Origin of the sequence: Aurantimonas sp. DM33-3 (genome assembly GCF_014334315.1) — a bacterium.
Lineage (GTDB): Bacteria > Pseudomonadota > Alphaproteobacteria > Rhizobiales > Rhizobiaceae > Aurantimonas > Aurantimonas coralicida.
In genome coordinates, this window is record NZ_JACSGS010000011.1 from 1 (window position 1) to 56,414 (window position 56,414).

Consider the following 56,414-nt stretch of genomic DNA (forward strand, 5'->3'; position numbering starts at 1 on the left):
GGTCGCGTAGCGACCCGCACATGTAGAGTTCGAGTTGATCGCGCTCCTTCCGACCCAGCATCGCTGCCTCCGGCAATCATCGACAGGACCAGTGAATCAGGGGACGCCGACTTCTTCAACAGCCCCCGCGTGCACTTCATGCGCAACGTCCTGGCCCATGCCGGCAAGAGCGGCCGTCGTGTCGTCTCCGCCTTCATCGCCACCGCCTTTGCCCAAGAGACGCCAGAGGCCGCCAGCCTGCAATGGCGTTCCGTCGCTGACCAGATCCGGCCAAAGGTGCCCAAACTCGCCGCCATCCTTGATGAGGCCGAGCCCGACGTGCTGGCCTACATGACCTTCCCGAGGGAGCATCGCGCCAAGTTGCACAGCACCAATCCGATCGAGCGGCTGAACGGCGAGATCAAGCGGCGCACCGACGTCGTCGGCATCTTTCCCAACGATGAGGCCATCCAACGCCTCGTCGGCGCGCTGCTGCTCGAGCAAAATGATGAGTGGGCCGTGCAGAGGGCACGATACATGACGCTGGAATCCGTCGCTCCCTTGAGCGATGATCCGTTCGTTAGCCTGCCAGCCGTGGCACGCTGATCAATCCGGCTTGGCCGGAACCGCACGGCCATCGCCGTCAGCTACACCACATGGTGGGACACTATCCGATGGTATCGCGTAAGACCCGCCAGTTCGGCTGACTAGTCCGTGGATTAGCAAGCATGCAGGATGCGTTCGGCATGACCAAGAGAGTCCTGATCACCGGTGGCGCTGGGTATATCGGTGCCCACACGTGCCTGCTGCTCGCCGAGCGTGGCTACGAGTCCGTCGTGTACGATAATCTGTCCAACGGTCATGCTGAGTTCGTGAGATGGGGGCCGTTCGAACAGGGCGACATTCGAGACACGGATCGCCTGCGCACCGTGTTCAGGCAGTATCAGCCACACGCCATTATTCATTTCGCCGGGTTGATCGAGGTCGCACAGTCAGTGCGCGATCCTCTCGCATTCTACAACAACAACGTCTCGGGAACGCTGTCGCTCCTCACCGCGGCCGAAGCGGCGGGCGTGGACAAGATCGTCTTCTCCTCGACCTGCGCCACCTACGGCATTCCTCAGTTCACTCCGCTGACCGAAGATCACGTCCAGGCCCCGATCAGTCCGTATGGGTGGAGCAAGCTCCTCGTCGAGCATATCCTGCGTGATCTTTCCGGGCTGGACCGGATCCGTTGCGCCATCCTCCGCTATTTCAATGCGGCCGGAGCGGACCCCGAGGCGCGCATCGGTGAATGGCATACCCCTGAGACTCATGCGGTGCCGCTGGTGATCGAGACCGCGCTCGGCCAGCGCGACTGTTTCACGATCTTCGGCGACGATTACGACACTGCCGACGGCACCTGCATTCGCGACTATGTTCATGTCATCGATCTCGCCGATGCCCATGTCCGAGCCGTCGAGTATCTGCTGAACGATGGGGCAAGCGTGGCCCTGAACCTGGGGACGGGGACCGGAACCTCGGTCGCCGAACTCGTGGAGACAGTGGCGATGGTCTCCGGCCGTCCGGTCAAGACCCGCAGGGCAGAAAGGCGTCCAGGGGACCCCCCCATCCTCTTGGCCGACAACCGGCGCGCGCGGGACGTTCTTGGCTGGCAGCCGCAACACGATCTTGCTTCGAGCATCGAGAGCGCATGGCGCTGGCACACAAAGAGCAATGTCCTGGCGGCTGGCGCATCACGCAGTACGCTCTGAGCAGCGCCAGCGAGTTGCGCGGCGCGGAAGCAGCGCCGACAGATCCTCGTATCATCGAATAACCTGAGTGTTGATTTCCACGCGGAACTGACCCGGGTTTTCCATCGAGAAGTGACCCGGCTTCGAGTTAAGTTGAGATGGTCATGACTGGGTCAAGGTATGTTCGTTTTCCTTCCTCTTGTGGTTCGTGGCCGCGGTGCTCGCCCTGAAGCGGAAGCTGTCATTTCCGGTTTCCAAGATGTGGCGGCGATGGGTGAGCCGATCGAGTAGAGCGGTGGTCATCTTGGCATCGCCGAAGACGGTGGCCCACTCGCTGAAGCTCAGATTGGTCGTGATGACAACGCTGGTGCGCTCGTAGAGCTTGCTCAGCAGATGGAAGAGCATTGCGCCGCCGGAGGCACTGAACGGCAGGTATCCAAGCTCGTCCAGGATCACGAGGTCGAGACGGGCAAGGGTCTCGGACAGTTGGCCGGCCTTGCCCCTGGCCTTCTCCTGATCGAGCGTGTTGACGAGTTCGATGGTCGAGAAGAACCGGACTTTCCGCCGGTGATGCTCGACTGCCTGGATGCCGAGGGCGGTCGCGACGTGTGTCTTGCCTGTGCCTGGCCCGCCGATCAGCACGACGTTCTGCATTCCTTCGATGACTCGCAGCGATGAAGCTGGCGCACCGTGGCCTCGTTTATCTCGCTGGCCGAGAAGTCGAAGCCTGACAGATCCTTATAAGCCGGGAAGCGTGCAGCCTTCATGTGGTAGGCGATCGAGCGCACCTCGCGTTCGGCCATCTCGGCCTTCAGAAGCTGCGTCAGGATCGGCACGGCGGCATCGAAGGCAGGCGCGCCTTGTTCGATCAGATCGGTGACGGCCTGTGCCATGCCATACATCTTGAGGCTGCGCAGCATGATGACGACGGCGCCGCTGGCGGGATCATGACGCATGGCGGCCTCCGCGACTGCTGCAGGCACGCAGACCGTCGTAGCGCTCGACATTGGCCTCGGGCTCCCGGCGCAGCAGCAGCGCTTGCGGTGTGTCGATAACCGGACCGTCGATCGTCTTCGCGTCGATCAGACGGTGCAGGATGTTGAGCACGTGGGTCTTGGTTGCGATCCCCTCGGTAAGGGCCAGTTCGACTGCGGCCAGTACAGCCTGCTCATCGTGCTGCAGGACCAGGGCAAGGATATCGACCATCTCGCGATCGCCACCAGGCCGTCTCAGCATCTGCTCCTGCAATCGCCGGAAGCCTGACGGCAGTTCAGCGAAAGGGGCGCCGTTACGCAGCGCGCCGGGCTTACGCTGGATGACCGCGAGATAATGACGCCAGTCATAGATTGTGCGCGGTGGCAGGTGATGCGATCGATCAATCCGCCGTTCATGCTCGCACAGGAGCTGCCCCTCGGCCGCAACGACAAGCCGGTCCGGGTAGATACGGAGGCTGACGGGCCGGTTCGCGAAAGACGCCGGGACGCTGTAACGGTTGCGCTCGAAGTTGATCAGGCAGGTTGGCGAGACCCGCTTGCTCTGCTCGACGAACCCGTCGAAGGCGGGCGGCACCGGCATTAAGGCGGGCTGCTCTTGGGCCCAGACATCGGCAACGGTCCCCGCAAGGCGGCCATGCGGGATCTCCCGCCAAAGCTCCAGACAGCGCCGCTCAAGCCAGGCGTTCAGCGCGGCGAGATCGGGAAAGTCCGGCATCGGCTGCCAAAGACGCGGTCGTGCATCCCGCACGTTCCTCTCGACTTGCCCCTTCTCCCAGCCGGAGGCTGGATTGCAGAACTCCGGCTCGAAGACGTAGTGGTTTGCCATCGCCAGGAAGCGCATGTTGATCTGGCGCTCCTTACCGCGCCCAATACGGTCCACCGCGGTTCTCATGTTATCGTAGATGCCGCGCTCGGGCACACCGCCGAAGACCCGGAAGGCGTGCCAATGCGCGTCGAACAGCATCTCGTGAGTCTGGAGCAGATAGGCGCGGACCAGGAAGGCCCGGCTGTGCGCCAGCTTGATATGAGCGACCTGCAGCTTGGTTCGATCGCCACCGATCAAGGCATGGTCCTCGCTCCAGTCAAACTGGAAGGCTTCGCCGGAGCGGAACGTCAGGGGAATGAAGATACCGCGCCCTGTCGTGTGTTGCTCGCGCTGCCGATCGGCAGACCACTCGCGAGCAAACGCAGCCACCCGGTTGTAGGAACCGGTGAACCCGAGAGCGACAAGATCGGCGTGCAGGTGTGTCAGAGGCCGGCGCTGCTTGCGTGACTTCGATGCCTCAGCTTTCAGCCAGGCCGCAAGCTTGTCGGCGAACGGGTCCAGCTTGCTCGGCCGTTCGGGCACCGAGAACTTCGGCTCGATCGTGCCGGCCTTCAGATACTTCTTGATGGTGTTCCGGGAGAGCCCGGTCCGCCTGGCAATCTCGCGGATCGGTAGCTTCTCACGCAGAGCCAAGCGGCGGATGACGTTCAAAAGTCCCATGTGGATCACTCCAATGCCCCCCTCGCTCAGCGCGATCGGAGGGGAAGGTCACATGGGTCAAATCTCAGTGGAAATCAGGCGACTTCCCGGGTCAGTTCCCCGTGAAAATCAACAGACCGTCGCTGGCACCGAGATCGGTCGCCGCTCGCCCCAGAAGATCGTCGGGCTCGGCGTCGGTCGCAGCTTCCAGAATACCAGCCTGTTCGACAGCCTGACGGTGGGTGACTGCCTGCGGCTGGCCCGCTACCGCATCGACGGCGCCTCTGCCTTCGTACGGCGGCAGACGGTGACGCTGCCGGAGCCGGCGCTGGAGATCCTGCGGCAACCGGGCTCGACCAGCAGCTGGGCCTTGAGACCCGCTATCTGTCCCACGGCATGAAGCGTGGTCTGGAACTCGCCATGGTGCTGGCCACCGAGCCGCGCGTCCTGCTGCTAGACGAGCCGACCGCCGGACTGACCAAGTCCGAGCGCACAGCCATCGGCCACGTCCTGACCCGCCTCGTCGAGGAATACGGGCTCTGCGTCTTCCTGATCGAGCACGATCTCGACTTCGTCCGGGAAATCTCCAACCGGATCGTCGTCCTCCACCAGGGCAAGCTCCTGATGGACGGCAGCGTCGAGGAGGTCGTCTCGTCCGATCTCGTCAAGGCGGTCTATGCCGGCCACAATCTGGAGACCGCCGTATGAGCGCAGCACAGAACCTCACGCCCCGCGAGAACTGGCTTGCCGTCGAGAATGTCAGCAGCGGCTACGGCGCGGCAACCGTGGTGCGCGACGTCAGCTTCGGCATCGCGCCCGGCGAGATCCTGGTGATCCTCGGCAAGAACGGCATGGGCAAGTCGACGCTGCTCAAGACCATCATGGGCTATGTGCGGGCGTCGCGTGGCACCGTCCGCCTTGGCGGGGAGGAGATCACCAACCGTCCGCCGCACCTGATCGCGCGCCAGTCGGTGGCCTATACGCCGCAGGAATTCGCGATCTTCCAGGACCTGACCGTGGAGGAGAATCTCCGCCTTGGCGTCGAGAGCGACAAGCTCCTCGCCGAGCGGATGGGCGACGTGGAAGCAGCCTTCCCGGTGATCGCCCGGCGCTTTCGCCAGCGCGCCGGTACGCTGAGCGGCGGCGAACAGAAGATGCTGCTTCTGTCGCGCGGCCTCGTCGCCCGGCCGAAGATCATGCTCATCGACGAGATATCCGAAGGCTTGCAGCCCTCCATGGTCACCAAGATGGCCGAGGTGCTGCGGCAGACCAAGGAGAAGAACGGCGTCGCCGTGCTCCTGGTCGAGCAGAACCTGCCCTTCGCCCTGTCGGTCGCCGACCGCTACGCGATCCTGAAGATCGGCGAGATCGTCGAGCAGGGGGATGCGGCCCACGCCGACACCGCCGCGACGCTCGAACAGCATCTGCGGATCTAGCGGCAAGCCAGACGGGAGCTGCTTCACTGCCATGGAAGCCAACACCTACTCCATCGTCGCGCGGTGCGCGCGAACCGGCGAACTGGGCGTCGCGGTGGCTTCGGCCGTGCCGGCCGTCGGGTCGATGTGCCCCTATGTCCGGCCCGGCCTCGGTGCGGTGACGACCCAGTCCTGGGTCAATCCCTATCTTGCCTCGGCCATTCTCGATGCGCTTGGGGAGGGAGCCGGCGCCGAAACGGCGCTTGCCGCGGCCATGGCGGCCGATCCGGAGGCCCATCTCAGGCAGGTCGCCGTCGTCGACGTGGCCGGCGGCTCGGCGTCCTGGACCGGAGACGCCTGCACGCCTGCCCATGCCGCGGCCACCGGCACGGATTATGCCGCGCAGGGCAACATGCTGACCAGCCCCGAAGTCATCGTCGCCATGGAAGTTAGCTTCCGGGAAACGGCGGACGAGCCGCTCGGCGAACGACTGATGCGCTGCCTCGAAGCTGCTCAGGCAGCCGGCGGCGACAAGCGCGGCAAGCAGTCGGCGGCGTTGCTGGTCTATGCCGGCGAAGCCTATCCGCGGCTCGACCTGCGCGTCGATGAGGATCCCGATCCGGTGGCGCGGCTGCGCCAGACCTTCGAGATCGCCAAGCTCCAGCTTGTGCCCTTTGTCGACGGCATGCCGCGGCGCGAACGGCCGAGCGCTTTCCCGCAGGAGGTGATGGACCTCCTGCTCAAATCGCCGCCGGACCGTCCGGGCGGCGGCGGCTGCCGCGAGCCGTGACCGGAACGAGGAGAGAGCCGATGCAGGACGAACGCATGATGGACTCCGAGACGCTGATCCGCGCCGATCGGGTGGCGGAAGTCCGGACGGCTTACACTGCGATCGCCGAACAGATCGCCGCGCTGCGCCATCTCGATCTGGGCGAGACCCACCCGGCCATCGTGTTCCGGCCGCTGCGCCGCGGGGAGAACGCCTGATGGACATCGACACCGCCTTCGATGCGCCGATCGGCGAGGTGGCAAGGGCAATTCGGGACGCGAAGTTGTCACCGGTGGCTCTCGTCGGGGCCTGCCTCGATCGGATCGCGATCCGCGACGGCACGCTCCAGTCCTTCGTCCATCTGGCCGGCGACGCGCTGGAGCAGGCGAAGTCAGCGGAACTGGCCGTGCGCGACGGTCGGGCGGTGGGCCCGCTCCACGGCATCCCGATCGCGGTCAAGGACAATTACCTGACGGCCGACATGCCGACGACGGCCGGTACGGCTGCCGAGATCGCCTTTCCGAAGGAGGACGGCGCCGCCATCACCCGGCTGCGCAAGGCCGGGGCGATCCTCATCGGCAAGACGCGGATGCACGAATTCGCCTGGGGCATGGAGACCCCGCCGGCGTGCAACCCCCATGACGAGGGGCGGGTACCAGGCGGATCGAGCGGCGGGTCGGGGGTTGCCGTTGCCGCCGGGTTCTGCCTTGCCGGGACCGGCTCCGATACCGGCGGCTCAATCCGCATCCCGGCCAGCCTCTGCGGGACTGTGGGCTTCAAGCCGACCTTCGGCCGGATCGGCCGCTCCGGCATCGTGCCGCACAGCTGGTCGCTGGACCATGCCGGCCCGCTCACCCGCAACGTCGCCGATGCGGCGCTGCTCGTCGACGTGATGTCGGGGCACGATCCAGACGATGCGGCATCGGCGAACGAACCGCCCACCGATCTGGCGTCGCTCGCGGCCGCGCCGCCCAAGGGGCTGCGCATCGGCGTCTGCCGCAACCATTTCTTCGAGGCTCTGGACAGCGAAGTCGCAGCCGCGGTTGAGGCGACGATCGAGTGCCTGGCCGCTGCCGGCGCACAGATCGTCGAATTCGAGGCGCCGGAACTCGCCTGTGGCCTCGGCGCGATCTTCGCCATCGAACTGTCGTCCTCGACCGCCTGCCATCTCCCGCATCTGACCTCCGGCGCCATCGACGACTACAGCGAGGACGTCAGGCTGCTGGTCGAGATGGGTCGGCTGGTGACGGGCTCCGACTACCTCCAGGCGGAACGCTACCGCCGGCTCCTGGCCGGCAAGTTCCAGACGGTGTTTGATCGGGTCGACGTGGTGGTCGGCCCGACCATGCCGATCACCGCCTGGGAGATCGGCCAGCGCGAGGTGGTGCTGGGTGGCCGGCGCGAGTGCGTGCTGGAGACCTCTTGGCGCTTCACCTATCCTTGGAACCTGCTCGGTCTGCCGGCGATCAGCCTGCCCTGTGGGACCGACTCCCGCGGGTTGCCGATCGGCTTCCAGATCGCCGGCGCGGCCTTCGACGAGGCGAGCGTCGTGCGAGCTGCCACAGCGGTCGAACGGACGCTCGAGGCCTGACTGGAAACGTCCTGATCACGCCGCCCAAGCCTTACTCGGCGAGGGTTGCTTTCAGCCAGTCGACGAAGCGTTGTACCTTGCGGCGATTGAGGTGCTGGTGGGGGCAGACCAGCCAGAGCGAGCGTTGCGTCACGCGCGTTTCGTGCCGCATGGGGCGAACCAGTCGGCCGTCGGCGATCTCGCGCTGGGCGGTCAGGTCCGATTCCAGCGCCAGCCCGACGCCGGCGACCGCCATGTCGACCGACATGTGCGCCCGGTCGAAGAGGGCGCGTTGCAGGCCCTTGGGCGGCGCCACGCCCTGGACGTCGAACCAGTGCGACCATTGCACGACGTTCTTGACCGAATGCAGCAGCCGGAAACGCGTCAGATCGGCGACGTCGAGCGAGCCTGCCGGCGCACAGCCCGGCGCGCACAGGACCGACATTTCCTCGTCCCGCAGACATTCGGTGTAAAGGCCCGGCCAGCCGCCCGAGCCATGGCGGATCTCCAGGTCGATCGCCTCGCGGCTGTAGTCCGGCGGCTCGTTCGTGGCGTCGAGATGCAGTTCGATGTCGGGGTTCGCCGTGATGAAGCCCGGCAGGCGCGGCAGCACCCAGGTGTTGGCGAAGGTCGGCGCGATGCGCACGTTCAGAACCGTGTAGGAATGGCGCTCGCGCATCTGTTCGGTGACGCTCGCGACGCGCTCGACCTCGTGCCGGATCAGATCGAAGTAGCGTTCGCCCGCTTCCGTCAGGATGACGCCACGGCCGGGCCGCGAGAACAGGCGCATGCCGAAATAGGCTTCCAGAAGCTGGATCTGCTGGCTGATCGCCGACGGCGTGACGCCGATGCTGTCGCTCGCCTCGACCATGCTGCCGGCGCGGGCGGTGGCGTGAAAGGCGAGAATGGCGCGGAACGGGATCGGCATCGGATTTAGATATTCTAATCAATCCGCCGGCGAAAGTCGTTTGCCTCGTCTCATCTTCGGCCAGTATTCCAGACGTCAGACCATCGCGCGTCCGAGAGGATGGGCGCGCGATCGGATCGGGCGAAGGCCCGCCGCCGATCGGGGAGACACGCATCACGCCGGGGAGGGAGGCCCTGCGCCGATGCGGAACGTGCGCCGACGCCGGGACGCCGGCGGGAGACCGCGGCGCCCGGCGATCGGCGGCGGTCGCTCCGCATGGGCATCGCCGGATCCCGCATCACCGATCCAGCAGAACTGTCCGGGCCGTCTGAGCATCATTTTCTAGGGAGACCCTTCGCCATGAACCTCTACACAAAGCTTCTCGCACGCCAGACCGCCGGCAAGCCCATTCGCGTCGGCCTGATCGGCGCGGGCAAGTTCGGATCGATGTTCCTGTCGCAGGTCCGGCACATTCCCGGCATGCATCTCTATGGCATCGCCGACCTCTCTGCCGACCGCGCGAAGGCGGCGCTGACCAACACCGGCTGGGACGCCGAGGCGGCGACGACGTCGAGCTTCGAGGATGCGCTCGCTTCGGGCCGGACCTGCATCACCGAGGATGGCGAGGCGCTGATCCGCGCCGACAGCCTCGACGTGGTGATCGACGCGACCGGCCATCCGGCGGCCGGCATCCGCCACGCCTTGCTGGCGGCCGAGCACGGTCGCCACATGGTCATGGTGAATGTCGAGGCCGACGTTCTGGCCGGCGCCTATCTGGTCGAGGAGTTCGACCGCGCCGGGCTGGTCTATTCCATGGCCTATGGCGACCAGCCGGCGCTGGTCTGCGAGATGATCGACTGGGCCCGCACCTGCGGCTTCCGCGTCGTGGCCGCCGGCAAGGGCACCAAGTACCTGCCGCAATACGCCGCCTCGACGCCGGACACGGTCTGGGATCATTACGGCCTGACGCCCGAGGAGGCGGCGAAGGGCGGCATGAACCCGCAGATGTTCAACTCGTTTCTGGACGGCACCAAGTCGGCGCTCGAAATGGCGGCGATCTCCAACGCGTCGGGACTCCTGGCACCGCGCGACGGGCTGCTGTTTCCCCCCGTCGGCACCCATGACCTCGCCGAGATCCTGAAGCCGCGTTCTCATGGCGGCATTCTCGAACAGGCCGGCATGGTGGAAGTGATTTCCAGTCTGGAGCGTGACGGCCGGCATGTCTTCGGCGATCTGAGATGGGGCGTCTACATTACCTTCGAGGCGATGGAAGACGACGGCCGCGGCGCCGACTATGTGCGCCGCTGCTTCCGCGAATATCAGGTCGTCACCGACAGTTCCGGCCGCTACGCGACCCTGTTCCGGCCGTCCCATCTCATCGGGCTGGAGCTCGGCGTCAGTGTCGCCAACGCCGCGCTGCGCGGTGAGCCGACCGGCCGGACCAACGGGCTCGTCTCCGATGTCGTGGCCGTCGCCAAGAAGGCCCTGAAGCCGGGCGATGTGCTCGACGGCGAGGGCGGCTTCACCGTCTGGGGTCGGATCGCCCGTGCCGAGGATTCCCTGGCCATGGGCGGCCTGCCGATCGGCCTGGCGCACAACATGCCGCTGAAGCGCGCGGTCGCCGAGGGACAGATGCTGAGCTGGGACGATGTCGAGGCGACCGAGAGCCAGGCCGTCACAATCCGCCGGACGATGGAGGAGCGCGCCCGCACCCAACGCGCCGCCGCGGCCTGAACCGACGAGACCCGGCGCGCATCTGCCCGCCGGCTGGCCGCGCGGAAGTAAATGACGTCAGACGAACGCCGCCGCAATTTGCGGCGGCGTTCGCACGTGGCAACGAGGTCGTGCCGCTTCAGCTCCCGAGCAGGTGGCGGGCCGAGGGCGGTAAGACATCCCGCGACCTTCGGACGCCCGTCCGTTCGCGCAGAGCAAAAACATTACGTTTTGCGCATGTCATGTGGTTCTGTGGTTCGACGCATCGTCTTATCGCAGGGAAGAACGGAATGAAGCGCGCGCATGGCTGAGGCGAGGGACGGGCGTATGGCCGCCGCTCCGAACGGGGCGCTGGTCCGGCGTCTGGCGCGGATCGGGGCGATCGTCTGCGCGCTGACGGGGCTGGCGGTGGGCCTGCTCGCCTGGGGTGTCGGCCGGCCCGACATCGCCGATCTGGCGTGGACCGCCGGCGTGATCCCGGTCCTCGTCATTCTCGTCGGCGAGATCGTCGTCAGCCTGCGGCAGGGCAATTTCGGCCTCGACATCGTCGCGGCACTGGCGATGCTTGCGGCGCTTCTGGTCGGCGAGACATTGGCGGCCGCGGTGGTGGCGCTGATGTATGCCGGCGGCCAGGCGCTGGAGGCGTTCGCCGAAGGCCGTGCCGGGCGCGAGATGACCGCGCTGCTCGACCGCGTGCCCAAACATGCGACGCGCTATCGCGACGGCGCGCTGGAAACCGTGCCCATCGCCGCCATCGCGCCCGGCGACCGGCTGCTGATCCATCTCGGCGACGTGCTGCCGGTGGACGGAACCGTCTCCGGCGCGGCGCTGCTCGACCAGTCGGCGCTGACGGGAGAATCGTTGCCGGTCGCGCGCCGCGACGGCGAGGCCGCGATGAGCGGCGCCAGCAATGTCGGCGCCGCCTTCGATCTGGTGGCGGGCGAATCGGCGGCGCGCAGCACCTATGCCGGCATCGTGCGCATGGTGGAGGAGGCGGCGCGGGCCAAGGCGCCGATGGCCCGGCTCGCCGATCGCTACGCTTTGGGCTTCATGGCGGTGACCATCGCCCTGTCGCTCGGGGCGTGGTGGCTGTCGGGCGACGCGGTGCGCGCCGTCGCGGTCCTTGTCGTGGCGACACCCTGTCCGCTGATCCTGGCGGTCCCGGTCGCCATTGTCGCCGGCATGTCCCGTGCGGCCGGAAGAGGCGTCCTGGTCAAGGGCGGCGGGGCGCTGGAAACCCTCGGCCGGATCGACACGCTCGTCGTCGACAAGACCGGCACGCTGACCCATGGCGTTGCCACGGTCACCCGGATCGTCGCTTCCAAGGGTTGGGACGAGGCGGAGATCCTGCGTCTGGCCGCAAGCCTCGACCAGCTGTCGCAGCATGCGATCGCACGGGCCCTGGTCGCCGAGGCGCATCGCCGGGACCTCGCCCTCGTCATGCCGCAGGACGGGCGCGAAGTGGCCGGCGAAGGCGTGGAAGGCGCGATCGACGGCCGCGCCATGCGCGTCGGCGGACGCCATCACGTCGCGTCGACCTTGGCGCCGGACGAGCTTGCGGCGCTCGATGCGGCGGTGCCGGCCGGCGCGCTGATCGTTGCGCTGGTGGTGGAGGGCCGGCTCGCCGGTCTCATCCTGATGCAGGACGGCCTGCGCGACGGCGTCGGTGCGACGCTGGCCCGGCTGCGGGCGCTCGGTGTCGGCCGGATCGTCCTGGCCACGGGGGATCGCCGCGATGTCGCGCTGGCTGTGACGGGGGACCTCGGCCTCGACGCCGTCGCCGCCGACCTCGTGCCGCAGGACAAGATCGCATTGGTCGGCCGCGAAAAGGCCGGCGGCTCGGTGATGATGGTCGGCGACGGGGTCAACGACGCGCCGGCGCTGGTTGCGGCCGATCTCGGCGTGGCGATGGGTGTCGAAGGCGCCGCCGCCTCGGCGGAAGCGGCCGACATCATCCTCCTGCGCGACGATCTGGACGGGCTGGCGGACGCCATGGCGATCGCCCGCCGCTCGCGCCGCATCGCGCTGCAGAGCGTCGTCGTCGGGCTGGGACTGTCGGGTCTCGGCATGCTCGCCGCCGCCGCGGGCTATCTGCCGCCCGTGCAGGGGGCTCTCCTGCAGGAAGTGATCGACGTCGCCGTCATCCTCAACGCCCTGCGCGCCCTGCGCCCGGGCTGACCGGCGACGGATCCGCCATCCGGTCGTGCAGCCGCAGATCTACAGCGGCTGATCCCGGAAGGCATGGCCGGGTTTCGGGGTCAATATCTGTTTGGAAATAGATGGTGGGCGCGACAGGGATTGAACCTGTGACCCCCTCGGTGTGAACGAGGTGCTCTCCCGCTGAGCTACGCGCCCCAGCCGGCGCGGTGAGCCGCGTCGGGGACGCCGCGATATAGTGCCGCTTCGTGGCCCGCGTCAACCGCCATTCACGGCTTCGTTCGCGTTGCCTCACCCGCATTGGCGACGAGCCGTTCCACGAGGCCGATATCGAGGCTGGCATAATCCTCGATGATGACGCTGGCGCGGGCTCTTGCCGCCGCGTCCGGCGCATAGCCGAAATCCACCAGCACCGAGGGCACGCCCGCTGCCACCGCGGTGTCGATGTCGGTCACCGTGTCGCCGACCATCACCGACAGGTCGGACCGCCCGCCGGCCAGCGCGATCGTCTCGCGGAGATGCAGCGGGTCGGGCTTGCGCCGGGCAAACGTGTCGGCGCCGCAGATCGCGGCGAAGCGATCGGCGACGGCCAGCGCGTTCAGCAGCAGGCCGGCAAGCCGCTCGTATTTGTTGGTGCAGACCGCCAGCCGCATGCCGGCGGCTTCCAGCCGGTCCATCGATTCGAGGACGCCGGGAAACAGCCGCGACTGGTCGGCGATATGGTCCTGGTAATAGGCGATGAAGCGCGTCACCTGATCCCGCATCTCGGCCTCGTCGAGGTCGCGGCCGTCGCGGCGATAGGCCTCGCGCAGCATCACCTTGGCGCCATGGCCGGCATGCGGGCGCACGACGTCGAGCGGCATCGGCGCCATGCCCGCGGCGGCAAGGCAATGGTTGAGGCTCGCGGCAAGATCGGGGGCGGTGTCGACGAGCGTGCCGTCGAGGTCGAAGACGGCGATGCCGGTCATGATCTGTCCTTGCAGGTGATGGGAACTGTCGCTGGCGCCGCGGATCGGCGTTTGCTTCGCAATCCGCGTCCGCAAGGTCAAGCCTGGCAGGGAGCCGGCCCGGGGCGTGACATCGACAGTCCCGGCCGGACCGTCTAGACGCTTCGAAGGCGCAAGCGGAGGATTGAACGCCCATGACGGATTCGGCGACACTGAAGACCATGGCCGGCGAGGCCGCGCTGGCCCATGTCGAGGACGGCATGCGCCTTGGTATCGGCACCGGCTCGACTGCGGAAGCCTTCGTGCGGGTGCTCGCCGAGCGGGTCCGCGATGGCATGAAGATCGTCGGCGTGACGACCTCGAACCGCACCGAGGCGCTGTGCGCCGAGCTGGGCGTGCCGACCGAGACGCTGGAGACGGTGCCCGAGCTCGATCTCACCATCGACGGCGCCGACGAGGTCGACGCTTCGCTGCGGCTGATCAAGGGCGGGGGCGGCGCGCTTCTTCGCGAGAAGATCGTCGCGGCCGCGTCCGAGCGCTTCCTGGTGATCGCCGACGCCTCCAAGAAGGTCGAGACGCTGGGCGCCTTTCCGCTGCCGATCGAGATCAACGGCTTCGGCATGATCGCCACCTATCTGGCCATTCGCAAGGCGGCGGCCGGGCTCGGGCTGGAAGGCGACATGATCCTGCGGCGCAGCGGCGACGAGCCCTTCATCACCGACAACGGCCACCTGATTCTCGACGCATCTTTTGGCCGCATTGGCGATCCAGAAGCCCTCTCGCAGGCATTGTTCGCGGTGCCTGGCGTCGTCGAGCACGGGCTGTTCCTTGGCATGGCGAACACCGTGATCTTGGCCGGGGACGACGGGCTGGAAACGCTCGAAGCCTGAGCATGGCGGGCGCCTCGCGCCGTGCCTGCGACCGGCTTCCCCTTGCCAGCATGCTGCCAGTTCCAATACTCAAGCGCCGAACGCATCCGACCAGCGTCGGAGCGAACCGAACGGAGACAGACGTTCATGATGTTTAGTCGAGTGACACGCCAGGGCCGCATCGCAGCCGCCGCAGCGCTGCTTCTGGTGCTGCCGGCCAACGCCATCGCCCAGGAATACACCGAATCCCATCTCGCCGCGGCCCGCGACACGATCGAGGCCATCGACGCGACGGACCAGTTCGACAATATCCTGATGAATGCGGCGACGCAGACCAAGTCGGAGCTGATCCCGAACAATCCCGACATGGAAGAGAAGATCTCCGCCATGGTCGACGACCGGGCGCTGGCGCTGGCGTCGCGCCGGGCGGCGCTGGAGAACGAGGTCGCCCGCGTCTATGCCAAGCTGTTCACCGAGGAAGAGCTGCGCGCCATTGCCGATTTCTACCAGTCCGAGCCCGGCAAGAAGCTTCTGGCGCAGGGCCCGACGGCCACCCGCGAGATGATGGCGGCGGCGCAGGTCTGGAGCAACGGCATCGTCCGCGATCTGCGCCAAAGCGCCTTCCAGGGCATGAACGAGCTCTACGGCACCGCCGGCGACGCGCCGTTGAACGGCGAGGCCCAGGCGCCGATCGAGCCGATGACGCCGGCCGACGCCGCGCAGTAAACATGCGGCGGCACCAAAGGGCGGGTTCGGCCGGAGCTGCCGTCCGTCATCGTGCCGATATGACGTCCGCCGATCCTGCGGCGCTCGCCGCACGCTTTGGCGACAGACGACGATGCGCCGCAAGCGCGACCGTTTCGACGGCGGTCCGGATGACGGCGGCGACAGCAGCGGGAGCGCCAGCGTGAGCGGCAACAGCTACGACTACGACCTCTTCGTCATCGGCGGCGGTTCGGGCGGCGTGCGCGCCGCACGGCGCGCGGCCATGCTCGGCAAGCGGGTCGCCATCGCCGAGGAATACCGCTTCGGCGGCACCTGCGTGATCCGCGGCTGCGTGCCCAAGAAGCTCTTCGTCTACGCCTCGCAATTCTCCGAGGCGCATGAGGATGCGGCCGGCTATGGCTGGTCCTTCGGCGAACGCTCCTTCGACTGGCCGACCCTGATGGCCAACAAGGATCGCGAGATCGAGCGGCTGGAAAACCTCTATGCGGCCAATGTCGCCAAGACCGGGGCGGAGATCTTCAACAGCCGCGCCGTGCTCGAGGGCCAGCACGAGATCCGGCTTCTGGCCGACGATCGCGTCGTCACCGCCGACCAGATCCTCATCGCCGTGGGCGGCCGACCGAACCCGCATCCGGGCCTGCCCGGCGCCGAGCATTGCATCACCTCTGAGGAAGCCTTCCACCTGACGGAGCTGCCGAAGTCGATCCTGATCCTGGGTGGCGGCTACATTGCGGTCGAATTCGCCAACATCTTCCACGGGCTCGATGTCGAGACGACGCTGGTCTATCGCGGCAAGGAAATCCTCAACGGCTTCGACGACGACCTGCGCCACGAGCTGCACCAGGCGATGGTCGACAAGGGTCTCAACGTCATCTGCCAGGATACCCTCGTGGAGGTGAAGCAGCTCGACGACGGCCGCATGGAGGCGCGCTGCGACAGCGGCGAGGTGCGCGTGGTCGACCAGGTGATGCTGGCCATCGGGCGCAAGGCGAACACCGAGAATCTCGGCTGCGAGGCGGCCGGCATCGAGCTCGATTCCCGCGGCGGCATCGTCGTCGACGATTATTCGCGTACCAGCGTCGACAATATCTGGGCCTTGGGCGACGTCACCCACCGGGTGCAGCTGACCCCGGTGGCGATCCACGAGGCCATGTGCTTCGTCGAGACGGCGTTCCGCAACAATCCGACGAAGCCGGACTATGCGACGATCCCGACGGCGGTGTTCTCGCAGCCCGAGATCGGCACGGTCGGGATCACCGAGGCCGAGGCCTGCAAGACCTATGACGAGATCGAGATCTACCGGACCTCGTTCCGGCCGATGAAGAACACGCTGTCGGGCCGCAGCGGCAAGATGATGATGAAACTGATCGTCGACGCGGCGTCCCGCAAGGTCGTCGGTGCCCACGTTCTCGGCGCCGATGCCGGCGAACTCAGCCAGGCGCTCGGCATCGCGCTGAAGGCGGGCGTCACCAAGGACCAGTTCGACGCGACCATGGCGGTGCATCCGACGGCCGCAGAGGAACTGGTGACCATGTACGAGCCGAGCTACCGGGTCCGCGGCGGCGAGAAGATCACCGCCTGAGGCGGGATCCTCAGGCCGGGGAGGGAGGCCGGACCGGCTCCACGCCGGCCATAAGGTAGTCGGTCACCACCGGCCAGAGGCTTGCCTGCATGTCGCGCCGGAAGAAGCCGTTGTGGCCGATCGGGCCACCGGCGTCGCGTGGCGAGAGCCAGATCTCCGACAGCTCGGCATTCTCGAAGCGCTGCAGCAGCGCCCCGACGGCGGCCGGCGTGCCCCATGGATCGTCCTCGATCCCAACCGACAGCAATGGCAGCCGGACATCGGCGAAGCGGGCGGCTTCCGGAACGGCCGGATCGCCGAAGAAGAAATCGCGCCGGCGGCACCAGCGCGCCCAGTCGCGAAAGACCGGGCCGGCCAGCGCCGTGCCGAAGCCGATCGAACCGGGAATGCGACCGGTCAGCCGCGACATCGGCACGCCGAGAAGGTTCATCCGGGCAAACACCGACAGGGGCTCGCGGGTGCGCCCGTACCAGCCGTTGAGCGAGGCGACCATCACGTAGCGGTCGAACCGCGCCGACAGCCCGCTGAGGCCGATGGCGAGCCCGCCGAAGGAATGGCCGATGCCGACGACCGGCCCTTCACCTGCGGCCGCTTCCAGCGCGGCGAGGGCGGCCGGGAAGTCCTGCGTGCCCCAATGCTGCATCCGGTATGCGGCGGCGCCCCGATCGTGGGCGGAAGCGCCGATACCGCGATAATCATAGGTGAGAACGGCACGGGCGCCCTGGTCGAGCAGATACTGGGCGAAGCCGCGATAGAAGCGGCGCTCGACGGCCGCAGCCGCCGAAATCAGCACGGCCGGCCCGTCGCCGGCCGGTTCGGCGCGAAACAGCGTGGCCGGCAGCGTCACGCCATCGGCCGTCGTCAGGGTGAGGTCGCGCCCGCCGACGGGGCGGGCGGAGGCGGGAGCGGAAGCAGTCGCGGCGATATCCATGCCGCCAATGTGTCCAGTCTTCCGTTTACGTCAACGTTTAAATGGATGGGGCACACCGCGCCGTCGGTCACGCCGCCGCGACGAGGGGGCCGCCGCTCTTGATCTGCGCGCCCATTCCGTTAGAGCCGCGCCATGGATATTCACGACGATCACCCGGACCTGCCGCGGCTGGCCGCCGAGGGGCGGGTCGTCGCCTATTTCGGCTATGGCTCGCTGGTCAACCGGCGGACGCTGCGCACGAAGTTTCTCGGCATTCGCCGTGCCAGCGTGGCCGGCTGGCAGCGCTTCTGGCTGCCGCGCGACGCTGCCGCCGAGATGGCGCTCCTGTCGGTCAAGCCGAACGACACCCATGCCATTGACGGCGTCGTCGTCTACGATCTCGCCGACCATCTGCCGTCGGTGGACGAGCGCGAGGCCGGCTATGCCCGCCGGATCGTCGATTTGTCGAAGCTGACGGTCGACGGGCCGCCCGTCGCCGACATCCCGATCTACATCTACGAGGCGCATCGCGGCGCGGCCGATGCCGGCGACCTGCAGGCCGCGATCCTGCAGAGCTATCTCGACGCGGTGATGCAGGGGTTCCGGACCCTTTACGGCGACGATGGCCTGCGCCGTTTCGTCGATGAGACCGAAGGCTTCGAGACCCGGGTGCTGCGCGACCGCGCGGCGCCGCGCTACCCGCGTCCAGTGACGCTGGAGCCAGGCGAATCCGAGCTCTTCGACATCCTGGTCGCGGCGCGCGGGGCCCAGCTGATCGATCCGGATCCGGCCATCTGACGCGGCGGAACCCGAGAAGGATGACAATTTCGGCCGGACATGCTTAAACGCGGCCCCGGCCGGAGCGGATGGTCAGATCGTGACGTCCACGGCCGCAATTTCGCAAAGCGAACAACGAGAAGAACGGCCGGCGCGCACCGGTCAGGAGTGATGTGATGGCGAAGGACTGGACCCCGTCGAGCTGGCGCAACATGCCGATCGAGCAGGTACCGGACTATCCGGATCCGGCGGCGCTCGCCGACACCGAGAAGCGTCTGGCGACCTATCCGCCGCTCGTTTTTGCGGGTGAGGCGCGCAAGCTGACCCGTTCGCTGGCCGAAGTCGCAGAAGGCCGCGGATTCCTGCTGCAGGGCGGCGACTGCGCCGAGAGCTTCGCCGAGCATGGCGCGGACAACATCCGCGACTTCTTCCGCGCCTTCCTGCAGATGGCCGTTGTCCTGACCTTCGCGGCGTCCCAGCCGGTGGTGAAGGTCGGCCGCATCGCCGGTCAGTTCGCCAAGCCGCGCTCGTCTAACAACGAGACGCGCGACGGCAAGACGCTGCCATCCTATCGCGGCGACATCATCAACGGCATCGAGTTCGACGAGGCCTCGCGCATCCCGAACCCGGAACGCCAGGAGATGGCCTACCGGCAGTCGGCGGCGACGCTGAACCTGTTGCGTGCCTTCGCGCAGGGCGGCTACGCCAATCTCGACAACGTCCATCAGTGGATGCTCGGCTTCGTCGGCGGCAGCCCCGAGGCGGAGCGCTACCGGGCGCTGGCCGACCGCATCTCCGAGACCATGAACTTCATGCGGGCGATCGGCATCGACGCGGAGAGCCATCCCTCGCTGCGCGAGACGGATTTCTTCACCAGCCACGAGGCGCTGCTGCTCGGCTATGAAGAGGCCATGACCCGGGTCGATTCGACCTCCGGCGACTGGTACGCGACCTCGGGCCACATGATCTGGATCGGCGATCGCACCCGCCAGGAAGACCATGCCCATGTCGAGTTCTGCCGCGGCATCAAGAACCCGATCGGCCTCAAATGCGGCCCGTCCATGGAGCCGGATGCGCTGCTGCGCCTGATCGACAAGCTGAACCCGGACAACAAGGCCGGCCGACTGACGCTGATCACCCGCTTCGGACACGAGAAGGTCGAGGCGCATCTGCCGAAGCTCGTCCGCGCGGTCGAGCGGGAAGGGCGCAAGGTCGTGTGGTCCTGCGATCCGATGCATGGCAACACGATCACGCTGAACGACTACAAGACCCGGCCCTTCGACCGGATCCTGTCGGAGGTGCAGACCTTCTTCGACGTCCACCGGGCGGAAGGCACCCATGCCGGCGGTATCCATATCGAGATGACCGGCAAGGACGTGACCGAGTGCACCGGCGGTGCGCGGCCGGTGCTGGCCGAGGATCTGTCGGATCGCTACCACACCCATTGCGATCCGCGCCTCAACGCCAACCAGGCGCTGGAACTGGCCTTCCTCGTCGCCGAGCTGGTCAAGAAGGACCATGCCGAGGACGCGGCCCGCAAGGTCGCGGCAGGCTGAGGCCCATGCCACTTCGCGCCGTCGGCAACGGCCGGCGCACAGGATAAGATGGGAACCGGGCGCAGCGATGCGCCCGGTTTTCGTTTGAGGGGTGGACGGTCTGTCGGGATATGCGGGCCTGCCGCCGCGGCCATGACGGGTTAGGCTGGGGAACGAACGGAGTTTCCGCCATGTCCGCGATGCCGACGCTCTTCCTCTCCCACGGCGCGCCCGATACCGCCGTCGCCGATACGCAGGCCGCCGCCTTCCTGCGGAGGCTCGCCGCTGACCTGCCGGTACCGCGCTCGATCCTCGTCGCCAGCGCCCATTTCGAGCGTGCCGGCCGCGTCGGCGTCACGAGCGATGCGGCGCCGGAGACGATCCACGATTTCGGCAATTTCGACCCGCGACTGTTCCAGATGCGCTATCCGGCGCCGGGCGATCCAGAACTGGCCCAGCGGATCGTCGTCCTTCTTGCGGAGGCGGGGTTCGACGCGGAAGCCGTCTCCGGGCGTGGCTTCGACCACGGCACCTGGGTGCCGCTCCTGCTGGCCTATCCGGGCGCCGATATTCCCGTCGTGCAGGTGTCCGTCGATCCGACGCGCGACGCCGCCTATCACCTGGACCTCGGCGCGGCGCTGTCGGATCTGCGGGGCGAGGGCGTGCTGGTGATCGGCTCGGGGTCCTTCACCCACAACCTGCCGGAAGCGTTCGACCGGATCAGGCAGGGCATTAGGGTCGACGCAACGCCCGACTGGGTGACGCAATTCGTCGACTGGATGGGCGACCGGCTCGTTGCCGGCGACCGGGCGGCCCTGGCCGACTACCGCCGACAGGCGCCGTTTGCCGAGAAGAACCATCCGACCGACGAGCACCTGATGCCGCTGCATGTCGCGCTCGGGGCGGCGGGGCTAGGGGCAACGGGCGAATGGCTGCATGCCAGCCGGGATTTCGGCGTCCTGTCCATGGACGCCTTCGCGTTCCGCTGATGGCGGAAACCGGAATGAAGACGCAGGTTCAGCAGCGATGAAGCAGAGTTTCGACCTCGACACCCGCACCGGCCTGCCGGTCGATCTGACCGAACTCCTGCGGAAATATCCGCGGGAGACATGGACCGATCATGCCAATCTCGGCGCGACGGCCCGGTTCTGGCTGCAGCGCCACGACATGTTCCGCGAACTCGGTGCGGCCATGCAGGAGGCGCTGTCGCAGCATCGCGAGGGCGAAGTGGCGCTCGACCCGTTCCGCCGCTGGTTCGCGCCGCGGCTGCAATTCTTCCTGACCCAGCTCGAAGAGCATCACCAGATCGAGGACCACCATTACTTTCCGGTCTTCGTGCGCGCCGAAACCCGCCTCGCGCCGGGCTTCGAGCTCCTGGAGAACGACCATGAGGTGATCCACGCGGACCTGATGGCGGTGGCCGAAACGGCGAACCGGTTCCTGGCCGAGGAGACGGGCGGCGGAAGGGTGCCGCCGGATGCGGCGCGCTATGCCGGCGACGCTTATGCCGAAGCGAGCGGACGGCTGCTCGATCGCCTCGTGCGGCATCTCGCCGACGAGGAGGACCTGATCATTCCTCTGATCCTGGACCGCGGAGAGGCTGCGATCGGGATTTGATCCGGGCGAGCTTGGAGGGCAGCCGTCGCTGGTCGTCGTCCGGGCCACGGCCGTTGCGCACCCGGCTGATGAGGGCCGGTCCCCATTGCCGCCAGGCGAACCACAGGGTCAGTGCGACGGCGATGACCGCCAGCGTGATGCCGAGACCGCGCTCCATGACTTCCAGCCGCGCGAAGACCGAGCCGATGGAATAGCCGAAGACATAGCCGACGCTGGTGAAGATGCCGGCCCAGAGCGCCGCGCCGATCAGATTGAGGATGGCGAAGCGGGCGATGGAGATGCGCGACAGGCCGAGTGCGATCAGCCCCGGCATGCGCAGACCGTAGATATAGCGGTTCACGATGACGAAGAACGCCTGGTAGCGCTCGACGAGCTGCAGCGCCTTGGCGAATTTCTTGCGGCTGCGCCAGCGCGCTACCCAGCGGTGATTCGACGAATAGCGCGCAAAGAGGAACACGGCGAAGTCGCCGATGAAGGAGCCGACGAAGGCCAGCGCAATCATCATCTGGAACGGATAGGTGCCGCGATAGGCCAGAAACCCGCCGATGATCGCAAAAACCTCGCCTTCGAAGAACGTCCCGGCAAGGACGATGATCGGTCCGAATTCGGAAATGAGGCGCAGGATTTCGTACACGTGGGCTCCGAACATCGCGGCGAAAACGGCGTGCAGCCGCCGACCGTCCCGTCGCGTTCCAGTCTGGCGGCGCTTGTTGCAGAGTTTTGAGGCGCAAAAAAGTGGCTTCGTGCGTTCTCGCTATGCACGGTGTCGCAGAGGTGCGGTCCGCAGCGCCCCTGGAAAGGGCCGGAGCGCTTGCATCTGGGGTGGGCTCGCATGCAGATGGCCGGCTTGCTAAGGGGCGGCAATGCCATCCCGCAAGGCGCGGCGCGGCGACAACCGGAACAGGCGGACGATGCCGCACGACGACAATCTCAACGGACGGCTGCGGCTGGCCATTGCCCAGATCGCGCCGTTCCCCGGCGACATTACCGGCAATCTCGCAAAGGCCCGTGCGGCCCGCGACGATGCGGCCCGCGCGGGGGCCCATCTCGTCGTCTTTCCCGCAGGCTTCCTGGCCGGCTCTCCACACCCCGACATTCCGCTCGACGCCGGCCTCGTGTCGGCCTGCATGGATGCGGTCGACCAATTGGCGGCCGACACCGGCGATGGCGGGCCCGGCCTTGCGATCGGCAGCCCGCGCCGCAGCGATGACGGCGTGTACGATTCGGTCGCTGTCCTCGACGCCGGGCGCATCCTGACCTGGCGCGACCGGGTCGACCTGCCGCTCGCCCGCGGTTTCGAGGCGCCGCCCGCCTACCGGGCCGGACCGATGCCCGGGCCGGTGGCGTTTCGCGGCCTGCGCCTCGGCATTCCCATCGGCGACGATCTTTGGGGCGATCTCGACGTCTGCGAGACCCTGGCCGAATCCGGCGCGGAGATGCTGCTGGCGCCCAGCGCCATGCCGTTCCGCCGCGACGGGATCGACCGGCGCCACCAAGCGGTGCTGCGGCAGGTGATCGAGACCGATCTGCCGCTGGTGTTCATCAATGGCGTCGGTGGGCAGGGCGACGGCGTCATGGATGGCGGCGGCTTCGCCTTCCAGGTCGACCGGACGCTGGCGTTGCAATGCCCGCAATTCGAGGCCGGGCTCTTCCTGTCCGACTGGCAGCGGACCGAGGCGGGCTGGCGCTGCGAGACCCGGGACGTGGTCGATCTGCCGGGGCCGGAGGAAGCCATCTGGCGCGCCTGCGTCAGCGCCATCCGCGCCCATGCCGAAGCGGAGGGCGCAGTGACGGTCACGCTCACACTGCACGGCGACGCCGACACGGCGATCGTCGCCGCCATGGCCGTGGACGCGATGGCTCCGTCGCGCGTGCAGGGCCTGCTGACGCCGGACGCGGTCAGCGACGCTGCCGCGACGGACGCGGTGAGGACTGCCGCTGCCGCGCTCGGGATTGCGTGCCATGCGGTGCCCTTCGCGCCTGTCCTCGCGGCAATCGCCGCCGGCGACGGCGTGTCTGACATCCCAGCATCGAGAGCGGCGCGCGCGCAGATACGCGGCGCGTTGCTCGTCGCCATGGCGGAGCGCACCGGCGCGGCTTTGCTCGGGGCGACAAGCCGGACGGCTTTGCGCCTCGGCAACGGCGAGGCCGATGGCGTTCTGGCCGCAGGATTGAACCCGATCGCCGATCTGTCCCGCATTGATCTCGCCGACCTTGCCCGGTGGCGGCGCGGCCATCGTCCTGCCGACTGTTTTGGCGCGGACCGGATGGCGATTCCCGAATGGCCGGTTGCCGCGCCGCTGGGAACGTCGACAGACGACACGGGCGCGCAGGATGCCGAGATGGTCGCGGAGCGGCTTGCCGCCTGCGACGGCGATGTCGATGCGGTCGTGGCGGCGGGATTCGACCGGGCAATGGTACAAGCGATCACCCAGAAGCTGATCCGGACTGTGCTGCGCCAACCGCCGAACACGCCCGGCCTCAGGCTGGATACGAGAGCCACCCGACTGCGCACCGGCCGCATCTGACGGCCGCTTCGCCGGCCGACACGCAAGGAGACGAGCCGATGGAGATACCACCGCCCGATACGCTCGCCACCGTCGGCGTTGCCGTCGGGGCGCTGTTCATGCTGCGGTATTTCCTCGTCATGCGCCGCATCTGGAAGGCGACGGGGCACCGCGCGAGCTTCCAGTTCGGCGACTATTTCCAGGTCCTGCGGGCCGGTGCCTTCGGCGCAGAGCTCGAGCCCGAACGCCGCTATGCCGCGCGCCAGCTCGTGCTCGGGGGCGTCTTCCTCATCGCCGGCCTGCTGCTCTTCGGCTGGTTGCTGGCGACGGGCATGCCCATTCGCGTCGCGGTCTGACCCTCGGGGAGATGCCCGACTGACGCTTTGCAATGTCGCGGCCGGGGCGCTCTGGCGCGCGCGGCCTCGCAAATGCTAAGGGAGGCGGTCTTTTCCGCCGCGCCGCCTTCGGGCCTGCCCGGCGATGCCGCCTACGGCCCGGAGTCCCATGCAGTTTCTGACCTTCATCGGCACGAATGCGCGCTGGCTCGGCGGCGGCTTCCTCCTGTGCTTCTTCTCGTCCTTTGGACAGACCTTCTTCGTGTCGCTGTCGAACGGTGACATCCGCCGCGACTACGACCTGACGAATGGCGAGTTCGGCATGATCTACATGCTGGCGACCCTTGCCAGCGCCGCGACGCTGCCGTTTCTCGGCTGGACCCTCGACCGCTATCCGGCCTGGCGGGTCGCGGCGGTCACCGTCGTCTGCCTCGCCATCGCGACGCTGGCCATGGCCGTGTCGAGCTCGGTGCCGCTGCTGATCCTCGCCATCTACCTTTTACGCCTGTTCGGCCAGGGCATGATGACCGAGATCTCCATGACCACGACCGGACGCTGGTTCGCCGCCAATCGCGGCCGGGCCATGGCGCTGGTCACCCTCGGCAATCACGCCGGTACCGGGTTCTTTCCGCTGATCTTCGTGCTCGCCGCCGGTGCCTTCGGCTGGCGCGGCACCTGGGTCGCGAGCGCTGCGATCCTCATCCTCGTCGCACTCCCGACCATCGTCGCGCTGGTCCATCGCGAGCGCGATCCCCAGTCCGAGCCGCCGGGAACGCCGATCCCGAATGTTGCCGACTGGACGATGGCCGAGGTCCTGCGCAGCCCGCGCTTCTACCTCGTGTCGATGAGCGTTCTGGCGCCGCCCTTCATCGGCACGACCCTGTTCTTCCATCAGGTCTACCTCACCGAACTGCGCGGCTGGTCGCTGGAGGTCTTCGCCGCGGGCTTCGCGGTGATGTCGGCGGTCACCGTCGTCTTCGCGCTGGTCTGCGGCTGGATGGTTGATCGCTACAGCGCCCTGAAGCTGCTGCCCTATTTCCTGATCCCGCTGGCGATCGCCTGTTTCATTGCGGCCAATTTCACCGCCGAGGCGGCGATCTTCGTCTTCATGATCTGCCTCGGCGTGTCGAACGGCTTCTCCTCGACGCTGCTCGGCGCCCTGTGGCCGGAGCTCTACGGCGTCAAGCATCTCGGTGCGATCCGCTCGTTGACCGTGGCTCTGATGGTGCTGGCCTCGGCGCTCGGGCCGGGCGTGACCGGCATCCTCATCGATCTGGGCGTGCCGTACCCGCTACAGATCGATGCGATGGGCCTCTATTGCCTCGTGATGACCATCGCCATGGCGCTGCTTGCCGGCCGGCTGGCGCCGAAAGCGAATCTGGGCAACGCGACTGCGCCGGGCGGGGTCCGCACCGTCGACCGCATCGACCCGCAGCCGCACGAGACCTGATCGGCCCGTCGCCACCGGTGCCGATTGCCACCCGGCGCGGCGTTCGCTAGGTCGAGGCCATGACCGTCACCGTCCGCTTCGCGCCGTCGCCCACCGGGCATCTGCATATCGGCAATCTGCGCACCGCGCTGTTCAACTGGCTGTTCGCCCAGCGGCAGGGCGGTCGCTTCGTGCTGCGCTTCGACGACACCGACAAGGAGCGCTCGCGCACCGAATTCGCCGACCAGATCGCCGTCGATCTCGCCTGGATCGGCGTGGCGCCCGATCGCGTCATCCGCCAGTCCGACCGCCTGGCGCTTTACGACGCCGCCGCCGAGCAGCTGAAGGCGGCAGGCCTGCTCTATCCCTGCTACGAGACGCCGGACGAACTCGACCGCAAGCGCAAGCGGCTGGCCGCGCGCAATTTGCCGCCGGTCTATGGCCGCGAGGCGTGGCGCCTGTCCGACGACGAGCGGCAGGCACTGGAGGCCGAGGGGCGCAAGCCGCATTGGCGGTTCCTGCTGCCGAACTTCGCCGACGATCCGCTGCAGCCCCAGCGCACCGAGATCCATTGGGACGATCTCGTACGCGGTCCCCAGACCGTCGATCTCGCCTCGCTGTCGGACCCGGTGCTGATACGCGGCGACGGCAGCTATCTCTACACCCTGCCGTCCATCGTCGACGACGGCGATGTCGGCGTGACCCATGTCATCCGGGGCGACGACCACGTCACCAATACCGGCGTCCAGATCGCCATCTTCCAGGCGCTGGGCCTGACGCCGCCGGTCTTCGGCCACCACAATCTGCTGACCACGATTTCGGGCGAGGGGCTGTCGAAGCGTTCCGGCGCGCTGTCGCTGGTCTCGCTGCGCGAAGCCGGCCTCGAACCCATGGCCGTCGCGTCCCTCGCGGTGCTGGTCGGCCTGCCGGGCGCCATCGACGCCATGCCGGATCTGGCGGCGCTGGCCGAGCGGATGCAGTTCGAGGGCAGCTCGCAATCGGCGTCGAAATTCGATCCGTCCGAGCTCGACCGACTCAACGCCGATCTCGTCCATGCCATGCCCTACGCCGATGTCGCGGACCGGCTCGCGGCGATGGGCGTACCGTCGGAAGACGGCGAGGCGTTCTGGCTGACGGTGCGGGCCAACTGCGCGCGTGTCGCCGATGCGGCGGAATGGGTCGAGGTGGCCTTCGGCGATCTCGACCGGACGCCGGAGCTCTCCGACGAGGACCGGCAGTTCGTGACGGCGGCGCGCGACAGCCTGCCGGAAGGCGCCTTCGGCCCCGAGACCTGGCGCGAATGGACCGGCGCCCTGAAGCAGGCGACCGGGCGCAAGGGCAAGGCCCTGTTCATGCCGCTGCGCCTGGCGCTGACCGGTCGCGACCACGGGCCGGAACTCGCCGCCCTTCTGCCGCTGATCGGCCGGCAGCGCACGCTGGCGCGCCTCGGTTAAGCGAGCGCCCGGCAGGGTCTCTGCCGGGCGCTCTCCTGATCAGTCGCTGAGCTGCACCGCCTGGGCGGTGGCGATGGCGGCCATGTTGACCACGCCGCGCGAGGTCACCGACGGCGTCATCACATGGGCCGGCGACGAGACGCCGAGCAGGATCGGCCCGACATGCAGGGCGCCGGTCATCTCCTTGACCACGTTGAGCGTGATGTTGGCGGCGTCGATATTCGGGAAGACCAGGAGGTTGGCTTCGCCCTTCAGCGTCGACTGCGGCATGGTGCGCTCGCGCATCGTCGTGTTCAGCGCCGAATCGCCATGCATCTCACCGTCGACCTCCAGCTCCGGTGCGCGCGCCTTCAGCATCTTCACGGCGTCGCGCATCTTGCGGGTCGCGCTGGTGTCGTCGGAGCCGAAATTGGAATGCGAGACGAGGGCGACCTTCGGCTCGATGCCGAAGCGGCGCATCTCGGCCGCCGCCAGAAGCGTCATCTCCACCAGATCCTCCGCCGACGGGTCGCGCTGGACATAGGTGTCGAGGAAGAACTTGGTGTCCTCCTGCGAGATCAGGAGGCTCATGGCGGCGAATTTGTGCACTTCGTTGCGCACGCCGACGACCTGGCTGATGTCGCGGACATGGTGCGGGAAGCGTCCTTCCAGCCCGCAGACCAGCGCGTCGGCCTCGCCCCGCGACACCGCGACGGCACCGATCACCGTGGTGTTGGTGCGCACGATCGTGCGGGCGGTGTCCGGGTTGACGCCCTTGCGGCCGACCTTCGAGAAATAATGGTCGACATAGTCCCGGTAGCGCGGATCGTCCTCGGGATTGATGACCTCGAAATCCTCGTTCGGCCGGATCCGCAGGCCGTAGCGCTCGAGCCGGGCGGCGATGACGCCGGGACGGCCGATCAGGATCGGGGCGCAGATCTTTTCTTCCAGAAGCACCTGCGCGGCCCGCAGCACCCGCTCGTCCTCGCCGTCGGAGAAGATCACCCGCTTGCCGGAATCCGTCGCGATGCGGAAGATCGGCTTCATGATCAGGCCGGAGCGGAAGACGAAGCGGTTCAGCCGGTCGAGATAGGCCGGCATGTCCTCGATCGGCCGCGCCGCGACGCCGTCGGCCTCGGCGGCCCTGGCGACGGCCGGGGCGATCTTCAGGATCAGCCGCGGGTCGAAGGGGGCAGGGATCAGATAGTCCGGCCCGAAGACCGGCGTGTCCGAGCCATAGGCCTTGGCCGCGACCTCGGAGACCTCCTCGCGGGCCAGCGCCGCGATGGCGTCGACGGCGGCGGTCTTCATGCCCTCGGTGATGCCGGTGGCACCGGAGTCCAGCGCGCCGCGGAAGATGTAGGGGAAGCACAGGACGTTGTTGACCTGGTTCGGGAAGTCCGAGCGCCCGGTGCAGATCATCGCGTCGGGCCGCACCTGCTTGGCCAGATCCGGCATGATCTCCGGCTTCGGATTGGCCAATGCCATGATCATCGGCTTGGCGGCCATCTTCTCCAGGAGCTCGGGCTTCAGGACGCCGCCGGCCGACAGGCCGAGAAAGACGTCGGCCCCGTCGATGACCTCGGCGAGGGTCCGCTTGTCGGTCTTCTTGGCATAGACCGCCATCCAGCGGTCCATCCGCTTCTCGCGGCCTTCATAGACCACGCCCTCGATGTCGGTGCAGGTGATGTTCTCGCGCTTGGCGCCGAGCTCGACGAGGAGGTTAAGGCAGGCGATCGCCGCCGCGCCCGCGCCGGAGGTGACGATCTTGGCGTTCTCCAGCGACTTGCCGGCCAGCATCAGGCCATTGCGGATCGCCGCCGCCACGATGATCGCGGTGCCGTGCTGGTCGTCGTGGAAGACCGGGATCGCCATGCGTTCGCGCAGCCGCGACTCGACCTCGAAACATTCCGGCGCCTTGATGTCCTCGAGGTTGATGCCGCCGAAGGTCGGCTCCATCGCCGCGACGACGTCGCAGATATGGTCGATCTCGTGGGCGTCGATCTCGATGTCGAAGACGTCGATGTCGGCGAATTTCTTGAACAGGACCGCCTTGCCTTCCATCACCGGCTTGGAGGCGAGGGGACCGATGTCGCCGAGACCGAGGACGGCGGTGCCGTTGGAGACCACGCCGACGAGATTGGCGCGGCTGGTATAGATCGCCGCCAGCGACGGATCGGCCTCGATGGCAAGGCACGGCGCGGCGACGCCCGGCGAATAGGCCAGCGCCAGATCGCGCTGATTGCCCAGGGTCTTGGTCGCCTGGATCGCCAGTTTTCCGGGCTTGGGATAGCGGTGATAGAAGAGGGCCTGTTCGTCGAGATCGCCCATGTTCGGCCGATCCTTGGCGGTTTCCTGTTCGGACATTCCTGCTCCTCCATCCCGGCGTCGCCGCGCGATGATGGCGGCGGCGACGTGTCGCGCTTCTTCTAACGTATCGATCCCGGCAGGCAACCGGACCACGCCGCTCGTCCACCGCCGGAAGCGAGCTGCCGGAGCGTCACACGACTGCAATCAGAATCGTGCATTTCCCAAGCAACGCAAAGGCTTTAACCGGGGCAAGGCACGGGATGGCGACCATGCACAAGCTGACGACGGCGCGGCATCTCCGGACATTGTTCCTGTCCGACGTGCATCTGGGCTCCAAGGCGGCCCAGGCCGAGATGCTGGTCGACTTCCTGCGTCTGCACGATGCCGAGACGATCTATCTCGTCGGCGACATCATCGACGGCTGGCGGCTGAAGCGCTCCTGGCACTGGCCGCAGGCCCATAACGACGTGGTGCAGAAGCTGCTGCGCAAGGCGCGCAAGGGCGCCCGCATCGTCTATGTGCCCGGCAATCACGACGAGTTCCTGCGCGATTTTCCCGGCCATCATTTCGGCGGCGTCGAGGTCAAGCGCACGGACATCCACACCACTGCCGACGGTCGCCGCTTCCTGGTGATGCATGGCGACGAATTCGACGTGGTGGTCCGCAACGCCCGGCTGCTCGCCTATCTCGGGGACTGGGCCTACGACATGGCGATCTCGATCAATGTCGTCTTCAACTATGTCCGCCGCCGGCTCGGCTTTCCCTACTGGTCGATCTCGCAATGGGCCAAGCTGAAGGTGAAGAACGCCGTCAACTTCATCGGCGCCTTCGAGACGGCGCTGGCCGACGAGGCGGCCCGGCACGGCTGCGACGGCGTCATCTGCGGCCATATCCACCATGCCCAGATGACCCGCCACGGCGCGGTCGAATATGTGAATACCGGCGACTGGGTCGAAAGCTGCACCGCCGTGGCCGAGCGCCATGATGGCTCCTTCGAGCTCATCCACTGGGCGCATCTGGCCGGCGAGCGCTCCACGGCGCCCGAGACGGCCTTCGAGCGCGAGGCCGCCGAGCCGGATGCGGCCCGCGTCGAGGCGGCCTGACATGACCCGCATCCTGATCGCCACCGACGCCTGGGAGCCGCAGGTCAACGGCGTCGTGCGCACCCTGTCGAGTCTCGCCCAGGAGCTTCGCGGCCGGGGAAGGGGCGTGCGCATCGTCGGCCCCGCCGACTTTCGCACCGTCGCCTGTCCGACCTATCCGGAAATCCGGCTGGCACTGGCATCGGCCGATGCGCTCGGCCGCATCATCCGCGACTATCAGCCGGACGTCATTCACATCGCCACGGAAGGCCCGATCGGCTATGCGGCGCGCCGGGCGGCGCTGCGGGCCGGCCGTCCCTTCACCACGAGCTTCCACACGCGGTTTCCCGAATATCTCAGCAAGCGGGCGCCGATCCCGGAGAACCTGACCTACGCGCTGCTGCGGCGTTTCCATGCGCCTGCCACCGCTTGCCTGGTGCCGACCGAATCGATGCGCCAGACGCTGGCAGGGCTCGGCTTCGCCAATCTGGTGACCTGGACCCGCGGCGTCGACCGCAGCCTGTTCCGGCCGCAGCCGAAGGTCGATCTCGGACTGCCGGGACCGATCTTCCTCACCGCCTCGCGGGTCGCGCCGGAAAAGAACATCGAGGCGTTTCTCGACCTCGACCTGCCGGGCTCCAAGGTGGTCGTTGGCGACGGGCCGATGCTGCCCGAACTGCGCCGGCGCTACCCGGACGTGCATTTCGCCGGCAGCCAGACCGGGGAGGCACTGAGCCGCTATTACGCCGCTGCCGACGTCTTCGTGTTTCCTTCGCTCACCGACACGTTCGGCATCGTGCTCATCGAGGCACTGGCCTGCGGCGTACCGGTGGCGGCCTATCCGGAGCCCGGACCGCTGGATGTCGTCGGGGATACGGAGGCCGGCTGCATCTCCTCAGATCTGCGCGAGGCGTGCCTTGCCGCGCTGACGCTGGAGCGGGCCGACGCGCTGGAGCGCTCGCTGGCCTATAGCTGGGAAGCCTGCGCCGACATCTTCCTGTCGGCGACCGAGGCTCTGCAGGTGCAGCCTGAGCTTCAGCTCGCCGGCTGACCGCTTCGGCGCCAGCGCCGAATGCGCAGCATCACCCCGGCAGAGACAAATCGGCTAGCCCCAGAGCTTCGCACTCGGCGGCGAGACGGTGGCATCCGTATAGACGAGGCCGCCGCTGCGGTCCTTGGCCAGGAGCAGGGGGCCGTCGAGATCGACGAACTCGGCTACCTGTGCAAGTAGCACCGCCGGCGCCATCGCCAGCGAGGTGCCGACCATGCAGCCGATCATCACGCCGAACCCCATCTCGTGGGCGCGCTCAACCAGCCGCAGGCCCTCGGTCAGGCCGCCGGACTTGTCGAGCTTGACGTTCACGAAGTCGTAGCGCCCGACCAGCTTGTCCAGATCATCCGCCGTGTGCACCGATTCATCGGCGCAGATCGGCACCGGATGCGGAATGTCGGCGAGGATGGCGTCGTCACCGGCCGGCAGGGGCTGCTCGACGAGGACGGCGTTGGCGGCGGCCGCCGCCAGCATGTGCTCGCGGATATTGTCGGCGCTCCAGCCCTCATTGGCGTCGAGGATCAGCTTCGAGTGGCGCGAGGCGGCATGAACGGCCCGGATGCGGCCGATATCGTTGTCCGTGCCGACCTTCACCTTCAACAGCGAGCGGTTGGCGACGCGGGCGGCGGCGCCCATGCTGTCGGCATCGCCGAGCCCGATCGTATAGGCGGTTTCCACCGGGCCCGGGGCGCTGCCGCAGATGATCGACGCGGCTCTCCGGCTGTTCGACTTGGCTTCCAGGTCCCACAGGGCGCAGTCGACCGCGTTGCGGGCGGCGCCCGCCGGGAGCAGCTCGCCGATCCGTTCGCGCGACGCGCCGGCCTCGATCGCCGCGCGCACCTCCTCGATCTGTTCGCGGACACTGTCGATGCTCTCACCATAGCGCGCATAGGGCACGCATTCGCCGCGTCCCTCGCCGAACTCGTCGCCGATCTGAGTCGTCACGACCACCGCCTCGGTCTTGGCGCCGCGGGCAATTCGGAACTCCTGCGCCAGCGGGAAATGTTCGACTGTGACTGAAAGACGACGCGGCATGGTGAAAACATCCTCAACGGCCGCCGCTGCGGCGGTCATTCCATGACAAGACGTGACTGGACGCCTAAAGGTGGTGCCAGATAGGCCCCGGCTCTGCGTCGCCGCGAATCGGCACCGCGTCAAGTGTGGTGCCCGCCTGTGGCGCTGACATGGTCCTCGAGCAGGTTCTTCCAAGGGAGTGATGTCGCATATCGATGCTTGATGGCTCCGTAGCCCCATCCTCCGGTCCGGCCGGAGGTCGCCGTTCCACGGTGGCGCCTGCTCTCGAAGGCGAGAAGCGTGACGGCGGGCTCGTGCTGCGGGCGTCGGGCGACTGGCTGGCGCGCACCGTCGGCTCGGTCGAGGACACCGTTGCCGAAGCCGGCGCGGCCGATCTCGGCCGGCAGATCGTCGTCGATTGCGGCGACGTCGCGCGGATCGATACGGCCGGCGCGCTGCTCCTGGAAAAGCTCGTCCGCGACCTCGAGGCGAACGGCCGGGACGTCCGGCTGGAGGCGGTCAGCGATCGCGACCAGCCGCTCTTCGACGTCGTGCGCAAGGCGCTCGACCGGGAACGGCCGCAGCCGGAGAAGCGAAAGACCAACCGCATCGTCGACCTCGTCGCGGCCACAGGCCGTGGATCGGTTGCGGTGAAGGACGAGATGGTCGTCGCCCTGAACATCATCGGCGGCGCGATGGTCGGCGGCGTGCAGCGCCTGACCGGCAAGACCCAGATCCGCCCTGCCGCGATCTTCGCGCAGGTCGAGCAGATGGGTCTGCGCGCGGTGCCGATCATCTTCCTGATGAGCTTCCTCATCGGCGCCATCATCGCCCAGCAGGGCGCCTTCCAGCTGCGCCGCTTCGGCGGCGAGCTCTACGCCGTCAATCTCGCCGCGATCCTCATCCTGCGCGAGATCGGCGTGCTTTTGACCGCGATCATGATCGCCGGCCGCTCCGGCAGCGCCATCACCGCCGAGATCGGTTCGATGAAGATGCGCGAGGAGATCGACGCGCTGCACGTTATCGGCCTCAACCCGATCGGCGTCCTGGTGTTTCCGCGCCTCGTGGCGCTGGTCATCGTGCTGCCGCTTCTGGCTTTCATTGCCAATCTGGCGGGCCTTCTCGGCGCGATGCTGACGCTGAACATGTATTCGGGGATCAGCTTCGCCAGCTTCGGCCAGGGCGTGCAATACTCGGTCGACATGTTCACCGTGTTCTCCGGCGTCATCAAGGCGCCCTTCATGGCGGTGATGATCGGCCTGATCGCCTCGGCCGAGGGCATGAAGGTCGGCGGCAGCGCCGAAAGCCTCGGCCTGCGCGTCACCGCATCCGTCGTCAAATCCATTTTCCTCGTCATCCTGATGGATGGCCTGTTCGCGATTTTCTATGCATCCATTGGACTCTGATAGGCCTTCGCCCAACGGACGCGCCACGCCGGACGATGACGACGTCATCATCCGCGCCACCGGCGTGACCGTGAGTTTCGGCGAGAAGACCATTCTCGACAATCTCGACCTCGACGTGCGACGCGGCGAGATCCTCGGCTTCGTCGGGCCGTCGGGCGCCGGCAAGTCGGTCCTGCTGCGCACCATCCTCGGGCTGAACCCCAAGCAGGCCGGCACGATCGAGATCCTCGGCACGGACTACGAGCGGGCCGACGACGCCGAGCGACTGGCCGTGGAGCGTCGCTGGGGCGTCTTGTTCCAGCACGGTGCGCTGTTCTCGTCGCTGACCGTGCTGGAGAACATCCAGGTCCCGATGCGCGAATATCTCGACCTGTCGCCCGGCCTGATGGAAGAGCTGGCGCGGCTGAAGATCGACCTCGTCGGCCTTGCGCCGGACGCGGCCGACAAGTTCCCGTCCGAGCTGTCGGGCGGCATGATCAAGCGTGCGGCGCTGGCCCGGGCGCTGGCGCTCGACCCCGACATCGTCTTTCTCGACGAGCCGACCTCCGGTCTCGATCCGATCGGCGCCGCCGATTTCGACCAGCTGATCATGACCCTGCGCGATACGCTGGGCCTCACCGTCTACATGGTGACCCACGACCTCGACAGCCTGTTCCAGGCCTGCGACCGGATCGCCGTCCTCGGCGAACGCAAGGTGCTGGTCGAAGGGCCGCTGTCGATGATGCTGGAATTCGACCATCCCTGGGTGCATTCGTATTTCCGTGGCAAGCGCGCCCGCACGATCGTCCAGCCGACCCAAACCGCCAATGCCCCCGTGGGAGCCGCCTGATGGAAACCAAAGCCAATTACGTCCGGGTGGGGCTGTTCACGATGCTGGTCATCGCCCTGTCCTTCGGCTTCGTCTACTGGGCGATCTTCGCCACCAGCGGCAGCGAACGCGTGCGGCTTTTGGTGCGCATCGAGGGCTCGGTCACCGGCCTGCAGCAGGGCAGCCAGGTGCTGTTCAACGGCCTGCCGGTCGGCTCGGTGAAGGCGCTGCGGCTGGATTCCAACAATCCCGAAGTCGTCATCGCGACCACCGAGGTCGATCCCGACCTGCCGATCAAGGCATCGACCCAGGCCAATATCGGCTTCCAGGGCCTCACCGGCGCCGCCTTCGTCGAGCTGAAGGGCGGCCAGGCCGACGAGGCCGACATCATCGGCGAAGCCGCGGAGCAGGGGACCGTCCCCGTCATCAAGGCCAATCCGTCCGACGTCACCGACATCCTGGCGACGGCGCGCGACATCGCCGACCGCGCCAACAGCATTCTCGGCCAGTTCGAGAGCCTCGTGGGCACCGTCGGACCGTCGGTCGAGACGACCGTCGAGAACGTCGCCCAGACCTCTCGCAACATCGAGACCTTCACGGCGAGCCTTGCCGAGAATTCCGACGACATCGACAATTTCCTCACCAGCCTCAGCCAGTTGTCGAGTTCGGCGAACACGGTGGCTGAAGAGCTGCCGGGCGCCATCCAGCAAGCCAAGAACATTCTCGACGCGGTCGACCCGGCGTCGGTCACCACGGTGGTCGACAATGTCGCCGCCGTCTCCGACACGCTGCGCGCCCAGTCGGACAATCTCGACAGCATCTTCGCCTCGGTGCAGACGGCTGCCGACAGCGTCGGCGAGGTCGGCGACGTGATCCGCCGCAACACCACCGGCATCGACAGCTTCGTCAGCAATCTCGGTCCGCTGGCCGAGAAGGCAACGGCGGTGGCCGACCGGCTCGACACGACGCTGCAATCGGCCAACACGGTCGTCGCGGCGATCGACCCGGCGCAGGTGTCCAAGACCATCGAGGGCATTTCCTCGGCGGCCGAGAACGTCTCCTCGCTGGCCGAGACCATCGGCGCCCAGAAGGAAGCGATCAATTCGGCGATCGCCGGCGCGTCGAACGCCGCGCAGAACGTCAACCGGATCACCACCACCATCGTCGAGCGCAGCGAAGACGTGGACAAGCTGCTGGCGAGCCTCGGCCCGATCACCGACAACATCACCCAGGCGAGCACCGGCTTCAACGAGGCCGTCGCCTCGGCGAATGCGCTCATCGGTTCGGTCGATTCCGCCACGGTCAATCAGGCCATCGGCGACGTCCAGCGGGTGACAGGCGCCGTCAGCGGCAAGACCGAGCAGATCCAGTCGATCATCGACGGCGTCGACCGCACGGTGCAGACGCTGGACACGACGCTGACCGGCTTCACCGAGACGCGGACCCAGTTCGACACGCTGCTCGCCTCGATCGATCCGGGCAAGGTCAACACGGCGGTCGAGAACGTCTCCGCCGCCACCGGCAATGTCGCCGCCGCGGCCGATTCCATCGCCAAGGTTGCCAATGATGTCGGCGCCCGGCGCGAGGACATCGACGCGATCATCACCAACGCCAAGACGACCAGCGAGCAGCTCTCGGCCGCCTCGGGTCGCATCGACAGCGTCGTGAAGTCGGTCAACCGGGTGCTCGCGGGCGCCGGCGACGGCACCAGCCTGGGCGTCGATCTGGCCCGGGCACTGCGCTCGGTGCGCGGGGCGGCGGATTCGATCCAGACCCAGGTGACGCCGATCTCGGCCAATCTCCAGCGCTTCTCCGGCGAGGGCCTGCGCGAGGTGCGGGGGCTGATCAGCAACGTCAATCGCACGGTCGATCGCATCGACAGTGCCGTCGAGGACTTCACGACCAATCCGAGCCGGCTGATCTACGGCGGCGAGGATGTGAAGCAGTATGACGGCCGCACCCGCCGCTAGCGGCTGTGGGTAAACGAAAGCTTTCGTTGACAGGCCGGGTTGCGGATGCAAGCAACCGGGGCTGTCGGCGACCGGGTCAAGGTGTACCAATTTTATGCGCGCAGCACTGAAATCGAGCTTTGTCGCGCTTCTGGCGCTCGGACTTTCGGCCTGCGCGTCGACCCCGCCGGACACCTACGAGATCTCGCCGCCGCCATTCAGCGAGGTGCGCGAGGGCAAGTCCCGGCGCCAGCTCCTCATTCCGGAGCCGACCGCGCTCGAGACGATCGACAGCAAGCGGATCATCGTCAAGCCGTCGCCCAATTCGATCCAGTTCCTCGGCGACAGCCAGTGGAGCGACCGCCTGCCGCGGCTCGTCCAGCTGCGCCTGCTGCAGGCCTTCGAGAACACCGGTTCGATCGGCGCCATCGGCGTGCCGGGGCAGGGGCTGGCGATCGACTACCAGCTGGTGATGGAGATCCGCCGCTTCGAGGTGGACGTCACCGGGGCGCCGACCGCCGAGGTGCAGATCTCGGTGAAGGTGCTGAACGACCGCAACGGCACCGTCGTGCGCACCCGCATCTTCAATGCCCAGGCCCCCGTCAACGGCGCCGGCAACCCGGCCTTCGTCGCGGCGCTGGACAAGGCGTTCGAACAGGTCTCGGCCGAGATCGTCACCTGGACGATCCAGCTCGTCTAGCTCGAAAAGCACCGGCCGCGCGTTAGCCGCGCCAGCGGCCGCATTTCACAGCCCGAATGCAAAAGGCCTCCGCCGCGGATCGCGACGGAGGCCTTTCGGTGTCAGTGCATGGGCGGTCAGGCGGCGATGACGGTCTGCTTCTGCTCGCCCAGACCCTCGATGCCGAGCGTCATGACGTCCCCGACCTTCAGATACTGCGGCGGCTTCATGCCCATGGCGACACCCGGAGGCGTGCCGGTGGAGATGACGTCGCCCGGCATCAGCGTCATGAACTGCGATAGGTACGACACCACATGCGGCACGTTGAAGATCAGCGTGTTGGTGTTGCCCGTCTGGCGGCGCTCGCCATTGACGTCGAGCCACATGGAGAGGTTGTGCGGGTCGGCGACCGCGTCGCGCGTCACCAGCCAGGGGCCGAGCGGGCCGAAGGTGTCGTGGCTCTTGCCCTTGGTCCACTGACCCTGGCGCTTGGTCTGGAAGTCGCGCTCGGAGACGTCGTTCATCACCGCGAAGCCGGCGACATGGTTCATCGCGTCGGCTTCCGAGACGTATTTCGCCTTGGTGCCGATGATGACGGCCAGCTCGACCTCCCAGTCTAGGGCCTCGGAGTTGCGCGGCATCTCGACGTCGTCATTCGGGCCGCACAGCGCGTTGAGCGCCTTGGCGAAGACGATCGGCTCCGTTGGCGGCTCGGCGCCGGTCTCGGCGGCATGGTCGGAATAGTTCAGTCCGATGCACAGGATCTTGCTGGTCTGTCCGACGCAGGGGCCGAAGCGCGGCGAACCGTCGACCGCCGGCAGTGAGGCCGGATCGAGCGCGGCGAGCCTGGCGATGCCGGCGTCGGACAGGATATCGCCGGAGATGTCGGCGACCTGGCCGGAGAGATCGCGCAGCTGGCCGTCGGCGTCGATCATGCCGGGTTTTTCCTGGCCCGCAGGGCCGTAGCGAACGAGTTTCATGGCGTCCTTTCGCATTGTGTCGATGGGTTGGGGAGGGATCAGTAGACGGCGCGGCCGCCGGAAATGTCGAACACCGCACCGGTGGTGAAGGAACAGTCTTCCGAAGCAAGCCAGGCGATCATCGCGGCGACCTCGGCTGGCTCGAGAAAGCGCTGCAGCGGGATCTTCGACAGCATGAAGTCGATATGCTCCTGACTCATCTGGTCGAAGATCGAGGTGCGCGCGGCGGCCGGGGTGATGCAGTTGACGAGGACGCCGGTGCCGGCGAGCTCCTTGCCGAGTGACTTGGTCAGCCCGATCAGGCCGGCCTTGGACGCGGAATAATGCGAGGCGTTGGGATTGCCTTCCTTGCCGGCGATGGAGGCGACGTTGATGATCCGGCCGTAGCCGGCGTCCATCATCAGCGGCACGATCGCCCGGCTGGTGATGTACGGCGCGATCAGGTTGACCTCGATGGTCTTGCGCCAGACGTCCGGCGCCAGGTCCCAGGTCTTGCCGTTGCCGCCGGTGATCCCGGCATTGTTGACCAGGATGTCGATCTTGCCGGCGGCGTCCATCGCCTGCCGCGTGGCAGCGGCGACGGCCGCCTCGTCGGTCAGTTCGACGGCCGTGCCGCTGGCGCGCGCGCCCAGATCCGCGACCGCCTTGTCGACCGCCGCGCCGTCGATGTCCCAGAGGACGACGGATCCACCGCTCTCGATGATGCGCTCGGCCGTGGCATAGCCGATGCCGCGCGCCCCGCCGGTGATGACAGCGATGCGGCCTTCGAGATCGATTTTGTTCATGACATCCCCCCAGAAGTCGCGCCGATGGCCGTTCGCACCGTCCCGCCGAGCCGGTCCCCGCGGCTTCGCCGCCATCGCGTTCCCGCCGGGATGCCATATCCACCCGGCGGTTGCAATGTATACGTTGATCCGCCGACGGGATCGCTCGATCGGGATGCGATCGCGGCGTCGCGCGTCCAGCGGCAGCGTCGGCGGGCACGTATCAACGTCCTTCAGGGTAAGGTACGACTATAGACCATAGTCGAAGCAATTTGCGGTTGCCTCCGGACGGTACTTCACGCAATCATCCGACCATTGCAGAGAGGGGAGGCTCGGCAAGGTGCTTCAGGCGAATGCGCGGACGATGCATGGAGAGCGGGCCAGCCGCACCATGAGCCTAGCGGCCACGTTCGGCCGCCGGATCGCGTCCGGCCGCCTGGCCTGCGGCGAGGCACTGCCGACCGAAAAGGAGTTGCAGACGCAATACGGAGTCTCGCGGACCGTGGTGCGCGAGGCCGTCCGCCATCTGGTCGCCAAGGGGCTGGTCAGCGTCGGTCCGAAGGTCGGCACGCGGGTGCGCGAGCGGATCGAGTGGAACATGCTCGACCCGGACGTGATGGGCTGGCACCTGACCGCCGCGATCCGGCGCCCCTTCATCGAGTCGCTCTACGAGATGCGGCTGATCAACGAGCCCCAGGCGGCGCGGCTCGCCTGCGACCGGATCTCGCCGGAGCAGGCGGCGCGGCTCCAGGCGGCAATGGCCGGCATGCGCGAGAACCCGCGCGGCTCGCCGGAGCTGATCGCCGCCGATCTCGCCTTTCACCGGGTCATCCTCGAGGCGACCGGAAACCCCATGCTGGTGTCGCTCGGCGCGATGATCGAGCGCAGCCTGTCGATCTCCTTCTCCCTGTCCTGGCGGCAGAACCCGCAGGAGGAGACGCTACGCCAGCATGGCCGGGTGATGGACGCCATCCTCGCCGGCGACCGGGAAGCGGCGGAACTGTTCATGCGAAGGCTCATCGAGAGTGCCTTCAACGACGTCATCCTCGCCCTCTACGCCGATGACGGCAGCCGGGGCGACGATGCGGGCGAGGCCGGCGATACCGATGCCGGCAACCGCGAACGGGATCACGGCGCAAGGTCCGCGCCGTGACGGGAGCATTGCAGAGGGCGCGTCATGCGCCGAACCAAGGTCCAGGGAGGACAATCATGAACGTGACGAAGACACTGATCGCGGGGCTTGCCGCGACGGTCATGGCGCTGTCGGTGCCGCTCGGTGCGAGCGCGCAGGACAAGGGCACCGTGGGCATCTCCATGCCGACGAAATCCTCGGCCCGCTGGATCGCCGACGGCGACAACATGGTCAAGCAGTTCGAGGCGGCCGGCTACGCCACCGACCTGCAATATGCCGAGGACGACATTCCCAACCAGCTCGCCCAGATCGAGAACATGGTGACCAAGGGCGTCGACGCGCTGGTCATCGCGTCGATCGACGGCACGACGCTCTCCAACGTTCTGGCCAATGCCGCGGCGATGGACATTCCGGTGATCGCCTATGACCGCCTGATCCGCGACAGCGAGAATGTCGACTATTACGCCACCTTCGACAATTATCAGGTCGGCGTGCAGCAGGCCGAGTCCCTCGTCGCCGGGCTGGAGCAGCGCTTCCCCGACGCCGAGGCCTGGAACGTCGAGCTGTTCGGCGGCTCGCCGGACGACAACAACGCCTACTTCTTCTACGACGGCGGCATGAGCGTGCTGCAGCCGCTGATCGACGAGGGCAAGGTCAAGATCGTCTCCGGCCAGATGGGCATGGACACGGTCGGCACCCTGCGCTGGGACGGCGCGGTGGCGCAGGCCCGCATGGATAACCTCCTGTCGGCCAATTACACCGACCAGCAGCTGCATGGCGTGCTGTCGCCCTATGACGGCCTGTCCATCGGCATCATCTCTTCGCTGAAGGGCGTCGGCTACGGCTCGGGCGACCAGAAGATGCCGATCGTCTCCGGTCAGGACGCCGAGGTCCCCTCGGTCAAGGCGATCCTGCGCGGCGAGCAGTATTCCACGATCTTCAAGGACACCCGCGAGCTCGCCAAGGTGACCGTGAACATGGTCGATGCCGTGCTGCAGGGCAACGAGCCCGAGGTCAACGACACCAAGACCTACGACAACGGCGTCAAGGTGGTGCCGTCCTACCTGCTCAAGCCGGTGCTGGTCACCGAGGAGAACTGGGAAGAGGTTCTGGTCGGCGGCGGTTACTACACCAAAGACCAGATCAAGTAGGGCGATCAGGCGGGCGCCTGCCGGCGTCCGCCCTCGCCATGCCGTGGCCGTTCACCAGAGCGGCCGCGGTTTCCTGACGGACGGCCGAAGCGCCGTGACCCATCCATTCGGATCGAGGCGCCGCCCGCGGCTGCCGATCTGCCGGAAGAGCCGCCATGACGACCATCCTGGAAATGCGCAACATCACCAAGACCTTCCCGGGTGTGAAGGCGCTGGACGATGTCAGCCTGAGCGTCGAGGCCGGGGAGATCCACGCCCTTGTCGGCGAGAACGGGGCCGGCAAGTCGACGCTGATGAAGGTGCTGTCCGGGGTCTATCCGCACGGCTCCTATGACGGCGCCATCACCTATCAGGGCGAGGAGTGCCGCTTCTCCGGCATTTCCGATTCCGAACGCCTCGGCATCATCATCATCCACCAGGAGCTGGCGCTGGTGCCGCTCCTGTCGATCGCCGAGAACATCTTCCTCGGCAACGAGCGGGCGACGAACGGCATCATCGACTGGAACGAGACCTTCTCCCGAACCCGCGAACTGCTCGCCAAGGTCGGTCTGAAGGAATCGCCGACGACGCTGGTCACCGATATCGGCCTCGGCAAGCAGCAGCTGGTGGAGATCGCCAAGGCGCTGTCCAAGGAGGTCAAGCTCCTGATCCTCGACGAGCCGACCTCCAGCCTCAACGAGACCGACTCCGAAGCGCTCCTGAAGCTGCTCCTGGAGTTCAAGGCGCGCGGCATTTCCTCGATCCTGATCTCCCACAAGCTCAACGAGATCGCCAAGGTCGCCGACACCATCACGGTGCTGCGCGACGGCAGCGCCGTCTCGACGCTCGACTGCGGTACCGGCACGATCAGCGAGAACGACATCATCCGCGACATGGTCGGCCGCAGCCTGACCGACCGCTTCCCGCCGCGCGAGCCGAAGATCGGCGAGACGGTGCTGGAAGTGTCGAACTGGACGGCGCATCACCCGATCCATTCGGACCGCAAGGTGGTCGACGACGTCAGCCTGCATGTGAAGCGCGGCGAGGTGGTCGGCATTGCCGGCCTGATGGGGGCCGGGCGCACCGAGCTCGCCATGAGCCTGTTCGGCCGCGCCTATGGCGTCAACATTTCTGGCGAGGTGAAGATCGACGGCCGCAAGGTCGACGTCTCGACCATCTCGCGGGCGATCGACAACGGCCTTTGCTACGTCACCGAGGATCGCAAGACCTACGGTCTCGTCCTCGAAGAGACGATCCGGCGCAACATTCCGCTAGCCAATCTGCCGGGCGTCGCCAACGGCATCGTGCTCGATTCCGAGAAGGAGACGGCCGTCGCGCGCGACTATCGCGACCGGGTCCGCATCAAGAGCTCGAGCATCGGCCAGGAGGTGATCAACCTGTCCGGCGGCAACCAGCAGAAGGTGGTGCTGTCGAAATGGCTGTTCGCCGGCCCCGAGGTGCTGATCCTCGACGAGCCGACGCGCGGCATCGATGTCGGCGCCAAATATGAAATCTACGCGATCATCGCGCAGCTCGCCGCCAGCGGGAAGGCGATCATCGTGATCTCGTCGGAAATGCCCGAGCTGCTCGGCATCACCGACCGCGTCTACGTCATGAACGAAGGCCGCTTCGTCGGCGAACTCCCCACGTCAGAAGCCACGCAGGAGAAGATCATGGCGATGATCATCCGCGCCGGGCACCGAAACCGAGGAAACAGCGATGTCTGATCAGGCGACGCAACAGATCGATCTGGAAAAGGACCGGGCCGCACCCGGCGCGTCCTGGGGCTTCGTGCGGCGGCATATGCGCGAATACGGCATTCTCGTCGCGCTCGTCGTCATCATGGCCTTCTTCCAGATCATGACCGACGGCATTCTCCTGAAGCCGATCAACCTGACCAACCTCGTCCTGCAGAACAGCTACATCATCATCATGGCGCTGGGCATGCTGTTGGTGATCGTCTCGGGCAACATCGACCTGTCGGTGGGTTCGGTTCTGGGCTTCGTCGGCGCGCTCGCCGCCGTGATGATCGTCAACTGGGACATGAACTATGTCCTGGCCGGTGTCATCTGCCTGTTCGTCGGCGCGGTGATCGGCGCCATGCAGGGCTACTGGATCGCCTATTGGCGCATTCCCTCCTTCATCGTCACCCTGGCCGGCATGCTGGTCTTCAAGGGCCTGACGCTCTGGCTCCTGGCCGGCCAGTCGGTCGGGCCGTTCCCGCGCGGCTTCCAGCTGATCTCCTCGGGCTTCCTGCCGGACCTCTTCGGCGGCGAGGACATCAACCTGTTGTCGCTGGCCCTCGGCGTGGCGCTGGCCGGGCTGATCCTGTTCCTGGCGGTGCGCGCACGCATGCGCAGCCAGGCCCATGGCGGCGAGGACGAGCCCTTCGCCTTTTTCACGGCGCGGATCGTCATCGTCGTCGGCGCGATCCTCTATCTGGCCTGGATGCTCGCGACCTTCCGGGGCTTTCCGAACGTTCTCATCGTCATGGCGCTGCTGATCGCGCTCTATTCCTTCGTCACCTCGCGCACGACCGTCGGCCGGCGCATCTATGCCCTGGGCGGCAACGAGAAGGCGGCCAAGCTCTCCGGCATCAAGACCGAGCGGCTGACCTTCCTGACCTTCGCCAATATGGGCATGCTGGCGGCGCTGGCCGGCCTCGTCTTCGCCGCGCGCCTCAACACCGCGACGCCCAAGGCCGGCCTCGGCTTCGAACTCGACGTCATCGCCGCGGTCTTCATCGGCGGCGCCTCCATGTCCGGCGGCGTCGGCACCATCGTCGGCGCGGTGATCGGCGCCTTCATCATGGGCGTGATGAACAACGGCATGTCGATCCTGGGCATCGGCATCGACTACCAGCAGGTCATCAAGGGCCTCGTCCTGCTGCTCGCCGTCATCTTCGACGTCTACAACAAGAACAAGGGGTGACCCGGGTGCGCCGCCAACCAGAACCGCCTGCGGCCGGGCCTGACGACCGTCGGCTTACGGGGAGCCTTTCCCGATGACCGCGCCGATCCGGCTCGGCCTTGTCGGCGTCGGCAAGATCGCCCGCGACCAGCACATTCCCTCGATCGGCCGCAACCCGGCCTTCGAACTCGTCGCAACGGCAAGCCGCAGCGCATCTGTCGACGGGGTGGCGCGCTTTGCGACGCCCGCCGAGATGCTCGACGCCATGCCGCAGATCGATGCGGTCGCCCTCTGCGTGCCGCCCCAGGTGCGTCATGCCATGGCGGCCGATGCGCTGCGCCGGGGCAAGCACGTGCTGCTGGAAAAGCCGCCCGGCGCCACCCTGTCAGAGGTCGCGCATCTGGCCGATCTGGCGGAGACGCAAGGCGTCAGCCTGTTCGCCACCTGGCATTCGCGCTTTGCCCCCGGCGTCGCGCCGGCGCGCAAATGGCTTGCCGGACGGCAGGTGCGATCGGTGCGGGTGGAATGGAAGGAAGATGTCCGCCACTGGCATCCGGGCCAGGACTGGATCTGGGAGCCGGGCGGGCTCGGCGTCTTCGATCCGGGCATCAATGCCCTGTCGATCGTCACCGACATCCTGCCGGAGCCGGTCTTCCTGACCGGCGGCGAACTGTCCTTCCCCGAGAACCGCGCCGCGCCCATCGCCGCCTCGCTGCGCTTTGCCGGCGCGTCCGGTGCGGCGATGAATGCCGAATTCGACTGGCGCCAGACCGGTCCGCAGACCTGGGACATCCATGTCGGCACCGATGCCGGCGATCTTCTCCTGTCGTCGGGCGGCGCGCGCCTGTGGATCGACGGGGAATCGGTGGTCGATCAGGCCGAAGCCGAATATGACGGCATCTATGCACGCTTCGCCGAACTGGTGGCGAGCGGCGGGTCCGACGTGGATCTCGCGCCGCTCCGCCATGTCGCCGACGCGTTCATGCTGGGCCGTCATCTGACGGTCGAGCCGTTCCACGACCAACCGAACCGGGAGACTGCATGAACGCCTATTGCGCGGCCGTCGACTGGGGCACCACCAGCTTCCGTCTCTGGCTGCTGGACGCCGCCGGCGAGATCCTTGCCGAACGCCGCAGCGGCGAGGGCATGCTCGCCGCCGGGCCGGACGGCTTTGCCGCCATCCTTGACGCGCATCTGTCGGCCGTCGGCGCAGCCGCCGATCTGCCGGTCATCGCCTGCGGCATGGTCGGTGCGCGCCAGGGCTGGGTCGAGGCGCCCTATGTCGAGACCCCGGCGACCGCCGCTTCCATCGCCGCCAGCGCCTGCCGCGTGCCGGGCCTCGAGCGTTCGGTGCACATTCTGCCCGGCGTCGCACAGCGCAATGCGTCGACGCCGGATGTCATGCGCGGCGAGGAAACCCAGATCCTCGGCCTGCCCGAGCGGGCCGGCGGCGAGGGCGGCCGCGATCTCGTCTGCATGCCGGGCACCCATTCCAAATGGGTCGCGCTGGAGGCGGGCCGCATTGCCGGCTTTGCCACCTTCATCACCGGTGACCTCTTCGCTGCGGTGGCGAAGCACACGATCTTGCGCCATTCGGTGGCCGATCCCGCCGCGCCCTTCGATCGGGCCGGTTTTGCCGACGGCTTCCGCGCCGGGCTGGAATCGCCCGCCGAAGCCACCAACCGCATGTTCGCGATCCGCGCCGGGGGGCTCCTCGATGTCGGTGCGGGCGGCGACGGCGGATCGCAACTCTCCGGCCTCGTTCTCGGCCTCGAATTCGCCGGCGCCCGCAGCCGCTTCGGCGCGACGCCGGCGGTCACGCTGGTGGCCTCCGGGCAGCTCCTCGACATCTATACGGTGGCATGCGAACTGGCGGGCATCGAAGCCGTGGCCGCCGATGCGGACGCGGCGGTGCGCCGCGGCCTCTTCGCCGCCGCCAGGGAGATTCTCGCATGACCGACCTTCGCTCCGCTCTATGGCCGACGCTGAAGCGCGACCTCGTCGCGATCCTGCGTGGCCTGACGCCGGACGATTGCGAGCCGGTCGTCGGAGCGCTGCTGGAGGCCGGCTTCGAGGCCATCGAGATTCCGCTGAACTCGCCGGACGCCTTCACCTCGATCGCCGCCGCGGCCCGCATGGCGCCGGATGGCGTGCTGATCGGCGCCGGCACCGTGCTGACGCCGGACGACACCGACCGGCTGCACGCGGCAGGCGGCCGGCTGCTGGTCAGCCCGAATGTCGACCCGGCGGTGCTGCATCGCGCGGCGGTCCACGGCATGGTGACCATGCCCGGCGTCTTCACCCCGACCGAGGCGCTGGCAGCGGCGGCGGCGGGCGCCTCGGCGCTGAAATTCTTCCCGGCGAACGTCCTCGGGCCGAACGGCATCAAGGCGATCAGCGCCGTGCTGCCCAAGGGCCTTGCGGTGGGCGCCGTCGGCGGCGTCTCGGAAGCGGACTTTGCCGCCTATGGCGCCATCGGCGTCCGGCATTTCGGGCTCGGCTCGTCGCTCTACAAGCCGGGCGACGATGCGGCGACGGTGCGCGCGCGCGCCGACAAGGCGGTCGCCGCCTATGACGCGGCGTTCCCCGCGGGACAGTAGGCGCCTTTCAGCCAACGGCCCCCGGCTCAGACGCCGAGGGCGCGCTTGTCGTCGATAACCTTGCCGTCATTGGGCAGGGCGCCGGCCTCGGCGAAGGCGACCTCGCCGCGGACCCGGCATTCGGCGCGGATCGCCTCGGCCACCGTCTCGGCGAAGGCCGCGCCGCGCTCGGCGCTCTCGATATGCAGCAGCAGCGTGTCGCGCCCGCCATCCTCGCCGACCTCCAGCCGCGCCCGGGCGATCTGCGGGAAGCGCCGGACGATGTTGGCGACCTGGCGCGGATGCACGAACATGCCGCGCACCTTGGTGGTCTGGTCGGCCCGGCCCATCCAGCCCTTCAGCCGGCGGTTGGTGCGCCCGCAGGGGCTCTGCCCGGTCATCACCGCCGACAGGTCGCCGGTGGAAAAGCGGATCAGCGGGTAGGCGGCGTTGAAGGTGGTCACCACGACCTCGCCGACCTCGCCGTCGGGGACCGGATCGCCGGTGCCGGGGCGCACGATCTCCACCAGCGCATCCTCGTCGATCACCATGCCGTCGCCGGGGCCGGCCGCCTCATAGGCGATCAGGCCGAGCTCGGCGGTGCCGTAGCACTGGCGCACCGCGATGCCGCGTTCGGCGTACCATTGCCGCAGATTGGGAAACAGCGGCCCGCCACTGACCAGCGCCCTGGTCACCGAGCTGAGCGCCACGCCGGCCGCATCGGCCTTTTCCAGGATGATCTTCAGGAAGTCCGGCGTCCCGATATAGCCGCCGACGCGAAGCTTCGCGAAGGCCTCGACCTGCGTCTCCGTATTGCCGACGCCGCCCGGAAACACCGCGCAGCCGATCGCGGCGGCAGCGTGATCGAACATGAAGCCCGCCGGCGTCAGATGGTAGGCGAAGCAATTGGCGACGATGTCGCTGCGACGAAAGCCGGCGGCATAAAGTGCCCGGGCCATGCGCCAGTGTTCGTGTTCGGCCTCCGGCTCGACGATCGGGCCGGGCGACAGGAACAGCCGGCGAAAACCGCCGGCGCCGCGCGGCGTCAGCCCGCCAAAGGGCGGACGGGCCTCCTGCATCTCGATCAGGTCGGACTTGTAGAGGACCGGCAGGGCCGCAAGCGCCGCCCGGTTGCCGATGGTGTCGGGATCGATGCCCGCCAGGCTGCCGGCGTAGTGCGGCGAGGTGTCGATCGCATGCCGCAACTGTACGCGCAGCCGCTCGAACAGGTTGGCCTCGCGGGCGGCGGGGGCGCGGGTCTCGCGGTCGTCGAGATAGTCGCTCATGCCGGAGCCTTCCGGGATCGTTCTGTGCAGGTCGGGGGCAGGGCGTGCGGCGCCGTCACAGCCATCTCTTGCGCCGGCGGAAGCTCTTAACGTTCTTGAACGAGCGCCGCTCGCCGCCGCCGAGGTAGAATTCCTTGACGTCCTCGTTGTCGGCGAGCTCGGCGCCGGTGCCGTCGAGGACGATCTTGCCGTTCTCCATGATGTAGCCGTAGTCCGCCGCCTTCAGCGCCATGTTGGCGTTCTGCTCGACCAGCAGGATCGAGATGCCGAGCTCGCGGTTCAGCCGCCGGATGATGCCGAACACCTCCTTCACCAGCAGCGGCGACAGTCCCATGGACGGCTCGTCCATCAGGATCAGCTTCGGCTTGGCCATCAGCGCCCGGCCGATCGCCAGCATCTGCTGCTCGCCGCCCGACAGATAGCCGGCGAGGCCGCTGCGCTCGCGCAGCCGCGGGAAGAATTCGTAGACCTGTTCGATCTCCTCGCGGATATTGGCCTTCGGACGGGTGAATGCGCCGAGCCGCAGGTTCTCGGTGATCGTCATGTCCTGGACGATGCCGCGGCCTTCCATGACCAGGAAGATGCCGTTGCAGACCTTCTGGTCCGGCGACATGCGGGTGATGTCCTGGCCCTCATAGGACACCGAGCCGCGGGTGATGGCGCCATCCTCGGTGTGCAGCAGGCCGGCGATCGCCTTCAGCGTCGTCGACTTGCCGGCGCCGTTGGCACCCAGCAGGGCTGTGATCTGTCCGCGCTTGGCAGCCATCGACATGCCGCGCAGGACGAGGATGACGTCGTTGAAGACCACCTCGACATTGTTGAGGGCGAGAATGTCCTCGGTCGGCGCCGTTGCGGGCTGGGGAGCGGAGAGCGGCTCTGCGACGGTCATGGGGGCGACCCTTTTCGTTTCCCTGGGTGCGGCCGGCCGGGGCGGCAAGCGCCCCGGCCGATGCGGCCGGGCTTACTGGCCGAGCCAGTCGTCGCGGCGCGGCAGGTGGATCTCGGCGATCTCCTTGATCTCCGCCTTGCCGTCGGTCATCGAGCCGGAGTTGATCGCCACGGTCATCAGGCCGCGATGATCCTCGGGCGTCCAGGTCGAGGGCAGGCACACGCCTTCCAGCCCCTCGGGCACCCATTCGCTCTTCTGGTACATGCCGTCACGGATGCCCTTGCCGGTGATGCCGCCATTGGCCTTCGCCCACTCCATGGCTTCCTTCATGTAGTAGGCCGCGCAGACGCCGCGCAGGTAATGGTGGGTCGGCCGGTCCCCGACCTGCCCGCCGCCGTTTTCGAGGATGGTCTTGACCAGAGCCATGCCCGGTACGTCAGCGCCGTAGAACGGCGTCGAGGTTGGGAAGATCAGGTTCTGCGCCTCGGCCGCTTCCACCGTCTGGTAGTCGCCGGCCCAGGGGTTGCCCATGTAGGTCGCCTCGACGCCGACCGTGTTGCAGGACTTGATCAGCGAGACGACCGAGCCGCCGAGATTGCCCATGTAGACGTACTGGGCACCGGTATCCTTGATGGTCAGGCACTGGGCCTTGAAGTCGCCCGGCGCCAGCGGCACCACCACCGGCGGCGCGACGGTCATGCCGAGCTCCTCGGCATAGGCGGCGCAGGCTTCTTTGGGGGCGTTCGGATAGGGATGGTTGTCGCCGGTATGGACGAAGGTCGGGTTGTCGATCCCCTTCGCCTTGGCGTCCTCGGAGGCCCACTGCACCAGCGCCCGGCAGGCGTCGGAATAGGACGGCCCGTAGAAGAAGTTGAACGGTGCCGGCAGCTTGGTATTGGGGTTCTTGCCGCTCGGATCGGTGAGATGCGCCGAATAGGAGCCGGAGATATTGGGGATCTCGTCGCGGGTGATAAAGGTGATCAGCGCCTCGGTGTCGGCGGTGCCCCAGCCCTGCAGCGCGACCATGCCGTTGCCGATCCAGCGCTTGTAGAGCGAGATCGCCTCGGGGACCTTGTATGCGTAGTCGACCGTGTCGAGCTCGACCATGGTGCCGTCGATGCCGCCATCGGCGTTGATCTGCTTGAAGGCGTCGGTCACGCCCGGCGCATACTGCTTGCCGACGAAGGAGGTCGGGCCGGTATAGTCGGCGAGATGGCCGACGAGCACGCTGTCCTGCGCCTGCGCGGTGCCGAGCATGGTGCCGGCGGCAAGCGCCGCGCCGGCCAGGATCTTCAGTTTGGTCATGTCTTCCTCCCGTTCGCGGACTGGTTCGATCCGAAGGCGGCGGTGCCGCGAAGCCCGCCGGACCCGGGGTGCCCCGTCCGGTCTGACGCCGGGTTCGGGGCGGGATGGCTAGTGCGAGAAGGGGAAGAGCTTCCAGCTGGCTCGCATCAGCCGCCAGCGATGGACAAGCCCTTCCGGCTCGAGCACGAGGAACAGGATGATCGCCGCACCCACCGACATCTGCTTGATGTAGGCGGTGCCCTGGGCGATGGCGGGAAACACGTCGGCGAGGCCGTTGGCGAAGATCTCCATCACCTGCGGCAGGAGTAGGATGAAGGCCGCGCCGAGCAGCGATCCCGAGACCGAGCCGAGGCCGCCGATGATGATCATCGCCAGGAACTCGATCGACAGGAGAATGGTGAAGCCCTCACCGGAGACGAAGCCGAGATAGTGGCCGTAGAGGGCGCCGCCGATGCCGGCAAAGAAGCTGGAGATGCCGAAGGACATGATCCGGTAGCGGGTCAGGTTGATGCCCATGATCTCGGCCGAGAGATAATGGTCGCGCACCGCCACCAGCGCCCGGCCGTCGCGGGTGCGGGCCAGATTGGCCACCGCCAGGAAGCAGATCACCACCCAGAACAGGACGAGGTAGAAATAGCGCTCGTCGGTGTTCAGCGGAAAGCCGAACAGGGTCGCAGTCTCGGCGAGCGAGCCGTAGGGGCCGCCCGTGAACCACGCCGCCCGGCCGAAGAAATCCTCCAGGATGAACTGCGAGGCGAGGGTGGCGATGGCCAGGTACAGGCCCTTCAGTCGCGCCGCCGGAATGCCGAAGATCATGCCGACCGCGGTCGTCATAAGGCCGGCCAGCGGGATGGCGATGAGCACCGGAATGCCCTTGGAGGCGATCCAGGCCGAAGCAAAGGCGCCGAAGCCGAAGAACGCGCCGTGGCCGAGCGAGATCTGTCCGGTCATGCCGGTAAGGACGTTGAGGCCCAAAGCGGCGATCCCGTAGATGCCGATCAGGATCATCTGCGACAGGACATAGCCGCCGAAGACCAGCGGCATCAGCGCCACCAGCACGACGAGGGTGACCACCGCCCATTGCTCGAAATGGGTGCGGAACAGCGACTGGTCCGCCTTGTAGCTGGTGCGGAAGTCGCCGGCCGGGCGCGGATTGGGAACGTGGGCCATCAGATGCGCTCGATGTCGGGCGTGCCGAACAGCCCGTAGGGACGGATCATCAGGATCACGATCAGGACGTAGAAGGGCGCGACCTGGTACATGTTGCCGACCTGCAGATACTGGCCGTCGACGAATTCGGCGAGGTTCTCCAGGAGCCCGATGGTCAGGCCGCCGACGATCGCCCCGACGATGGAATCGAGGCCGCCGACGATCACCGCCGGAAACACCTTGATGCCGATGATCGCCAGCGAGTTGGACACGGCGCTGACGAGGCCGATGACGACGCCGGCGATGCCCGAGACCACCGCCGAGATGGCCCAGGCCATGGCGAAGACGCGGCCGACATTGACGCCGAGCGACTGGGCGACCTGCTGGTTGTAGGCGGTGGCGCGCATGGCGAGCCCCCAGCGCGAATAGCGGAAGAACCAGAAGAACATCACCATGACGATGAGCGACAGGACGAGACTCATCAGATAGGCGGTCTCGACGTTGAGGCCGCCGATGGAGACGGTGCTCCGGTCGAAGACCTGCGGGAAGCGCACCGCGTTATTGCCGAAGATCCAGTTCATCAGCGCCCGCATGAAGATCGACAGGCCGATGGTCGCCATGATGACGGAGATCACCGGTTCGCCGACCAGCGGGCGCAGCAACAGCACCTGCACCAGGATGCCGAACAGCGTCATGAAGACGAGGGAGAAGATGAAGGCCAGCCAGAAGGGCAGGCCGAGGGAGACGACGAGGGCGAGGCACACCCAGGCGCCGAGGACGACGAATTCGCCCTGCGCGAAATTCACCACCTGGGTCGATTTGTAGATCAGCACGAAGCACATCGCGACGATGCCGTAGAGCATGCCGACGATGACGCCGTTGATGACGAGCTGGAGAAGGAGTTCGGTGTTCATTCGGCTGCCTCCTGCCTGTGGCCCGCATCCGGCACCAGCGTCTCGATCGGCAACGTCGTGACGATCCGCTGCTTCGAGCCGTCCTGGAAGTGGATCACCGTGTCGACGTCGACGTGGTCGGCGCCGGAATAGAGGCGGGCGATGATGTCCTCGTATTTCTCGGCAATCACGCTGCGCCGGACCTTCTTGGTGCGGGTCAGCTCGCCGTCGTCGGCGTCGAGCTCCTTGTAGAGCAGCAGGAACCGGGCGATCCGCTGCTGGGCGGGCAGCGTCGCATTGACCCGCTCCACCTCGGCGCGCAGGAGGTCGTAGACCTCGCGGCGGGCGGCGAGGTCGGAATAGGTGGTGAAAGAGATCCGCCGCTCCTCCGCCCATTTCGAGATGATCGGGAAGCGGATGCAGATCATCGCGGTCAGATAGTCCCGCCGGTTGCCGAGGATCACGGCCTCGGCGACATAGGTCGAGAATTTCAGCTTGTTCTCGATGAATTGCGGCGAGAAGCGCACGCCCTTGGCGGTCGTCGCCAGATCCTTGATTCGGTCGATGACAACGAGGTGGCGCTTCTCGGTCAGGTAGCCGGCGTCGCCGGTCTGGAACCAGCCCTCGGCATCGAGGCTGGCCGCGGAATCGGCCTCGTTGCGGTAGTAGCCGCTCATCATGTTGGGATGCTTCACCAGCACCTCGCCGAGCCCTTCTGGATCGGGGTCGCGGATCTTCAGCGCGCAGCCGGGCATCGGATAGCCCACCGTCTCGTTGTCGACCTCGCCGTCCTTGTGGATGGTATGGGCGCCCATCGCCTCGGTCTGGCCGTAGAGCTGCTTAAGCGGCACGCCCATGGCCTGGAAGAAGCGGAAGGTGTCGGGCCCCATGGCGGCGCCGCCGGTGGCTGCGGATTTCAGGTTGGTGAAGCCCAGCCGGTCGCGCAGGTGCCGGAACAGGAGAAGGTCGGCGGCGCCCGAATGGCCGCCATGCTCGACCGCGGCCATCCCCTTGGCGACGCCCCAGTCGTAGATCGCCCGCTTCCAGCGCTTGCTGTCCATGATCCGGGCGCGGATGTCGGCGGCGACCGTCTCCCAGACGCGCGGCGAAAACAGGACGAAGGTCGGCCCGATCTCGCGCAGATCGGCCATGGTGGTCTGCTCTTCCTCGGGGAAGTTCACCTTCATCCGGGCAAGGAAGTTCCAGGCGACGGAATACATCTGCTCCATCACCCAGGAGAGCGGCAGCACCGCCACATATTCGTCGTCCGGTCCGCGCGGATCGGCCCGAAGATAGCTGGCCGCATGGCCGATGAAGGCGGTGCCTGTCCACATGGCGAGCTTGGGATGGGCGGTGGTGCCGGAGGTGGTGCACAGGATCGCGACGTCTTCGCCGCGGGTCGCGCCGACCATGTCGCGCCACAGATTGGGGGAGAGGTCGAGCGCGTCCTTGCCGGCCGCCTCCAGCGTCTCGATCGGGATCAGCCGCGGATCGTCGTATTTCCGCATGCCGCGCGGGTCGGTGTAGACGATGGCCACGACGCTCGGGATGGCGTCGCCGAGGGCCAGCAGCTTGTCGACCTGCTCCTCGTCCTCGGCCACGACGATCTTCGGCTGGGCATAGTCGAAGAGGTAGCGGATCTCCTCTTCCAGCGCGTCGCGATAGATGCCGAGGCTCATCGCCCGGCAGGCATGGGCGGCGACCTCGCCCCAGACCCATTCCGGCCGGTTGTCGCCGATCAGCGCGACGATGTCGCCGGGCCCGAGGCCGAGGCCGGCGAAGCCGACGGCCATGCGCGCGACATGCGTCTCGACACTCTCCCAGTCATAGGGCACCCAGATGCCGAATTCCTTCTCGCGCTGGGCTATGGCCTTGGGGTGCAGCAGGGCGTTGTGAGCGAGAAGCTTCGGCAGGGTGTCGAGACCGGCGGCCTGTTTCACCTCCGGCGTGTCGTCCGGCCAAGGCAGCTCCGATCCGCTGATGGCGAGGGGGGCGGTCATGCCGGTTCTCCCGTCTCGGCAGCCAGCGCGTCCAGCGTCTCGTCGTCCTCGCCGAGATAGGCGCGCTTGACGTGTTCGTCGGCCAGCACCGCGTCGGGCGTGCCGGCGGAGATCACCTTGCCGAAATCGAGCACGATCACCCTGTCAGAGAGGTCCATGACCACGCCCATGTCATGCTCGATCATCACGATGGTCATGCCGAATTCCTGGTTCAGCGCGACGACGTAGCGGGCGATGTCTTCCTTCTCTTCCAGGTTCATGCCGGCCATCGGCTCGTCGAGCAGGATCAGCTCCGGCTCGATCGCCATGGCGCGGGCCAGTTCGACCCGCTTGCGCAGCCCGTAGGAGAGGGTGCCGGCCGGCTCGCCGCGCACATGCTGAATCTCGAGGAAGTCGATGATCTCCTCGACCCGCCGTCGCTCGGCCAGCTCCTCGGTGCGGGCGCCGCCGACCCAGTAGGCCATGCCGGTGAAGAGGTTGTTCTTCAGGCGGTGGTGGCGACCGACGAGGATGTTGTCGAGGACACTCATATGGCCGAAGAGCGCAAGGTTCTGGAAGGTGCGGCCGATGCCAAGGCGGGCCCGATCGTTGATCGAGCGCTTCAGCAGCGAGCCGCCCTTGTAGAGGACATCGCCCTCGGTCGGCTTGTAGCGGCCGGAAATGCAGTTGAGCATCGAGGTCTTGCCGGCGCCGTTCGGCCCGATGATCGAGAACAGCTCGCCGGCCTCGACGTGAAAGCTGACATTGCTCAGGGCGCGCACGCCGCCGAAGCGCAGCGAGACATCACGGACCTCCAGGAGGCGTTCGCCTGACGTCACAATTCATCCTCCCGTCGGCCTCTGCCCGCCGACCTGTCCGCGGGGCACCGGCTGCTGCGCCGTGCGACCCGCGTTTCGATGCCCGCTCCCGAGGGCACTGTGTCACGCTGGCAGGCAATTGTTGCGAGAGTTTTTCCAGAAGCGATGCAATGGCGGTTGCGCCTTGCTAGGCTGCCGCGTGGCCGGACAGGGAGGCATCGGCGGCGTTGGGAGAAAGACAGAGGGACGCGGGCGTCGCGGCATCCGAGCGGGGGCAGGCGGGGACGCTCGCCATGCTGATGGCCGGGCTCGACCGGCTGGATCAGGGAATCACCCTGTTCGGGCCGGATCTGAAGCTGGTCTTCGCCAACAGCCGGCTGGTCGAACTGGTCGGCCTGCCGCAGGCGCTGGCCGAGCCGGGCACGCATTTCGAGACGATCGTGCGCCACAACGCGGCCCATGGCGAATACGGCCATGGTGACATCGAGGCGATGGTCGCCGACCGGGTGGCGGCGGCGCGGCGCTTCGAGCCGCACACGCTGGAGCGCACGCGGCCGAACGGCGTCGTCATCCGGGTCAGCGGCTGGCCGCTGCCCGAGGGGGGCTTTGCCACCGTCTATACCGACATCACCGACCAGCGCCGGCGCGAATTGCGGCTGGAACAGCGGCTGCTGCGCCAGACCGAGGATCTGCGCCGCAGCGAAGAACGGCTGCGGCTGATCGCCAACGAGGTGCCGGCCGGCATCGCCTATCTCGACCGGGACGAGGTGTTCCGCTTCGTCAATCGCCGCTTCGCTCGCGCCTATGGCCTGTCACCCGATGCGATTCCCGGCCGGCGCCATGACGAGGTGCTGAGCGCTGCCACCATGGCCCGCGTGCGGCCGTTCTTCGCCCGCGCCAAGACTGGCGAGGCGCTCGACTTCGACCAGGA

51 protein-coding genes, 1 tRNA gene and 1 pseudogene (1 of these 53 running past the window's edge) are annotated in these 56,414 nt (G+C 67.2%); 35 read left to right on the forward strand and 18 right to left on the reverse strand.

Translation table 11 applies throughout. From position 1 onward, the window contains the following. The coding region (locus tag H9Q09_RS14920) for a transposase (RefSeq protein WP_246716163.1) at window positions 1-585 on the forward strand (585 nt) is incomplete at its 5' end. A 140-nt stretch (window positions 586-725) separates the two neighbouring features. After that, window positions 726-1,733 (forward strand): UDP-glucose 4-epimerase GalE, encoded by a 1,008-nt coding sequence (gene galE / locus H9Q09_RS14925; protein WP_187391788.1) that lies wholly within the window; start codon window positions 726-728, stop codon window positions 1,731-1,733. Between the two features lie 141 nt (window positions 1,734-1,874). Here galE and istB read toward each other — a convergent pair. Together istB and istA are read right to left on the reverse strand one after the other, a co-directional pair. Beyond that, window positions 1,875-2,668 (reverse strand): annotated as a pseudogene (gene istB / locus H9Q09_RS14930) (IS21-like element helper ATPase IstB). Then, window positions 2,658-4,193, reverse strand: a complete 1,536-nt coding sequence (istA, locus tag H9Q09_RS14935; RefSeq protein WP_187391690.1) for an IS21 family transposase — start codon at window positions 4,191-4,193, stop codon at window positions 2,658-2,660. The pseudogene istB and the gene istA overlap by 11 nt, the downstream one beginning before the upstream one ends. Window positions 4,194-4,245: 52 nt before the next feature. Here istA and H9Q09_RS22495 point away from each other — a divergent pair, with 52 nt between their 5' ends. The 6 genes from H9Q09_RS22495 to H9Q09_RS14960 are packed head-to-tail and all read left to right on the forward strand — an operon-like array spanning window position 4,246 to window position 7,947. Beyond that, a complete protein-coding gene (locus tag H9Q09_RS22495) occupies window positions 4,246-4,572 on the forward strand; it encodes a hypothetical protein (RefSeq protein WP_230785090.1) in 327 nt (108 codons plus the stop codon). After that, window positions 4,569-4,880 (forward strand): hypothetical protein, encoded by a 312-nt coding sequence (locus H9Q09_RS22500; RefSeq protein ID WP_230785091.1) that lies wholly within the window; start codon window positions 4,569-4,571, stop codon window positions 4,878-4,880. Before H9Q09_RS22495 ends, H9Q09_RS22500 begins: the two co-directional genes overlap by 4 nt. Beyond that, window positions 4,877-5,608, forward strand: a complete 732-nt coding sequence (locus H9Q09_RS14945; RefSeq protein WP_187391691.1) for an ABC transporter ATP-binding protein — start codon at window positions 4,877-4,879, stop codon at window positions 5,606-5,608. The genes H9Q09_RS22500 and H9Q09_RS14945 overlap by 4 nt, the downstream gene beginning before the upstream one ends. Before the next feature lie 31 nt (window positions 5,609-5,639). Then, the gene (locus tag H9Q09_RS14950) at window positions 5,640-6,377 is read left to right on the forward strand and encodes a DUF1028 domain-containing protein (RefSeq protein ID WP_187391692.1); all 738 of its coding nucleotides are present in this window, start codon (window positions 5,640-5,642) and stop codon (window positions 6,375-6,377) included. Between the two features lie 20 nt (window positions 6,378-6,397). Next, window positions 6,398-6,574 carry a hypothetical protein gene (locus H9Q09_RS14955; protein WP_187391693.1) on the forward strand — a complete coding sequence of 59 codons (177 nt, stop codon included), beginning with the start codon at window positions 6,398-6,400 and terminating at the stop codon, window positions 6,572-6,574. Then, complete coding sequence (locus H9Q09_RS14960; protein ID WP_187391694.1) at window positions 6,574-7,947, forward strand: amidase; 1,374 nt, start codon at window positions 6,574-6,576, stop codon at window positions 7,945-7,947. The genes H9Q09_RS14955 and H9Q09_RS14960 overlap by 1 nt, the downstream gene beginning before the upstream one ends. A 31-nt stretch (window positions 7,948-7,978) precedes the next feature. Here H9Q09_RS14960 and H9Q09_RS14965 read toward each other — a convergent pair whose 3' ends face one another. After that, entirely contained in the window at window positions 7,979-8,854 is an 876-nt protein-coding gene (locus H9Q09_RS14965; protein WP_187391695.1) for a LysR substrate-binding domain-containing protein, read from the reverse strand. A 339-nt stretch (window positions 8,855-9,193) separates the two neighbouring features. Between H9Q09_RS14965 and H9Q09_RS14970 the strand changes: the two genes are divergently transcribed. Then, window positions 9,194-10,567, forward strand: a complete 1,374-nt coding sequence (locus H9Q09_RS14970; RefSeq protein WP_187391696.1) for an SAF domain-containing protein — start codon at window positions 9,194-9,196, stop codon at window positions 10,565-10,567. Between the two features lie 306 nt (window positions 10,568-10,873). Then, window positions 10,874-12,724: a heavy metal translocating P-type ATPase gene (locus H9Q09_RS14975; RefSeq protein WP_230785093.1), complete on the forward strand. Its 1,851-nt coding sequence runs from the start codon at window positions 10,874-10,876 to the stop codon at window positions 12,722-12,724. Window positions 12,725-12,826: 102 nt separating this feature from the next. On the opposite strand, the gene H9Q09_RS14980 is transcribed toward H9Q09_RS14975, so the two are convergent. Together H9Q09_RS14980 and H9Q09_RS14985 are read right to left on the reverse strand one after the other, a co-directional pair. Beyond that, window positions 12,827-12,901 (reverse strand) — tRNA-Val (locus H9Q09_RS14980). 71 nt (window positions 12,902-12,972) lie between these two features. Beyond that, window positions 12,973-13,671, reverse strand: a complete 699-nt coding sequence (locus H9Q09_RS14985) for an HAD-IA family hydrolase (RefSeq protein WP_230785094.1) — start codon at window positions 13,669-13,671, stop codon at window positions 12,973-12,975. Window positions 13,672-13,844: 173 nt separating this feature from the next. On the opposite strand from H9Q09_RS14985, the gene rpiA reads away from it, so the two are divergent. From rpiA to gor, 3 genes are all read left to right on the forward strand, one after another. Then, window positions 13,845-14,540: a ribose-5-phosphate isomerase RpiA gene (gene rpiA / locus H9Q09_RS14990; protein WP_187391699.1), complete on the forward strand. Its 696-nt coding sequence runs from the start codon at window positions 13,845-13,847 to the stop codon at window positions 14,538-14,540. A 126-nt stretch (window positions 14,541-14,666) separates the two neighbouring features. Continuing rightward, the gene (locus H9Q09_RS14995; RefSeq protein WP_024351065.1) at window positions 14,667-15,245 is read left to right on the forward strand and encodes a DUF2059 domain-containing protein; all 579 of its coding nucleotides are present in this window, start codon (window positions 14,667-14,669) and stop codon (window positions 15,243-15,245) included. A gap of 181 nt (window positions 15,246-15,426) precedes the next feature. Next, on the forward strand, window positions 15,427-16,827 hold the full coding sequence (gene gor / locus H9Q09_RS15000; protein ID WP_187391789.1) for a glutathione-disulfide reductase: 1,401 nt from the start codon (window positions 15,427-15,429) through the stop codon (window positions 16,825-16,827). 10 nt (window positions 16,828-16,837) lie between these two features. Here gor and H9Q09_RS15005 read toward each other — a convergent pair whose 3' ends face one another. After that, on the reverse strand, window positions 16,838-17,758 hold the full coding sequence (locus H9Q09_RS15005; protein WP_187391700.1) for an alpha/beta fold hydrolase: 921 nt from the start codon (window positions 17,756-17,758) through the stop codon (window positions 16,838-16,840). 132 nt (window positions 17,759-17,890) lie between these two features. Here H9Q09_RS15005 and H9Q09_RS15010 point away from each other — a divergent pair, with 132 nt between their 5' ends. From H9Q09_RS15010 to H9Q09_RS15025, 4 genes are all read left to right on the forward strand, one after another. Next, window positions 17,891-18,535: a gamma-glutamylcyclotransferase family protein gene (locus H9Q09_RS15010; RefSeq protein ID WP_187391701.1), complete on the forward strand. Its 645-nt coding sequence runs from the start codon at window positions 17,891-17,893 to the stop codon at window positions 18,533-18,535. A 155-nt stretch (window positions 18,536-18,690) separates the two neighbouring features. Next, entirely contained in the window at window positions 18,691-20,070 is a 1,380-nt protein-coding gene (locus H9Q09_RS15015; RefSeq protein ID WP_024351069.1) for a 3-deoxy-7-phosphoheptulonate synthase class II, read from the forward strand. A gap of 170 nt (window positions 20,071-20,240) precedes the next feature. Beyond that, window positions 20,241-21,038: a class III extradiol ring-cleavage dioxygenase gene (locus tag H9Q09_RS15020; protein WP_187391702.1), complete on the forward strand. Its 798-nt coding sequence runs from the start codon at window positions 20,241-20,243 to the stop codon at window positions 21,036-21,038. 37 nt (window positions 21,039-21,075) lie between these two features. Next, window positions 21,076-21,666, forward strand: a complete 591-nt coding sequence (locus tag H9Q09_RS15025; protein ID WP_187391703.1) for a hemerythrin domain-containing protein — start codon at window positions 21,076-21,078, stop codon at window positions 21,664-21,666. Here the strand turns inward: H9Q09_RS15025 and H9Q09_RS15030 are convergent. Then, on the reverse strand, window positions 21,620-22,300 hold the full coding sequence (locus H9Q09_RS15030) for a DedA family protein (RefSeq protein WP_009209888.1): 681 nt from the start codon (window positions 22,298-22,300) through the stop codon (window positions 21,620-21,622). The genes H9Q09_RS15025 and H9Q09_RS15030 overlap by 47 nt on opposite strands. Window positions 22,301-22,577: 277 nt before the next feature. Between H9Q09_RS15030 and H9Q09_RS15035 the strand changes: the two genes are divergently transcribed. The 4 genes from H9Q09_RS15035 to gltX all read left to right on the forward strand — a co-directional run bounded on the left by H9Q09_RS15035 (window position 22,578) and on the right by gltX (window position 27,391). Next, window positions 22,578-24,194, forward strand: coding sequence for a nitrilase-related carbon-nitrogen hydrolase (locus tag H9Q09_RS15035; protein ID WP_187391704.1), 1,617 nt, complete (start codon window positions 22,578-22,580; stop codon window positions 24,192-24,194). A gap of 38 nt (window positions 24,195-24,232) precedes the next feature. Further along, window positions 24,233-24,529, forward strand: coding sequence for a hypothetical protein (locus H9Q09_RS15040; protein WP_024351073.1), 297 nt, complete (start codon window positions 24,233-24,235; stop codon window positions 24,527-24,529). 148 nt (window positions 24,530-24,677) lie between these two features. Further along, window positions 24,678-25,958, forward strand: coding sequence for an MFS transporter (locus H9Q09_RS15045; protein ID WP_187391705.1), 1,281 nt, complete (start codon window positions 24,678-24,680; stop codon window positions 25,956-25,958). Window positions 25,959-26,017: 59 nt separating this feature from the next. Then, window positions 26,018-27,391 carry a glutamate--tRNA ligase gene (gltX, locus tag H9Q09_RS15050; protein WP_187391706.1) on the forward strand — a complete coding sequence of 458 codons (1,374 nt, stop codon included), beginning with the start codon at window positions 26,018-26,020 and terminating at the stop codon, window positions 27,389-27,391. Between the two features lie 39 nt (window positions 27,392-27,430). Here gltX and H9Q09_RS15055 read toward each other — a convergent pair whose 3' ends face one another. Continuing rightward, window positions 27,431-29,737 carry an NADP-dependent malic enzyme gene (locus H9Q09_RS15055; RefSeq protein WP_187391707.1) on the reverse strand — a complete coding sequence of 769 codons (2,307 nt, stop codon included), beginning with the start codon at window positions 29,735-29,737 and terminating at the stop codon, window positions 27,431-27,433. Between the two features lie 203 nt (window positions 29,738-29,940). On the opposite strand from H9Q09_RS15055, the gene H9Q09_RS15060 reads away from it, so the two are divergent. Together H9Q09_RS15060 and H9Q09_RS15065 are read left to right on the forward strand one after the other, a co-directional pair. Further along, the gene (locus H9Q09_RS15060) at window positions 29,941-30,783 is read left to right on the forward strand and encodes a UDP-2,3-diacylglucosamine diphosphatase (protein WP_187391708.1); all 843 of its coding nucleotides are present in this window, start codon (window positions 29,941-29,943) and stop codon (window positions 30,781-30,783) included. 1 nt (window position 30,784) lies between these two features. After that, complete coding sequence (locus H9Q09_RS15065; protein ID WP_187391709.1) at window positions 30,785-31,813, forward strand: glycosyltransferase family 1 protein; 1,029 nt, start codon at window positions 30,785-30,787, stop codon at window positions 31,811-31,813. 54 nt (window positions 31,814-31,867) lie between these two features. Here the strand turns inward: H9Q09_RS15065 and dgcA are convergent, their stop codons facing one another. Next, a complete protein-coding gene (gene dgcA / locus H9Q09_RS15070) occupies window positions 31,868-32,848 on the reverse strand; it encodes an N-acetyl-D-Glu racemase DgcA (protein ID WP_187391710.1) in 981 nt (326 codons plus the stop codon). 251 nt (window positions 32,849-33,099) lie between these two features. Here dgcA and H9Q09_RS15075 point away from each other — a divergent pair, with 251 nt between their 5' ends. The 4 genes from H9Q09_RS15075 to H9Q09_RS15090 all read left to right on the forward strand — a co-directional run bounded on the left by H9Q09_RS15075 (window position 33,100) and on the right by H9Q09_RS15090 (window position 37,690). Further along, entirely contained in the window at window positions 33,100-34,233 is a 1,134-nt protein-coding gene (locus H9Q09_RS15075) for an ABC transporter permease (RefSeq protein ID WP_187391711.1), read from the forward strand. Beyond that, complete coding sequence (locus H9Q09_RS15080; protein WP_187391712.1) at window positions 34,214-35,062, forward strand: ABC transporter ATP-binding protein; 849 nt, start codon at window positions 34,214-34,216, stop codon at window positions 35,060-35,062. The genes H9Q09_RS15075 and H9Q09_RS15080 overlap by 20 nt, the downstream gene beginning before the upstream one ends. Continuing rightward, the gene (locus H9Q09_RS15085; RefSeq protein WP_187391713.1) at window positions 35,062-37,011 is read left to right on the forward strand and encodes an MlaD family protein; all 1,950 of its coding nucleotides are present in this window, start codon (window positions 35,062-35,064) and stop codon (window positions 37,009-37,011) included. The genes H9Q09_RS15080 and H9Q09_RS15085 overlap by 1 nt, the downstream gene beginning before the upstream one ends. Window positions 37,012-37,105: 94 nt before the next feature. Then, window positions 37,106-37,690 carry an ABC-type transport auxiliary lipoprotein family protein gene (locus tag H9Q09_RS15090; protein ID WP_024351083.1) on the forward strand — a complete coding sequence of 195 codons (585 nt, stop codon included), beginning with the start codon at window positions 37,106-37,108 and terminating at the stop codon, window positions 37,688-37,690. A gap of 116 nt (window positions 37,691-37,806) precedes the next feature. On the opposite strand, the gene H9Q09_RS15095 is transcribed toward H9Q09_RS15090, so the two are convergent. Together H9Q09_RS15095 and H9Q09_RS15100 are read right to left on the reverse strand one after the other, a co-directional pair. After that, complete coding sequence (locus H9Q09_RS15095) at window positions 37,807-38,649, reverse strand: fumarylacetoacetate hydrolase family protein (protein WP_187391714.1); 843 nt, start codon at window positions 38,647-38,649, stop codon at window positions 37,807-37,809. Between the two features lie 38 nt (window positions 38,650-38,687). Beyond that, complete coding sequence (locus H9Q09_RS15100; RefSeq protein WP_187391715.1) at window positions 38,688-39,434, reverse strand: SDR family NAD(P)-dependent oxidoreductase; 747 nt, start codon at window positions 39,432-39,434, stop codon at window positions 38,688-38,690. A gap of 370 nt (window positions 39,435-39,804) precedes the next feature. Here H9Q09_RS15100 and H9Q09_RS15105 point away from each other — a divergent pair, with 370 nt between their 5' ends. The 7 genes from H9Q09_RS15105 (at window position 39,805) to H9Q09_RS15135 (ending at window position 47,185) form a co-directional block, all read left to right on the forward strand. After that, window positions 39,805-40,566, forward strand: coding sequence for a FadR/GntR family transcriptional regulator (locus H9Q09_RS15105; RefSeq protein ID WP_024351086.1), 762 nt, complete (start codon window positions 39,805-39,807; stop codon window positions 40,564-40,566). Window positions 40,567-40,622: 56 nt separating this feature from the next. Beyond that, window positions 40,623-41,696, forward strand: coding sequence for a multiple monosaccharide ABC transporter substrate-binding protein (gene chvE, locus H9Q09_RS15110; protein WP_187391716.1), 1,074 nt, complete (start codon window positions 40,623-40,625; stop codon window positions 41,694-41,696). Window positions 41,697-41,851: 155 nt separating this feature from the next. Beyond that, window positions 41,852-43,402, forward strand: coding sequence for a multiple monosaccharide ABC transporter ATP-binding protein (gene mmsA, locus H9Q09_RS15115; protein WP_024351088.1), 1,551 nt, complete (start codon window positions 41,852-41,854; stop codon window positions 43,400-43,402). 76 nt (window positions 43,403-43,478) lie between these two features. Continuing rightward, window positions 43,479-44,606 carry a multiple monosaccharide ABC transporter permease gene (gene mmsB, locus H9Q09_RS15120; RefSeq protein ID WP_246716170.1) on the forward strand — a complete coding sequence of 376 codons (1,128 nt, stop codon included), beginning with the start codon at window positions 43,479-43,481 and terminating at the stop codon, window positions 44,604-44,606. Between the two features lie 73 nt (window positions 44,607-44,679). Next, the gene (locus H9Q09_RS15125; protein WP_187391718.1) at window positions 44,680-45,630 is read left to right on the forward strand and encodes a Gfo/Idh/MocA family oxidoreductase; all 951 of its coding nucleotides are present in this window, start codon (window positions 44,680-44,682) and stop codon (window positions 45,628-45,630) included. Beyond that, entirely contained in the window at window positions 45,627-46,541 is a 915-nt protein-coding gene (locus tag H9Q09_RS15130) for a 2-dehydro-3-deoxygalactonokinase (RefSeq protein ID WP_187391719.1), read from the forward strand. Before H9Q09_RS15125 ends, H9Q09_RS15130 begins: the two co-directional genes overlap by 4 nt. Beyond that, window positions 46,538-47,185, forward strand: a complete 648-nt coding sequence (locus H9Q09_RS15135; RefSeq protein ID WP_187391720.1) for a 2-dehydro-3-deoxy-6-phosphogalactonate aldolase — start codon at window positions 46,538-46,540, stop codon at window positions 47,183-47,185. The genes H9Q09_RS15130 and H9Q09_RS15135 overlap by 4 nt, the downstream gene beginning before the upstream one ends. A 26-nt stretch (window positions 47,186-47,211) precedes the next feature. On the opposite strand, the gene H9Q09_RS15140 is transcribed toward H9Q09_RS15135, so the two are convergent. The 7 genes from H9Q09_RS15140 to H9Q09_RS15170 all read right to left on the reverse strand — a co-directional run bounded on the left by H9Q09_RS15140 (window position 47,212) and on the right by H9Q09_RS15170 (window position 55,504). Then, window positions 47,212-48,450, reverse strand: coding sequence for an AMP-binding protein (locus H9Q09_RS15140; RefSeq protein WP_187391721.1), 1,239 nt, complete (start codon window positions 48,448-48,450; stop codon window positions 47,212-47,214). A 55-nt stretch (window positions 48,451-48,505) separates the two neighbouring features. Then, complete coding sequence (locus H9Q09_RS15145; RefSeq protein ID WP_187391722.1) at window positions 48,506-49,339, reverse strand: ABC transporter ATP-binding protein; 834 nt, start codon at window positions 49,337-49,339, stop codon at window positions 48,506-48,508. 72 nt (window positions 49,340-49,411) lie between these two features. Beyond that, complete coding sequence (locus H9Q09_RS15150; protein ID WP_187391723.1) at window positions 49,412-50,644, reverse strand: ABC transporter substrate-binding protein; 1,233 nt, start codon at window positions 50,642-50,644, stop codon at window positions 49,412-49,414. A 108-nt stretch (window positions 50,645-50,752) separates the two neighbouring features. After that, window positions 50,753-51,814: a branched-chain amino acid ABC transporter permease gene (locus H9Q09_RS15155; protein WP_024351096.1), complete on the reverse strand. Its 1,062-nt coding sequence runs from the start codon at window positions 51,812-51,814 to the stop codon at window positions 50,753-50,755. Continuing rightward, window positions 51,814-52,707: a branched-chain amino acid ABC transporter permease gene (locus H9Q09_RS15160; protein WP_024351097.1), complete on the reverse strand. Its 894-nt coding sequence runs from the start codon at window positions 52,705-52,707 to the stop codon at window positions 51,814-51,816. Before H9Q09_RS15160 ends, H9Q09_RS15155 begins: the two co-directional genes overlap by 1 nt. Then, entirely contained in the window at window positions 52,704-54,686 is a 1,983-nt protein-coding gene (locus H9Q09_RS15165) for an AMP-binding protein (protein WP_246716165.1), read from the reverse strand. The genes H9Q09_RS15160 and H9Q09_RS15165 overlap by 4 nt, the downstream gene beginning before the upstream one ends. Further along, window positions 54,683-55,504: an ABC transporter ATP-binding protein gene (locus H9Q09_RS15170; RefSeq protein WP_024351099.1), complete on the reverse strand. Its 822-nt coding sequence runs from the start codon at window positions 55,502-55,504 to the stop codon at window positions 54,683-54,685. The genes H9Q09_RS15165 and H9Q09_RS15170 overlap by 4 nt, the downstream gene beginning before the upstream one ends. A 206-nt stretch (window positions 55,505-55,710) precedes the next feature. On the opposite strand from H9Q09_RS15170, the gene H9Q09_RS15175 reads away from it, so the two are divergent. After that, window positions 55,711-56,414 carry the beginning of a PAS-domain containing protein gene (locus H9Q09_RS15175; protein ID WP_187391724.1) on the forward strand. It continues 1,228 nt past the right edge of the window, so only the first 704 of its 1,932 coding nucleotides appear in the window; its start codon is at window positions 55,711-55,713; its stop codon lies beyond the right edge, outside the window.

Bases quoted from the DNA above. Each gene is read 5' to 3' on its own strand.
- galE (WP_187391788.1), top strand. From the start codon at position 726: ATGACCAAGAGAGTCCTGATCACCGGTGGCGCTGGGTATATCGGTGCC.
- istA (WP_187391690.1), bottom strand. From the start codon at position 4,193: ATGGGACTTTTGAACGTCATCCGCCGCTTGGCTCTGCGTGAGAAGCTA.
- H9Q09_RS22495 (WP_230785090.1), top strand. From the start codon at position 4,246: ATGGGTCAAATCTCAGTGGAAATCAGGCGACTTCCCGGGTCAGTTCCC.
- H9Q09_RS22500 (WP_230785091.1), top strand. From the start codon at position 4,569: ATGAAGCGTGGTCTGGAACTCGCCATGGTGCTGGCCACCGAGCCGCGC.
- H9Q09_RS14945 (WP_187391691.1), top strand. From the start codon at position 4,877: ATGAGCGCAGCACAGAACCTCACGCCCCGCGAGAACTGGCTTGCCGTC.
- H9Q09_RS14950 (WP_187391692.1), top strand. From the start codon at position 5,640: ATGGAAGCCAACACCTACTCCATCGTCGCGCGGTGCGCGCGAACCGGC.
- H9Q09_RS14955 (WP_187391693.1), top strand. From the start codon at position 6,398: ATGCAGGACGAACGCATGATGGACTCCGAGACGCTGATCCGCGCCGAT.
- H9Q09_RS14960 (WP_187391694.1), top strand. From the start codon at position 6,574: ATGGACATCGACACCGCCTTCGATGCGCCGATCGGCGAGGTGGCAAGG.
- H9Q09_RS14965 (WP_187391695.1), bottom strand. From the start codon at position 8,854: ATGCCGATCCCGTTCCGCGCCATTCTCGCCTTTCACGCCACCGCCCGC.
- H9Q09_RS14970 (WP_187391696.1), top strand. From the start codon at position 9,194: ATGAACCTCTACACAAAGCTTCTCGCACGCCAGACCGCCGGCAAGCCC.
- H9Q09_RS14975 (WP_230785093.1), top strand. From the start codon at position 10,874: ATGGCCGCCGCTCCGAACGGGGCGCTGGTCCGGCGTCTGGCGCGGATC.
- H9Q09_RS14985 (WP_230785094.1), bottom strand. From the start codon at position 13,671: ATGACCGGCATCGCCGTCTTCGACCTCGACGGCACGCTCGTCGACACC.
- rpiA (WP_187391699.1), top strand. From the start codon at position 13,845: ATGACGGATTCGGCGACACTGAAGACCATGGCCGGCGAGGCCGCGCTG.
- H9Q09_RS14995 (WP_024351065.1), top strand. From the start codon at position 14,667: ATGATGTTTAGTCGAGTGACACGCCAGGGCCGCATCGCAGCCGCCGCA.
- H9Q09_RS15005 (WP_187391700.1), bottom strand. From the start codon at position 17,758: ATGGATATCGCCGCGACTGCTTCCGCTCCCGCCTCCGCCCGCCCCGTC.
- H9Q09_RS15010 (WP_187391701.1), top strand. From the start codon at position 17,891: ATGGATATTCACGACGATCACCCGGACCTGCCGCGGCTGGCCGCCGAG.
- H9Q09_RS15015 (WP_024351069.1), top strand. From the start codon at position 18,691: ATGGCGAAGGACTGGACCCCGTCGAGCTGGCGCAACATGCCGATCGAG.
- H9Q09_RS15020 (WP_187391702.1), top strand. From the start codon at position 20,241: ATGTCCGCGATGCCGACGCTCTTCCTCTCCCACGGCGCGCCCGATACC.
- H9Q09_RS15025 (WP_187391703.1), top strand. From the start codon at position 21,076: ATGAAGCAGAGTTTCGACCTCGACACCCGCACCGGCCTGCCGGTCGAT.
- H9Q09_RS15035 (WP_187391704.1), top strand. From the start codon at position 22,578: ATGCCGCACGACGACAATCTCAACGGACGGCTGCGGCTGGCCATTGCC.
- H9Q09_RS15040 (WP_024351073.1), top strand. From the start codon at position 24,233: ATGGAGATACCACCGCCCGATACGCTCGCCACCGTCGGCGTTGCCGTC.
- H9Q09_RS15045 (WP_187391705.1), top strand. From the start codon at position 24,678: ATGCAGTTTCTGACCTTCATCGGCACGAATGCGCGCTGGCTCGGCGGC.
- gltX (WP_187391706.1), top strand. From the start codon at position 26,018: ATGACCGTCACCGTCCGCTTCGCGCCGTCGCCCACCGGGCATCTGCAT.
- H9Q09_RS15055 (WP_187391707.1), bottom strand. From the start codon at position 29,737: ATGTCCGAACAGGAAACCGCCAAGGATCGGCCGAACATGGGCGATCTC.
- H9Q09_RS15060 (WP_187391708.1), top strand. From the start codon at position 29,941: ATGGCGACCATGCACAAGCTGACGACGGCGCGGCATCTCCGGACATTG.
- H9Q09_RS15065 (WP_187391709.1), top strand. From the start codon at position 30,785: ATGACCCGCATCCTGATCGCCACCGACGCCTGGGAGCCGCAGGTCAAC.
- dgcA (WP_187391710.1), bottom strand. From the start codon at position 32,848: ATGCCGCGTCGTCTTTCAGTCACAGTCGAACATTTCCCGCTGGCGCAG.
- H9Q09_RS15080 (WP_187391712.1), top strand. From the start codon at position 34,214: ATGCATCCATTGGACTCTGATAGGCCTTCGCCCAACGGACGCGCCACG.
- H9Q09_RS15085 (WP_187391713.1), top strand. From the start codon at position 35,062: ATGGAAACCAAAGCCAATTACGTCCGGGTGGGGCTGTTCACGATGCTG.
- H9Q09_RS15090 (WP_024351083.1), top strand. From the start codon at position 37,106: ATGCGCGCAGCACTGAAATCGAGCTTTGTCGCGCTTCTGGCGCTCGGA.
- H9Q09_RS15095 (WP_187391714.1), bottom strand. From the start codon at position 38,649: ATGAAACTCGTTCGCTACGGCCCTGCGGGCCAGGAAAAACCCGGCATG.
- H9Q09_RS15100 (WP_187391715.1), bottom strand. From the start codon at position 39,434: ATGAACAAAATCGATCTCGAAGGCCGCATCGCTGTCATCACCGGCGGG.
- H9Q09_RS15105 (WP_024351086.1), top strand. From the start codon at position 39,805: ATGAGCCTAGCGGCCACGTTCGGCCGCCGGATCGCGTCCGGCCGCCTG.
- chvE (WP_187391716.1), top strand. From the start codon at position 40,623: ATGAACGTGACGAAGACACTGATCGCGGGGCTTGCCGCGACGGTCATG.
- mmsA (WP_024351088.1), top strand. From the start codon at position 41,852: ATGACGACCATCCTGGAAATGCGCAACATCACCAAGACCTTCCCGGGT.
- mmsB (WP_246716170.1), top strand. From the start codon at position 43,479: ATGCGCGAATACGGCATTCTCGTCGCGCTCGTCGTCATCATGGCCTTC.
- H9Q09_RS15125 (WP_187391718.1), top strand. From the start codon at position 44,680: ATGACCGCGCCGATCCGGCTCGGCCTTGTCGGCGTCGGCAAGATCGCC.
- H9Q09_RS15130 (WP_187391719.1), top strand. From the start codon at position 45,627: ATGAACGCCTATTGCGCGGCCGTCGACTGGGGCACCACCAGCTTCCGT.
- H9Q09_RS15135 (WP_187391720.1), top strand. From the start codon at position 46,538: ATGACCGACCTTCGCTCCGCTCTATGGCCGACGCTGAAGCGCGACCTC.
- H9Q09_RS15140 (WP_187391721.1), bottom strand. From the start codon at position 48,450: ATGAGCGACTATCTCGACGACCGCGAGACCCGCGCCCCCGCCGCCCGC.
- H9Q09_RS15145 (WP_187391722.1), bottom strand. From the start codon at position 49,339: ATGACCGTCGCAGAGCCGCTCTCCGCTCCCCAGCCCGCAACGGCGCCG.
- H9Q09_RS15150 (WP_187391723.1), bottom strand. From the start codon at position 50,644: ATGACCAAACTGAAGATCCTGGCCGGCGCGGCGCTTGCCGCCGGCACC.
- H9Q09_RS15155 (WP_024351096.1), bottom strand. From the start codon at position 51,814: ATGGCCCACGTTCCCAATCCGCGCCCGGCCGGCGACTTCCGCACCAGC.
- H9Q09_RS15160 (WP_024351097.1), bottom strand. From the start codon at position 52,707: ATGAACACCGAACTCCTTCTCCAGCTCGTCATCAACGGCGTCATCGTC.
- H9Q09_RS15165 (WP_246716165.1), bottom strand. From the start codon at position 54,686: ATGACCGCCCCCCTCGCCATCAGCGGATCGGAGCTGCCTTGGCCGGAC.